54 protein-coding genes and 1 riboswitch (1 of these 55 only partly in view) are annotated in these 57,306 nt (G+C 62.5%); of the genes, 30 read left to right on the top strand and 24 right to left on the bottom strand.

All coding sequences use genetic code 11. The features are described 5' to 3' along the window. Both U4Y90_RS23325 and U4Y90_RS23320 read right to left on the bottom strand, forming a co-directional pair. Window positions 1–1,110 carry the 5' portion of a polysaccharide biosynthesis tyrosine autokinase gene (locus tag U4Y90_RS23325; RefSeq protein WP_321798084.1) on the bottom strand. Its footprint begins 1,116 nt before the window's first position, so only the first 1,110 of its 2,226 coding nucleotides appear in the window; the start codon lies at window positions 1,108–1,110; its stop codon lies off the left edge, out of view. A gap of 186 nt (window positions 1,111–1,296) precedes the next feature. Beyond that, entirely contained in the window at window positions 1,297–1,506 is a 210-nt protein-coding gene (locus U4Y90_RS23320; protein WP_321798082.1) for a hypothetical protein, read from the bottom strand. Between the two features lie 67 nt (window positions 1,507–1,573). On the opposite strand from U4Y90_RS23320, the gene U4Y90_RS23315 reads away from it, so the two are divergent. Then, window positions 1,574–2,815: a glycosyltransferase WbuB gene (locus tag U4Y90_RS23315; protein ID WP_321798081.1), complete on the top strand. Its 1,242-nt coding sequence runs from the start codon at window positions 1,574–1,576 to the stop codon at window positions 2,813–2,815. Between the two features lie 46 nt (window positions 2,816–2,861). On the opposite strand, the gene U4Y90_RS23310 is transcribed toward U4Y90_RS23315, so the two are convergent. From U4Y90_RS23310 to U4Y90_RS23295, 4 genes are all read right to left on the bottom strand, one after another. After that, complete coding sequence (locus U4Y90_RS23310; protein WP_321798079.1) at window positions 2,862–4,931, bottom strand: glycosyl hydrolase family 28-related protein; 2,070 nt, start codon at window positions 4,929–4,931, stop codon at window positions 2,862–2,864. Window positions 4,932–4,956: 25 nt separating this feature from the next. Beyond that, complete coding sequence (locus U4Y90_RS23305) at window positions 4,957–6,384, bottom strand: polysaccharide biosynthesis protein (protein ID WP_321798077.1); 1,428 nt, start codon at window positions 6,382–6,384, stop codon at window positions 4,957–4,959. 42 nt (window positions 6,385–6,426) lie between these two features. Further along, window positions 6,427–6,876 carry a hypothetical protein gene (locus U4Y90_RS23300; RefSeq protein WP_321798075.1) on the bottom strand — a complete coding sequence of 150 codons (450 nt, stop codon included), beginning with the start codon at window positions 6,874–6,876 and terminating at the stop codon, window positions 6,427–6,429. A 151-nt stretch (window positions 6,877–7,027) separates the two neighbouring features. Continuing rightward, the gene (locus U4Y90_RS23295) at window positions 7,028–8,221 is read right to left on the bottom strand and encodes a glycosyltransferase (protein ID WP_321798073.1); all 1,194 of its coding nucleotides are present in this window, start codon (window positions 8,219–8,221) and stop codon (window positions 7,028–7,030) included. A 210-nt stretch (window positions 8,222–8,431) separates the two neighbouring features. On the opposite strand from U4Y90_RS23295, the gene U4Y90_RS23290 reads away from it, so the two are divergent. Then, entirely contained in the window at window positions 8,432–9,949 is a 1,518-nt protein-coding gene (locus U4Y90_RS23290) for a glycosyltransferase family 1 protein (RefSeq protein WP_321798071.1), read from the top strand. A 12-nt stretch (window positions 9,950–9,961) separates the two neighbouring features. Then, window positions 9,962–10,588, top strand: a complete 627-nt coding sequence (locus U4Y90_RS23285; protein ID WP_321798069.1) for a DapH/DapD/GlmU-related protein — start codon at window positions 9,962–9,964, stop codon at window positions 10,586–10,588. A gap of 33 nt (window positions 10,589–10,621) precedes the next feature. Here the strand turns inward: U4Y90_RS23285 and U4Y90_RS23280 are convergent, their stop codons facing one another. The 8 genes from U4Y90_RS23280 to U4Y90_RS23245 all read right to left on the bottom strand — a co-directional run bounded on the left by U4Y90_RS23280 (window position 10,622) and on the right by U4Y90_RS23245 (window position 18,747). Next, a complete protein-coding gene (locus U4Y90_RS23280; RefSeq protein ID WP_321798199.1) occupies window positions 10,622–11,587 on the bottom strand; it encodes a GlxA family transcriptional regulator in 966 nt (321 codons plus the stop codon). A 634-nt stretch (window positions 11,588–12,221) separates the two neighbouring features. Further along, the gene (locus U4Y90_RS23275) at window positions 12,222–13,565 is read right to left on the bottom strand and encodes an MFS transporter (protein ID WP_415749406.1); all 1,344 of its coding nucleotides are present in this window, start codon (window positions 13,563–13,565) and stop codon (window positions 12,222–12,224) included. Between the two features lie 70 nt (window positions 13,566–13,635). Next, on the bottom strand, window positions 13,636–14,847 hold the full coding sequence (locus U4Y90_RS23270; RefSeq protein ID WP_321798067.1) for a M24 family metallopeptidase: 1,212 nt from the start codon (window positions 14,845–14,847) through the stop codon (window positions 13,636–13,638). A gap of 143 nt (window positions 14,848–14,990) precedes the next feature. Continuing rightward, complete coding sequence (locus U4Y90_RS23265; protein WP_321798066.1) at window positions 14,991–15,956, bottom strand: GlxA family transcriptional regulator; 966 nt, start codon at window positions 15,954–15,956, stop codon at window positions 14,991–14,993. Window positions 15,957–16,105: 149 nt separating this feature from the next. Then, on the bottom strand, window positions 16,106–16,555 hold the full coding sequence (locus U4Y90_RS23260) for a cupin domain-containing protein (RefSeq protein WP_321798064.1): 450 nt from the start codon (window positions 16,553–16,555) through the stop codon (window positions 16,106–16,108). Window positions 16,556–16,796: 241 nt separating this feature from the next. Continuing rightward, window positions 16,797–17,123, bottom strand: coding sequence for an HdeA/HdeB family chaperone (locus tag U4Y90_RS23255; RefSeq protein ID WP_321798063.1), 327 nt, complete (start codon window positions 17,121–17,123; stop codon window positions 16,797–16,799). A 147-nt stretch (window positions 17,124–17,270) separates the two neighbouring features. Continuing rightward, window positions 17,271–17,579: a protealysin inhibitor emfourin gene (locus U4Y90_RS23250; RefSeq protein ID WP_321798062.1), complete on the bottom strand. Its 309-nt coding sequence runs from the start codon at window positions 17,577–17,579 to the stop codon at window positions 17,271–17,273. Window positions 17,580–17,673: 94 nt separating this feature from the next. After that, window positions 17,674–18,747 carry a M4 family metallopeptidase gene (locus U4Y90_RS23245; protein ID WP_321798060.1) on the bottom strand — a complete coding sequence of 358 codons (1,074 nt, stop codon included), beginning with the start codon at window positions 18,745–18,747 and terminating at the stop codon, window positions 17,674–17,676. 507 nt (window positions 18,748–19,254) lie between these two features. Here U4Y90_RS23245 and U4Y90_RS23240 point away from each other — a divergent pair. The 20 genes from U4Y90_RS23240 (at window position 19,255) to U4Y90_RS23145 (ending at window position 35,959) form a co-directional block, all read left to right on the top strand. Continuing rightward, complete coding sequence (locus U4Y90_RS23240; RefSeq protein ID WP_321798058.1) at window positions 19,255–21,078, top strand: serine aminopeptidase domain-containing protein; 1,824 nt, start codon at window positions 19,255–19,257, stop codon at window positions 21,076–21,078. Between the two features lie 330 nt (window positions 21,079–21,408). Next, a complete protein-coding gene (locus U4Y90_RS23235; protein WP_321798056.1) occupies window positions 21,409–21,666 on the top strand; it encodes a hypothetical protein in 258 nt (85 codons plus the stop codon). Between the two features lie 44 nt (window positions 21,667–21,710). Further along, window positions 21,711–21,968, top strand: coding sequence for a hypothetical protein (locus U4Y90_RS23230; protein WP_321798054.1), 258 nt, complete (start codon window positions 21,711–21,713; stop codon window positions 21,966–21,968). A gap of 317 nt (window positions 21,969–22,285) precedes the next feature. Further along, window positions 22,286–23,119 carry a transporter substrate-binding domain-containing protein gene (locus tag U4Y90_RS23225; RefSeq protein ID WP_321798053.1) on the top strand — a complete coding sequence of 278 codons (834 nt, stop codon included), beginning with the start codon at window positions 22,286–22,288 and terminating at the stop codon, window positions 23,117–23,119. Window positions 23,120–23,226: 107 nt separating this feature from the next. Next, complete coding sequence (locus tag U4Y90_RS23220; RefSeq protein WP_321798051.1) at window positions 23,227–24,060, top strand: amino acid ABC transporter ATP-binding protein; 834 nt, start codon at window positions 23,227–23,229, stop codon at window positions 24,058–24,060. A gap of 7 nt (window positions 24,061–24,067) precedes the next feature. Next, the gene (locus tag U4Y90_RS23215; protein WP_321798050.1) at window positions 24,068–24,739 is read left to right on the top strand and encodes an amino acid ABC transporter permease; all 672 of its coding nucleotides are present in this window, start codon (window positions 24,068–24,070) and stop codon (window positions 24,737–24,739) included. Between the two features lie 10 nt (window positions 24,740–24,749). Further along, window positions 24,750–25,415: an amino acid ABC transporter permease gene (locus U4Y90_RS23210; RefSeq protein WP_321798049.1), complete on the top strand. Its 666-nt coding sequence runs from the start codon at window positions 24,750–24,752 to the stop codon at window positions 25,413–25,415. Between the two features lie 35 nt (window positions 25,416–25,450). Beyond that, a complete protein-coding gene (dapA, locus tag U4Y90_RS23205; protein ID WP_321798047.1) occupies window positions 25,451–26,329 on the top strand; it encodes a 4-hydroxy-tetrahydrodipicolinate synthase in 879 nt (292 codons plus the stop codon). 53 nt (window positions 26,330–26,382) lie between these two features. After that, a complete protein-coding gene (locus tag U4Y90_RS23200; protein ID WP_321798045.1) occupies window positions 26,383–27,399 on the top strand; it encodes a 4-hydroxyproline epimerase in 1,017 nt (338 codons plus the stop codon). After that, on the top strand, window positions 27,396–28,688 hold the full coding sequence (locus U4Y90_RS23195) for an NAD(P)/FAD-dependent oxidoreductase (RefSeq protein WP_321798043.1): 1,293 nt from the start codon (window positions 27,396–27,398) through the stop codon (window positions 28,686–28,688). Before U4Y90_RS23200 ends, U4Y90_RS23195 begins: the two co-directional genes overlap by 4 nt. A gap of 12 nt (window positions 28,689–28,700) precedes the next feature. Beyond that, on the top strand, window positions 28,701–30,182 hold the full coding sequence (locus U4Y90_RS23190) for an aldehyde dehydrogenase family protein (protein ID WP_321798041.1): 1,482 nt from the start codon (window positions 28,701–28,703) through the stop codon (window positions 30,180–30,182). Between the two features lie 12 nt (window positions 30,183–30,194). Beyond that, window positions 30,195–31,226, top strand: coding sequence for a proline racemase family protein (locus U4Y90_RS23185; RefSeq protein ID WP_321798040.1), 1,032 nt, complete (start codon window positions 30,195–30,197; stop codon window positions 31,224–31,226). Between the two features lie 72 nt (window positions 31,227–31,298). After that, window positions 31,299–32,006 (top strand): GntR family transcriptional regulator, encoded by a 708-nt coding sequence (locus U4Y90_RS23180; RefSeq protein WP_321798038.1) that lies wholly within the window; start codon window positions 31,299–31,301, stop codon window positions 32,004–32,006. A gap of 253 nt (window positions 32,007–32,259) precedes the next feature. Next, complete coding sequence (locus U4Y90_RS23175) at window positions 32,260–32,517, top strand: hypothetical protein (RefSeq protein WP_321798036.1); 258 nt, start codon at window positions 32,260–32,262, stop codon at window positions 32,515–32,517. Between the two features lie 483 nt (window positions 32,518–33,000). Next, window positions 33,001–33,258, top strand: a complete 258-nt coding sequence (locus U4Y90_RS23170) for a hypothetical protein (RefSeq protein ID WP_321798035.1) — start codon at window positions 33,001–33,003, stop codon at window positions 33,256–33,258. 44 nt (window positions 33,259–33,302) lie between these two features. Beyond that, entirely contained in the window at window positions 33,303–33,560 is a 258-nt protein-coding gene (locus U4Y90_RS23165; RefSeq protein WP_321798034.1) for a hypothetical protein, read from the top strand. 44 nt (window positions 33,561–33,604) lie between these two features. Further along, the gene (locus U4Y90_RS23160) at window positions 33,605–33,862 is read left to right on the top strand and encodes a hypothetical protein (RefSeq protein ID WP_321798032.1); all 258 of its coding nucleotides are present in this window, start codon (window positions 33,605–33,607) and stop codon (window positions 33,860–33,862) included. Between the two features lie 38 nt (window positions 33,863–33,900). Next, window positions 33,901–34,158 carry a hypothetical protein gene (locus U4Y90_RS23155; RefSeq protein ID WP_321798030.1) on the top strand — a complete coding sequence of 86 codons (258 nt, stop codon included), beginning with the start codon at window positions 33,901–33,903 and terminating at the stop codon, window positions 34,156–34,158. Between the two features lie 201 nt (window positions 34,159–34,359). After that, complete coding sequence (locus tag U4Y90_RS23150; protein WP_321798029.1) at window positions 34,360–35,061, top strand: SDR family NAD(P)-dependent oxidoreductase; 702 nt, start codon at window positions 34,360–34,362, stop codon at window positions 35,059–35,061. A 199-nt stretch (window positions 35,062–35,260) separates the two neighbouring features. Beyond that, on the top strand, window positions 35,261–35,959 hold the full coding sequence (locus tag U4Y90_RS23145) for a GNAT family N-acetyltransferase (RefSeq protein WP_321798027.1): 699 nt from the start codon (window positions 35,261–35,263) through the stop codon (window positions 35,957–35,959). A 10-nt stretch (window positions 35,960–35,969) separates the two neighbouring features. Here U4Y90_RS23145 and atzF read toward each other — a convergent pair whose 3' ends face one another. The 7 genes from atzF to U4Y90_RS23110 form a co-directional block, all read right to left on the bottom strand. Continuing rightward, window positions 35,970–37,769: an allophanate hydrolase gene (gene atzF / locus U4Y90_RS23140; protein WP_321798025.1), complete on the bottom strand. Its 1,800-nt coding sequence runs from the start codon at window positions 37,767–37,769 to the stop codon at window positions 35,970–35,972. Window positions 37,770–37,810: 41 nt separating this feature from the next. Then, on the bottom strand, window positions 37,811–41,389 hold the full coding sequence (uca, locus tag U4Y90_RS23135; protein ID WP_321798024.1) for an urea carboxylase: 3,579 nt from the start codon (window positions 41,387–41,389) through the stop codon (window positions 37,811–37,813). A gap of 170 nt (window positions 41,390–41,559) precedes the next feature. After that, complete coding sequence (locus U4Y90_RS23130) at window positions 41,560–42,204, bottom strand: urea amidolyase associated protein UAAP2 (RefSeq protein ID WP_321798022.1); 645 nt, start codon at window positions 42,202–42,204, stop codon at window positions 41,560–41,562. A gap of 14 nt (window positions 42,205–42,218) precedes the next feature. After that, complete coding sequence (locus U4Y90_RS23125; protein WP_321798020.1) at window positions 42,219–42,926, bottom strand: urea amidolyase associated protein UAAP1; 708 nt, start codon at window positions 42,924–42,926, stop codon at window positions 42,219–42,221. 18 nt (window positions 42,927–42,944) lie between these two features. Beyond that, window positions 42,945–43,718, bottom strand: a complete 774-nt coding sequence (locus U4Y90_RS23120; RefSeq protein WP_321798018.1) for an ABC transporter ATP-binding protein — start codon at window positions 43,716–43,718, stop codon at window positions 42,945–42,947. Beyond that, window positions 43,715–44,530 (bottom strand): ABC transporter permease, encoded by an 816-nt coding sequence (locus U4Y90_RS23115; protein WP_321798017.1) that lies wholly within the window; start codon window positions 44,528–44,530, stop codon window positions 43,715–43,717. Before U4Y90_RS23115 ends, U4Y90_RS23120 begins: the two co-directional genes overlap by 4 nt. 30 nt (window positions 44,531–44,560) lie before the next feature. Then, window positions 44,561–45,625 carry a putative urea ABC transporter substrate-binding protein gene (locus tag U4Y90_RS23110; protein WP_321798015.1) on the bottom strand — a complete coding sequence of 355 codons (1,065 nt, stop codon included), beginning with the start codon at window positions 45,623–45,625 and terminating at the stop codon, window positions 44,561–44,563. A gap of 58 nt (window positions 45,626–45,683) precedes the next feature. Beyond that, a riboswitch (guanidine-I (ykkC/yxkD leader) is annotated at window positions 45,684–45,792 on the bottom strand. A gap of 283 nt (window positions 45,793–46,075) precedes the next feature. Between U4Y90_RS23110 and glyA the strand changes: the two genes are divergently transcribed. The 6 genes from glyA (at window position 46,076) to U4Y90_RS23080 (ending at window position 51,700) form a co-directional block, all read left to right on the top strand. Then, a complete protein-coding gene (gene glyA, locus U4Y90_RS23105) occupies window positions 46,076–47,323 on the top strand; it encodes a serine hydroxymethyltransferase (RefSeq protein ID WP_321798013.1) in 1,248 nt (415 codons plus the stop codon). Window positions 47,324–47,426: 103 nt separating this feature from the next. Beyond that, complete coding sequence (locus tag U4Y90_RS23100) at window positions 47,427–48,041, top strand: helix-turn-helix domain-containing protein (protein WP_321798011.1); 615 nt, start codon at window positions 47,427–47,429, stop codon at window positions 48,039–48,041. Window positions 48,042–48,068: 27 nt separating this feature from the next. Next, complete coding sequence (locus U4Y90_RS23095) at window positions 48,069–48,614, top strand: N-acetyltransferase family protein (RefSeq protein WP_321798010.1); 546 nt, start codon at window positions 48,069–48,071, stop codon at window positions 48,612–48,614. Window positions 48,615–48,714: 100 nt separating this feature from the next. Then, entirely contained in the window at window positions 48,715–49,842 is a 1,128-nt protein-coding gene (locus U4Y90_RS23090; RefSeq protein WP_321798008.1) for a hybrid-cluster NAD(P)-dependent oxidoreductase, read from the top strand. Window positions 49,843–49,854: 12 nt separating this feature from the next. Next, on the top strand, window positions 49,855–51,060 hold the full coding sequence (locus tag U4Y90_RS23085) for a Xaa-Pro peptidase family protein (protein ID WP_321798007.1): 1,206 nt from the start codon (window positions 49,855–49,857) through the stop codon (window positions 51,058–51,060). A gap of 37 nt (window positions 51,061–51,097) precedes the next feature. Further along, entirely contained in the window at window positions 51,098–51,700 is a 603-nt protein-coding gene (locus U4Y90_RS23080) for a dimethylsulfoniopropionate lyase (RefSeq protein WP_321798005.1), read from the top strand. A gap of 105 nt (window positions 51,701–51,805) precedes the next feature. Here the strand turns inward: U4Y90_RS23080 and U4Y90_RS23075 are convergent, their stop codons facing one another. Then, window positions 51,806–52,825 carry an alcohol dehydrogenase gene (locus U4Y90_RS23075; protein ID WP_321798003.1) on the bottom strand — a complete coding sequence of 340 codons (1,020 nt, stop codon included), beginning with the start codon at window positions 52,823–52,825 and terminating at the stop codon, window positions 51,806–51,808. A gap of 292 nt (window positions 52,826–53,117) precedes the next feature. On the opposite strand from U4Y90_RS23075, the gene U4Y90_RS23070 reads away from it, so the two are divergent. Further along, window positions 53,118–54,518 (top strand): MFS transporter, encoded by a 1,401-nt coding sequence (locus U4Y90_RS23070; protein ID WP_321798001.1) that lies wholly within the window; start codon window positions 53,118–53,120, stop codon window positions 54,516–54,518. A gap of 78 nt (window positions 54,519–54,596) precedes the next feature. On the opposite strand, the gene U4Y90_RS23065 is transcribed toward U4Y90_RS23070, so the two are convergent. Together U4Y90_RS23065 and argE are read right to left on the bottom strand one after the other, a co-directional pair. Then, on the bottom strand, window positions 54,597–56,018 hold the full coding sequence (locus U4Y90_RS23065; protein ID WP_321797999.1) for a cytosine permease: 1,422 nt from the start codon (window positions 56,016–56,018) through the stop codon (window positions 54,597–54,599). Between the two features lie 77 nt (window positions 56,019–56,095). Further along, window positions 56,096–57,259 (bottom strand): acetylornithine deacetylase, encoded by a 1,164-nt coding sequence (gene argE / locus U4Y90_RS23060; protein WP_321797997.1) that lies wholly within the window; start codon window positions 57,257–57,259, stop codon window positions 56,096–56,098. Window positions 57,260–57,306: the final 47 nt, after the last annotated feature.

Raw genomic sequence — 57,306 nt, 5'->3', positions numbered from 1 at the left:
CTGCAAGCGGCTGATTTTGGCATTGATCGCCGTGAGCGACGGATAACCCGGTTGATAGTGCCCGGCGATATCGTCGCGCTGCTGCATCAGCGTCCGCATGCTGGTGTCGAGTTCGACGACCTGCTGAAGCAGCAACCGGCTCTCGACGCCGAGGTCGACCGTGCCCTTGCTGTTGCGAAACGCGTTGTACTGATCTTCCGCCTGCTGCAACTCCTCGCGCAACTTCGGCAACTGCCCTTCGAGGAACAGCAGCGAGTGCTCGGCCTCGGACGACCTTCTCGCGAAGTCCTGAGCCATATACTCCTGCGCGATCGTGTTCACGATATTCGCGATGCGCGTCGGGTCGGAGCCTTCGAGCGCCACGCCGATCATCCCCGATTGCTGGCGGCGCTCCGCGATAGCCAGCGCGCCCTGAAGCGCCAGAATGGTCGCCTGGGGAGATTTGGCCTTCACCGTGAATTCGCAGCCGAAGGGCGCTTCGAGCGTGCTGACGAGTACGCGGACCTCGCCTTTGCCATACGGCACGTTCAGTTCCGTGCCGACCGTTCCTCGTCCGAGGACGATGCCATCGGGCGAAAGCAGTTCGAATGAATCGCCCTGCCCCGCCTTGATCGAGAATTCGTGGCCGACGGCCGCGCGCGGCACGTCGAACTTCGTTACTTCGATGTTCTCGTCGCCCCATGCGAACCGCCGCAAGCCGAAGAGCGGTTTAGGGTCGCCCATCCCGCTGTTCAGCCTCGCGATCCAATGGCCGACCAGCGGAAAATAGCGCGGCACCGCGGTAATTTCCAGGTGCAATTGCTGCACCGCTTCACCCACGACGAGCCGCGAGCGAATCAATTCCATCTCGGTGTCGGCGCCCGCCTTGACCTTCGAATCGAAGATCGAAGCGAGCCGCCCCAATGCCTCCGCTTCGGGAGAATTCGATGTCTGCGTGCCGATCTGAACAAGCGCATCAGCCCGGTACACGGGCGGATTGACCGCCCCGTATAACGCACCGAGCGCGAGCGTGCCCAGTGCGACCATGCATACCAGACGCCGGCCATCGATGATGACCCGAACGTAATCGGATATCGACACGCTATCCCCGTGCATCGAATCGTCACGCATGCTTTGCTCCATCGAGGCCATGTGTTTGCCGGTAGGGTGCGTCGCGCCCGACAGCGATATCCGCTCGGCAGGTGCGGTTTCAAGAGGAGAGACGCATCGACGTGCGTTCGGTCAGACCGTTACCTTGCTCTTATCAATGGACAAACAAAACGGCGCGGCACGCCTGATTCGAGAAATCCCTGAGTCTCACGTGTCCGTCGCCGTTGAGTACTTTACATTCGGCACCGTTACACAAGACATCGCGACCGAAATCGCCAAGATGTTGTCGGCTGGCTGAGTAATGTCGGTAAGAATGAAACCAGACGGCAAAGCGGTGGCGTGCGTCGGCAAGGCTTTGTCGGCAGGATCGAAGAAGTGCCTTGTACCATTCGGCGGATAGCTCGATGCTTCTTTCATAACTTCTGCGTGCGAATGCATGGAAGGTTCATTCAATTCCAATAAAGGCTATCGAATGAAGATCCTCATGATTTCACTGAACTATGCTCCCGAGGTTTCCGGCATCGGGAAGTATTCGTCCGAGCTGGCCGAGTGGTTCGCAAGGAAGGGGCACATGGTTCGCGTGATAACGGCATCGCCCTACTATCCCGGCTGGCGTCTGCATGCAGGTTATAGCGCGCGAAAATTCTCCACGGAATCGATCAACGACGTGTCGGTGACGCGTGTGCCCTTCTGGTGCCCGCGCCAGCCGACAGGCCTGAAACGTCTCATTCACCTGATGAGTTTCTCGCTCGCAGCCGCGCTTCCCGCGATCGGTCAGATACGCTGGCGTCCCGATCTCGTCTGGGTTGTCGAACCGCCTTTGTTCGCAAGCCCCTTCGCATTGCTCACGGCGCGTTTGAGCGGCGCGCTGTGCTGGCTTCAAATTCAGGACTATGAAGTCGATGCTGCATTCAAGCTCGGCATGCTCAAAGGCGATGCCGTCAAGAAGCTATGCCTGAAGTTCGAACGATCGCTTCTCGCGCGCATGGACGGCGTGTCGGCGCCCTCGGCCGCGATGACACAAATCGCCGCTGTCAAAGGCGTACCTGACGAAAAGCTGTCGCTCGTACCGAACTGGGTCGATACCGGGCGCATTCGTCCGCTCGGCAGAATCAGCGCATTCCGTGGCCGGCTCGGTATCGACAAAGATGCCATCGTCGTGCTGTATGCCGGCAATCTCGGCGCCAAGCAGGGACTCGAACTGCTTCCGCAAGCCGCGCACATGCTGAAGCATCGAGGCGACATCGTGTTCGTCATCTGCGGCAATGGTCCGGCGAAAGACTATCTGACCGCCAAGGCGGCGGAGCTTCCGAATATCAAACTGATCGACCTGCAACCGAACAAGCGCTTCAATGAATTGATGGGGCTTGCGGACATACACGCGCTTCCGCAACGCGCGGACGCGGCCGACATCGTGATGCCCTCCAAGCTCGGCGGCATGTTGTCGAGCGCGCGCCCCGTCATCGCGACGGCCGCGGAGCATACCGAGTTATCGAACATCGTTCGTGCAGTCGGCGTCGTGACGGAACCGGGAAATGCGGCCGCCTTCGCGGACGCGATCGTCCATCTCGCGGACGATCCCGCGCTGCGTGCGCGGCTCGGCGCTCTCGGACGCAGCTATGCGACCACGCATCTCTCGCGCGAGAAGATTCTGTCCGCATTCGAGCGCCGCGTCGTGATCGACCTGCAGAAGAAGCGCGACATGTCGGATCGCGTCATTACCTGAATCGTTGGCGGCGCCAGGTGCGCCGCTTGCCCGCACACCGATGCGGCTACGCGAAAGGACGATTGCCGAGCATGAGAACGCGATGTGCGCCCGCGTTCGTGGCGACAAGACCCAGCGTCCCTTTCTGAGTCACCGAAAAGCGGAGGAGATCACTTCCCGATACCAGCGTTCGGACCGGCTCGCTCGTACCGGTGCGCGGCAAATGAAGCAGATACAGACCCGACGAAGCCTGATGCGACCGGTCCGCGTTGCGCGACACGAGCATGATCACCGCATGGGTCTTGTCGTCGTGCGGAACCGACAGGCCCGTGTCGAAGCTCGCGCCGTTGAAATCCATGCTGACCAGTCCGAGCCCGCCTATCTCATGCCGGACTTCGTCCACGGCACGCAGCGCACCGCTCTGTATCGTCACATCGCCGGCGAACTTCGCCGCGCCCGATGCAAACTGGTCCTGCGCCTGCTTGAGCGTGCAATCCCATGACTGCACGGGCGCGATCAGGCCATCCGACTGCACCGCAGCCGCGCCGTAGGCTTGCTGAACATTGACGCCGGAAACGGTGGACGCGCCGTCGAGCGTCCCGACGAATGCCGGAACCAGCACGCCATCGCCCAGATAGGGGTCGTTCCAGCCGGCGCCGACCGGTCCCGTTCGTCCCGGATTGTCGCGATAGCCTACGCGCTCAAGATAAACGCCGTTGAACACGGCGGACTGACACGCATCGACGAGCACGGCGGGTCGCGGCGACATCGCATGCGATATCTGCATGAAGACGTTCGCATTCGACGGACGCGCATAACGCGACATGACCCTGATGCTGAAGCCGCAAATGCCGCGGTAGGGATATGCCCGCGCCTGCGACGCCGCGTTGAGCTGCGCGCTCAGTCTGGACTCGTTGTTTCGGGTCTTGAAGAACGTGGCATCGAACCAGGTATCGATACGTCGCTCGTCATCGCCATAGACGCGACTGTAGATGTTGCGCACGTTGATGAAGGTGCACTTGTCCGCGTAGCCGCCGCGCTCGTTGTAGTCGTCGTTGCGATCCGCCCATTGCCCGCCGACGAGAATCGGCACGCCCGTGCCCTGGGCTTCGATATTGCTGAACATGCACTGCTCGAGCACGGCCGCATAGATGCCGACACCACAGCCGAGGAAGCGAAGCTTTTCGAAGATGCAACAGGCGAGTGTCGCGGAAAGCGCGCCGAAAGCAATGAAGCAATCGATAAAGGTCAGGTTCTCGAGCCCCGTTTCGAAAGCGATATCGTGTCCATCGAGCATGCCGAAGGCGATCGGCTGGCGCGCGTCCGCCATGCCGTAGCGATACGCGCCCTTCACGACGGCGTTGACGCCGCACACTCTCACGCCGGGCCACACGCCCACGCAATAAGCCTGACGCGATGCCGGCTCTGGCGCAAGCCGCTTGTCCTTCGCGCTTCTCGTGCGGCCGTCGTCGTGACAGGGAATGGCAAGCGTTCCCGATGCGGCCGCGATGCGAAACGTGCCGTTATCGAGCACCACGCGCTGCGATCTTCCGGTCGACGCATGGCACGAACCAGCGAACGCGACGGCTCGATTGATGGCATCGGCGTCGTCGGTGATGCCGTCCCCTTGCGCGCCGAACCAGCGTGCGTAGATGTCGCCCTCGAACACGCGTTTCCAGCGCTTTCCGGATTTCGACACGATAACCGTGCCGCCATTGTCCGGACTCGACGCATCGTCCGGGTCGAGCCGATAACATGCCACATCCGAAGCGCGATGACCTGCCGGATGCTGGGATACGAGTAGGCGCGTGAGCGTTCCGGCGTACTGGCGCAACGTCGCATAGCCTTGAATCGGGCCTTCGGCAAGAATGTAGCCGGACACGTCTCCGATACGCGCCTGCAACAGCGAACCCCTGACGACGACCATTCTGTCGTCGGGCGAGAGGCTTTCCGCCAATTGCATCGAAGCGGATGCGCCCTGCATCGGCGCGGCTTCGCTTTTGGCCGCCTGTGCGCGACGCGCTGAGCCCGCCGCGCCCGAGATACCGCAACACGCGACGATGATCTTCGCCAGTGCGTGCCGTCTCGTCTTGAGCGCGTCGCCAGCGGCTTGCCACTTCCTCCAGAAATAGACCATGACGTCTCGATGCTCGCGCAACGCGCTACGACTGCGGCTTCAGCGAAGCATGGGCGAAGATTCGCTTTCTGCAAATCCCGAGATATACGGCATAGTCCACTGCGACACTGGCGATGATGGTCGACCAGATTGCCCAGTCCACCGTGCCGAACTTCGTGAGCAGATACACCTTGAGCGGTATGGAAATGGCGCAGAAAACGAGCACGGCGAACAACTGCGGACGCAATTCGTTCACCCCGTTGAGAAAGATGGCGAAAGCACTGGCCATTGCATCGACCACGACGAACACCGCCGCCGCACACCGCAACTCGAACGGCACATCGAGCTGATTGCCCGTCCATATCTTCAGGAGCCAGGGCGACACGACGAGAATCAGCGAGCTCATCAGCAAGGCGGAACCCGTCGTCACGCACATGGACATCCTGAGCGTCTTCCCGATGAAAGCCTTCTCGCCTCGTGAGCGCGCATCGGCGTACAAGCCCCACAACGGTCCCGACAGCATCGCCATTGCGACGGTGATAACCTGAAACAGACGCTGCGCGACAGCCAGCCTCGCGACCTCCTTGGCGCCGAGAATATTCGCGACGATCAACGGGTCACAGGCGCTGCCGCAAATGAATCCGAGCTGGACGACGAAAAATAAGCCTCCTGTTTTCATCAGCACGGAGTAGTCGCGCCAGCCAGTGCCGGCCCAGATGCCGCGATGAACCCTGAAGATTCGCTCGCGGTGCAGACGCACGAGAAGCATCAACGCACTGGCGACCTGTATGCCATAAGTGGAAAGGACCAGATAAGGCAGAGGTGCGCGCATGCGCGCGCAGAGATAGAGCAACGGCAGTGAGCATAAGTATCCGATCGCCGCGGCGGTATGCGGCACCCATGCTCGCTGCATGCCGAAGAAAACCTTTCTGACTCCGCCGAGCGGGATATTCAGGCAGAACAGCGCGATGAACGTGAGCGTCGCCAGCACGGCCTCCCTCGTGACCGCCACCGACCCGAGCTTGAGCAGACGCTGTAAATCCAGCAGCATCACGAGGCCGATCAATATGCCCGCGGCGCCCACGCCGATAACGGCGAGCAAAGCGATTCCACGCGTGACGATGATATGCAGCGAGTCGCGATCGGCGGACGCCTCGGCATCCGCAACGAGATTCACGAGCCCGTTCGCCACGCCGAGATCCAGCACCGATAACATCAACGCGAGGCTCGATATGGTCATCCAGATGCCGAAGCGCTCCTGTCCCAGATACGGAAGCGTGAAGGATACCGAGAGCAGAACTACCGCAAAGCCCAGCGCGGCGCTCACCGCGTTGCAGCCGACCGACCGTGCGGCGCGGACATAGCGGTCCCGGTCGCGTCCCTCGGACGCGCCCACGCCGAACGGCAAATACCGAAAGCATTGCCGCAGGACGAAGGCAGGTGCGCGCGCGAAAGTACGATCTGAAAGCGGCATAGGGCGTCTCATCCTTTGGCTGATCGCCGGAAGCGCGCTGACTTAAGCTCGCGGTTCGAATCGCACTTTGTCCTGATCGCCCACATAGGGCCCCTGCTTTACCTCGATGAACGCCGCGTCTTCGAGTATCTCGAAGCCATGCCCGCCCGAGGACAGCAGTATCACGTCGCCGGGTCCGAGCGTACGGCTCGTCACGTAGTGCAGATTCGAGCCGTAAAAATCGACGCGCACGCGGCCCTTCTTGATGAACAGAACTTCTTGCGTCAGTTTGACTTCGCGGACCACTACGTTGTGTACGTGAGCCGGGATCTTCTTTCCGGCCGGATGCGTCATATGCGCGAGTTGTTGAGAGTACTCGTGCGGCGTGAAGAAATTGATGCCTTCTCTCGAGAACGAGTCCCGGACAATCAGGGCCAGCGTGACGCCTTCATGAACGATGGTCTCCAGTTCCTTATCAATCACGGTGTCCTGCTCGGCTACGAGTAGCGTCATGATGTGCCCCGGCGGGAGTTATTCGACATGAACTGCTGAATGCGCGACGGCGTGGAATGGATCATCTTCTGATGAATTGCCTCGAACATGAAGCAAAGGCGCAAGCCGATACGCCCCATGGTCCGAGGATAGCGATGAGCGTTTTACCCGATCATCCGGTGACGGAATCTGGCAAGGTGTTGACCGATTCCGGTCGCCCGTTTCCCATCAAGGCAATATAACTTTGCGCAACACGGGAAACGTGAAAGCGGTTATCGAAGCACTGTCTCGCCGCGGTTCTCATCGTCGCCTTGGCTTCGTCCGACAGGCTCGTCCATCGCGTCAGCAACCGCGTCACCCCTTGTTGCGTGTCTTCGTCCGCGAGTCCGGCGCCGTCGGCGACGACTTCCTGCCAGATGCCGACCTTGTCGGTCAGAAGCACCGGCACGCCACATGCAAGCGCTTCAGCCACCACGACGCCGAAATTCTCCTGATGCGAAGGCAAAATCAAGACGTCGGCTGCTTGCAACAAGGACCACTTGTCGTTGCCCGTGACCATGCCGGGCCAGGTAATTCGCCCGGCAAGCCCGAGGTGCTCGGCTTCACGACGCAGCCTCGCCACGAGGCCGTTATTGTCCGGCCCCGCGATGACAATCTGATAGTCGTCGCCCGCTTCCTTCAGATCGTGAAACGAGCGGACCAGCAGGTCGCAACCCTTCTTTTCATGGATGCGCCCGAGAAAAACAATGAGCTTCTTCCCCTCGCATTCGGCACTGGCACGCCAATTACCGACGCCCGTCGTCTCGATCGAGGGCGGAGGTGCAGTTCCGTATGTGATCGTGGCTTCCTTTGCGCGGTATAGCGGAAAAGAATTGCGCGCCAGTTTGCGCTCGCTATCGGCGGTGAAGAGAATGCCCTGTGCATTGCTGATGACGTGCCGCTCCACGAGCATCCAGTACACGAGTTTCTTCGCATACTTGAGCGGTCGGCCGACGTTGAACCACGGATCGAGCATGCCGTGCGGTATCACGAAATAGGGAACACCCAGCGAGCGCAATGAAACCACCGCCGCCGCGCTGTGAAATTGCCAGATGCCGTCCACGACGATCGCATCGTATTGCCTGCCGTTCTGCATCAGCCACCGCACCAGGCGGAAGCTGAATGAATATTTGCCTGCGTAATGTCCAAGGCGGATGACACGATTGAACGCGGTGTCATCCGTTGCGTCCGCGTGCACCGGAGAGTCGAGGCAGACGACATCGACGCTGTGCCCGCGAAGCCGAACTTCCGTCGCGAGTCTTTTGATCGCCTCGGCCGGCCCGCCTGATCGGGGCTCGATGGACGGAATGATGTGGAGCGTTTTCAAGGAGGTCCTCCGATGAACCGTGACGCGTGCGCGAACTGCCCCGAGAAAAAGACAGATTCATGTCGGTTGCCGGGCGGCGATAAGACCCGTACTCGAACAGTCATCCTAGTGGCTGGCCTGCGGCGACAGTGTCATTGGCGGAAATCATCAAGCTTTTGGCCGGTTGTCCGCGCATGGCGCGCGTCCCCGGGCCTGCGGCGGCTACGTCCATTGGTCGCCAACGTCTTGCCGAGATCGGTCAGAACGAGTCGATCCCTGTTTCACCGGCTACCGTGGGATGAACGTGCGATTGCATCAGCGTCAGATGTGCATCCTTTTCCGGGGGCCGAAGATATGCCGTTCAACAGAGCCGCTTCAAATGTCGCTTTCGATAGTGGCGTTGCAGATCCAGAACCCGCCGACCACGGCGTCGGCGAGCAGAAGCTTGCGAACGATGCGGACCCCGTTGTCGATAGCTTTCATGTTCGGCCGATCCGGATCGTGGTACTCCTCGAGCAGGACAATTCGACGGGCGGCGGCTTTCAGCAGGCAACGAATGCGGCGCTGTTGTTCAAGCGTCTGCCGCCCGAACTCTGCAGTGTGACCTTCGTCACGACGCGTGAGTCGGCGATCGAGGAATTACAGAGAAGCGGCCTCGATGCACGCTATCTGCCGGTTAAAAAATGGCAACGCATCCTCGCGCGCTTTCAGGTGATGTGGCGGCAGATCAGTCCGTCCCGCCTGCCCATGCGAAGCCTCGAACTCAACTGGCTGGACCGCTCGCTGGAGGACATGGGGGCGGATCTCGTCTATTTCACTTGCCCGTCCTATCTCGCGCTGGTGACCGTGCGCTTCAGCTACCTCTTTACTGTCTGGGACCTTTCGCATCGGGATGAACCGGATTTTCCCGAAGTGCGCGCCAATGGCGAGTTCGAGCGTCGCGAGCAGATCTATCAGCATGCGTTGAAGAAAGCGACGGGCATCGTTGTCGATTCAGCGGGTGGGCGCGATAACGTGATCCGACGCTATGGCATCGACGAAGACCGCGTGCACGTAATTCCCTTCTCTCCCGCCGTCGGCACGATGCTTTCCGAAGAAGAGTTATCGCAGCCGGAGCGCTACGTCGATATCAAGGCCAAATATTCGCTGAGCTGCGACTACGTCTACTATCCCGCGCAATTCTGGCCGCACAAGAACCACGTCTACCTGTTGCGCGGGTTACGCAGTCTGGAGGATCGTTTCGGCATCAAGGTGGGCGCCATATTCTCGGGACGCGATTTCGGCAACATGGCTCACGTTCGTGCCGTCGCCTCGGACCTCGGGCTGAGCGACAGAATCCGCTTCGCCGGCTTCGTGCCCGACGTCGAATTGCCATGTCTCTATCGCCAGTCGATTGCACTGGCGATGCCGACTTATTTCGGTCCCACGAACTTGCCGCCCTACGAGGCGTTTCAGCTCGGCGTCCCGGTACTGTATTCCGATCTCGTGAATCTGCGCGATCAGGTCGGCGACGCCGGCCTTCTCGTCGATCTGCTGAAGCCGGAGACCATGGCCAACGCGCTGCATAAACTCATCATCGATCCCGAATTGAAAAAAGTGCTCGTCGAGCGAGGAAAGCGGCGTATCGAATCGCTCTCGGACGAGTTGCGGCTCTCGACACTCAAAGGCGCACTGGAAGCATTCCAGGCGCGGCGTATGTGTTGGGAATCGTCCGCGCCGCATTCGCGCAATCGCGATTCTTCAACGTAGCGGGAATGTGAAATGGCCTCGGAACTGCTAGACGGCGAATCCATCCCGCCTGCGGAAACCCCTCGGCGCGAGGCGGAAATCGATCGCGCGTCTTACGGCGTGATCGATCTGAGTCGCGCCGGCAAGGGTAACTATCTGAAGGTGCGCTCGACTTTCGTCGAGGCGTTATGGTTCATCGTCGAAGCCAGCATCATCAATAACAAGTTCGTGCCTTTCTCCGGTCTGCGCGTCGCGTTGATGCGCCTGTTCGGCGCGAAGATCGGCGCCGGCTGCCGCTTCGTGCATCCCGTGCGCGTGAAGGCACCCTGGAATCTCGTGGTCGGCGATCACTGCTGGTTCGGCGTCGATGCGTGGATCTATAACCAGGCACCCATTCAAATCGGCTCGCACGTCTGCATCTCGCAGGGCACTTTTCTGACGACGGGCTCGCATGCGATGAGCACGACGATGGACCTGCGCGTCGCGCCGATCATCATCGAAGACGGCGTATGGATCACCGCGAACTGCGTCGTGCAGATGGGTGTCACGATCGGCCGCTCAGCCGTGGTCACGCCGCTGTCCGTCGTGCATCGTTCGCTCGAGCCCGAGGGCGTCTATGGCGGCAACCCATGCCGCTTCATTCGCAACCGCTTCGATTGAGAACGTCGCGAGCCGGCCTCGACGTTCTTGTCATCAAGGCTTTTGCCGGCTGCGTCCGCGATACTCGGTCGGCGACATCGAGAACTCTTTACGGAATAGCTTCGAAAGCCGCTCGCCGTTGCTGAGCCCCGTGCGGCGCGCGATCTTGTCGACCGGCAGGTCACTACTCTCGAGCAACTTGCAGGTGAGATCGAGCCGTGCCCGAAGCAGATACTTCGATGGCGTGACGCCGATTTCGCGCTTGAACAAGCGCAGAAAGTTACGCTCGCTCATCGATGACATTCGCGCCGCATCGACCACGGATATCGGCTTTGCGCAGTTCTGCACGATCCAGCGCGCCGATGCGCGCGCTTTCTGTGCGAGCGTCGTGTCATACATCTCCTCGAATGCTCCGGCAAGCGAAAGATCTGCCGTCGAGCCGAGACGGTCCGCCACGCGCCGGGCGAGCTCGACGCCCAGGTCTTTCTTGACGAGCGCGAGCGAGGTCATCAAGGCCTGATCGCGCTCATGCTCGGGAACAACATCCGATTTCGACTTGAGTTGAATGCCCTGCTTCATCGAAGGCCAGTCGCGATGTCCCACGCCGGCAGCGGACAAAAGCATGTGACCATTGCCAATCGCGGTGATGGTCACGCTCCTGTCACTCACACGGCGCAGAAGATCGATGAGATTGTCGTCGGTGGAAGCGCGCGCGACACCCGTTCCTCCCGCGACGAAAAGACTATCGAGGCTATCGAACTGGCGGCCAGCGAGCTGCTCCGTCCATACCGACATCGAAGAAGAACACGAGACCGTTCCGCCACGCACCGATACGAGGTTGACGCGATACGTCAGTGAATGGTCGTTAGGACCTTCTGATTGCAGCTCATTTGCCACATGTAATGCTTCGGCAAGCGTACCCGCCGCGAGCAACGAAAAACCATCGTATAAAACAATGCCGATATGTTTGATCGCATTCGATGCGCGAACCGAATACGCGCGACTTCCAGAGCGTGGCATAGCTTCGAGAACGTCAGATGAGGTTGACATCGCGGAGCCTCCTCAAGTCGTTTGCATGGGTGTACTTCGTATGAAACGAGCGTATCGACTGCCTGGCTTTGCTGGATGTTATGAGTCGCTAAGATTCCCACGAGAACAGGTTACAGGTAAGAAAAAATTGCGTCGATATTTATCGACAAGCTCTTTCATATGAGAAAACTTTCCGATTCGTTCTCACGGAAGGAATGCTTACGCACGTTCGTATAGACCTGACGCATGAGGAGTGCCGAAGAATGGGATATGTGGATAGACGTATTCGCAACGAATCATTTCGTAGTGCGGAATCGTCCGCTCGACACCCTTATTGCAATCGTTTGCGAGCGGCATCGAAGCGCTATTTCTCTTTGTTCAATCGAGAGCGCGGACGATGTTCATCATGAAGGGCGTTGACTTACAGTCCGTAACAGACGAGTCGAAGAGCAAATAAAAATCAGCGTCAAGCGACGAAAAAAAAAGCGCGGGCGAGTTATCGCGCGCGCTTCATTGACCGATTTCAAGCGGACTTAAATGAAGAAGATTTTTTAATATCGCCCGAAACTCGTCTGCAATGGCATCAGATCATATGTTATGAAGAGCGGAGTTATCGACCTATTTTTCAATCATCGGCCAACGATGTATGTAAGGTCTCGCGACTTGCAAGCATCGCAATGAGCGCCACGCCCGCGGCCCCAACGAGATACCACGCCGGCGCCAGCTTGTTCCCCGTCACGCTGATAAGCCACGTCGCGATGAGCGGCGCCGTTCCGCCGAAGAGCGCATTCGCCGCATTGAAGCAGAACGCGAATCCGCTATAGCGCACGCGAGTCGGGAAGATCTCCGACAAGAAGCAAGGCAGCGTGCCGTCGTTCATCGTGAGCAGCGCGCCGAATGCCACCTGAATCGCGACGATCATCGCGAAGCTTGCGCCCGCCAGTCCCTTGAAAAGGGGCACCGTCAACACGGCGAACAAGATCGATGCACCGATCAGCATCGACTTGCGTCCCACGCGGTCGGATATCGCGCCCATCAGAAAGATCAGGCCGATGTATGCCGTGAGCGAAATGGTCGCAGCGATGAAAGACGCCGTCTCGCTCATTCCCATCTCAGTGGAGAGGTAGGTCGGCATATAGCTCAGCACCAGATAGAATGCCACCGCGTTCAGACACGTCACGCCGAATGCAATCAACATTCGCCCGCGATGCTTCGACAGCAATTCGGCAATAGGCGCCTGCGCGGCATGATGATGCTTCTCCATCGCCTTGAAACGCGGCGTGTCTTCGAGCTTCACGCGGATATATCGACCGATCAGACCAAACGGCGCGGCCAGGAGAAAAGGCAGACGCCAGCCGAAGGACTGCAACTGTTCGCTTGTGAGCGCGGCATGCATCAACACGACGAGAACCGAGCCGAACAGCAAGCCGGCCGCCGTGCTCGCGGGCACGATACTCGTATAGATGCCGCGCCGCTTGTCCGGTGCATATTCGGCGAGGAACGCGGCCGCACCCGCATATTCACCCGACGCCGAGAAGCCCTGCACGACGCGCACGAGAAGCAGCAGAAGCGGTGCGAGCATGCCGACCTGGGCATAAGTCGGAAGCAATGCAATGAGGAAGGTCGAACACGACATGATAAGAATCGACAGAGACAGCGATGTGCGCCTTCCTATCCTGTCGCCGACGTGACCCCACACGATTCCGCCGATCGGCCGCACGATGAACGAGATCGCGAATACGCCGTAAGTGGCGAGCAAGGCGGTCGCGCTGTCCGTCTTCGGAAAGAAGACCACAGCGATGATCGTCGCCAGATAGCCATAAGATGCATAGTCGAACCACTCGACGAAATTGCCGATGAAGCTCGCGCATGCGGCACGCTTCAGCAACTTCGGGTCGACGTGCGTGCTTTCCTCGTGCGACGCCTGTGGCATCGCGACCTGCGCGGTTACCGCTCTTTCCGTGTTCATCGACTGTCTCCGGACATGATGATGCGATGGCTGCACGCGCCCCGGCGACGCCGGGGCGCGCATTGCGCGTTCAGGCTGCGACGATGTTGTGTTCCGGCCCGTAAGGGAAGCCCGTGATGTTGGTGGCGTCCTTCTCGCCGACGACGAGGATGTCGTGCTCTCGGTAACCGCCCGCGCCGGGCAATCCTTGGGGCAGCATGATCATCGGTTCCATCGAAACGACCATGTTCGGTTCGAGCACCGTGTCGATGTCCTCGCGCAACTCGAGTCCGGCTTCGCGCCCGTAGTAATGCGAAAGCACGCCGAACGAATGACCATAGCCGAAGGTGCGGTATTTCAGAACGCCATATTCGGCGTAGATCTTGTTGAGCTCGCTCGCGATATCGCAACAACGCGCACCCGGCTTGATAAGTTTGAGCCCTGCCTCATGCACTTCGACGTTGATCTTCCACAGACGCAGATGCGCGTCGGAACAATGATCGAAGAACATCGTGCGCTCGAGCGCCGTGTAATAGCCCGCGATCATCGAAAAGCAATTGAGGCTGAGAATGTCGCCCTTTTGCACCCTGCGCGTGGTGACCGGGTTATGCGCGCCATCGGTGTTGATTCCGGACTGGAACCACGTCCAGGTATCCATGAGTTCCGAATCGGGAAAGCGGCGCGCAATCTCGCGCACCATCGCCTGCGTCGAGGCGAGCGCCACTTCGTGCTCGGGCACGCCTTCACGCACGGCCTTGGCGAGCGCCGCGCCGCCGATATCGCACACGTTCGCGCCGTGCTTGATCACTTCGATCTCTTCGTTCGACTTGATCATGCGCATGCGCATCGTCTGCACGCCGATATCGACAAACTCGACGGATGGCAACGCAGCCTTCAGCTTCGATAACATTTCGACGGGAAGCTGATCGAACTCGACGCCTACACGCCCCCGGTTTTCGATTTCGCCCTGCACGGCGCGGAAAAAGTTATCGCGCTGCCAGTCGGTATAGACGACGTTATAGTCGCCGACCGTGCGCCGCCACGGCTGGCCACCGTCGATGTTCGCTGAAATCGACACGACCTTCTTCTGCGTCACGACAAGGCCGTATTTGCGGCCGAACGAGCAATACAGAAAGTCCGCGTAATAGTTGATGTTGTGATACGACGTGAACAGCACGGCATCGATATTTTCACGCGCCATCAGATCGCGCAGCTTGCCGTGGCGGTTCGCGTATTCGGCGTCGGAGAACGTATGCTTCGCTTTTTCGCCGTTCTCGATGCGGATGAGGTTCTCCATTTTCATGCACTCAGCTCCTGGGTGAAAAGTCCATCGGTGTGAGTGAATGGTAGGAGCCTGGCGGTTTCGAAAATTTCCCGATTCGACGTCAAAATTCCTGTTTTCGACATCGAGGGTTAACCACGAACGGCGCGTGCGCGCCCTTGTTTTCAAAGGGCCTTCTGATATCGCCGGCGATCCGCTATCGGCGAGATATTGAACTGCGCCTTATAGCGCGTGGAGAAATGAGTGAGCGATGTAAAGCCGGTGCGCGCGCATACCTCTTCGAGAGTGCGTGCGGTTCTGTAGAGCAACTGACGCGCGCGCAGCAGGCGTATTTCGAGGTAAGCCTGCGCCGGTGTCTTGTCGAAACGCTCCTGAAACCAGCGTTCGAGTTGACGTTGCGATACCTTCACGAATGCCGCGATTTCCGCGATGCTGAGCGTCTCTTCGATATTGCTTTCCATGACCTGCAACGCTTCGTCGAGTTTCGCGTGTGCATCGCCGATGTATTGCCTGAGCGAGGTCACCTGCCGCTCTTCGTGACCGCGTCGCTCGGCGACGAGCAATTCGAGCACGCGCGCCGCGAGCGCGGGACTGCCCGGTGCAAGCGCGAGCAAGTGAACCATCAAGTCGAGCGGCGCGACGCCGCCGCTGCACGTGTATCGGTCGCGGTCCACTTCATAGAGCCGATTGGAAACGGTGAGCTTCGGAAACTGCTCCAGCAGCGTGTCCTGATCTTCCCAGTGAATCGTGCAGCGATAACCGTTGAGCAGCCCCGCACGCGCGAGAAAATAGCTGCCGGTATCGAGGCCGCCGAGCGCGCTGCCGCGACGCGCCTGCAGGCGCAGCCAGTCCATGATCGCGCCGACGCCCTTGCGCGGAATCGGATTCGGGCCGACGACGAATACGGCATCGAAGTCGCCCGACTCCGACATCGCGACATCGGGGATCACGCGGATGCCATCGCTGGAGCGCACGACGTCGCCATTCGCGCCGATCAGCGTGTACTCGTAGACCGTGCGCTCGACGAGCATGTTGGCGATGCGAAGCGGATCGACAGCCGTGCCGAGCGCAATAAGCGAAAAGTTCTCCAGAAGCAGAAAGCCGATTCGCATCACACGCAGGTCGTGCATGCCGGGATGTGCATGCTTTTTATTCTTTGGCGGCACGGCGGCGGATGGCATGAGCGGTCGAAGTGGGTTGCAAGCCTCTTCGACATCATAGCGTTACGGACCTGAAACGCTCGCGTTCGACACGTCGCGCTGGCACCCTTGCGACGCGGTCACACAAGCCGTGGGCTCGTGCGGGGCAGATAACCGCTCGGCTTGCCCTGGAGCCTTCGGCTCACCTTGAGAGCGAACAATACCGGCTTGGTGATATGCGGGCGAAGAATGGCATGTTTGCGCACATACTTTGGCACGTGCCACTGGGAGCGCGTGCCCGCGTAGAACAGCGCGGCGTGGCCCGCGCGCAGCGTGCGCGGCTCCTGCCCTTCGGCCGTGATGATGACTTCGCCTTCGATCACATAGATCGTTTCGTCTTGTTCGAAGTACCAGTTGAAGCGGCCAGCGGTGCAGTCCCATACCCACGAGGATGTCGTCGTGTCGAGACTTTGCGACCATCTGCCGCTGCGAGCGACGGGGTTGCCTTCGAGTATCCATGCGGGGTCGATCGGATCGGGTTCCAGCGATACATCGTCCAGCCGCACGGACTCGAAAACGGGAGTTGTCATGGATGCTCCTTGATGGCTTATGTGCTGTCCAAATCAGACAATAAAGCAGACAAACACGCGGGACATTCGTTCACCGTCAACATTACATTTTGTAATGTTGACCATCATAGCGCACTCTGATGATATGCAAAGAGAAAACGCGTGCCTTGTATGATCAAACCACACAAACATAAAGTCTGATAAATCGAATCTTATAGACACGCGACGCGTCGATGCGTGGTCCGACACGCATCGCGCTCGCTCAGTGGTGATCGAAGAGCGCGATCTGATTCGCCTTCACCATCGAATGCACCTTGGTCCTGAACTTCGTGCCAGGATCCTTCATGCACGCTTCCGAGACGGTTGCGGCGACGGGTTGAGCCGTATCGATAACGGTGGTCTCGGTTCCCTTCACGCCGAGCTTGTCCACGCCGGCTACCCAATAAACGAGCGCCGGCTTATACGCCTCGTCGACCTGCACGAACTCCGCGCACGTCATCGTGGCAGGCGCGACTTTCGTTTCCTTCGCGCTGGCGGCGCCCGCGACGAAGACACAGACGAGAGCGAGCAGAATTTTGGCGGGCTTCATAAGACACTCCTTTTAAATGAATGGGAATCAGCAGATTGCAAGCAGATCTTATGAACGCAGAGTTAGCTGCGAATTATCGAAGCCGGCCGAATCGATCGCGCGTGCACAGCGCAACGACTGTGCATCGCGTAGAGAGGATGAGTTCGCTCAGCGTGAGCGATGCCCATGCCGCTTGACGAAATCCATCAATGCAGCAAAGGCGGGGGGAATAGATGGATCGGCAGCGCTGAAGCGCTGCGCGTCGTTGCCTTCGATGTTGATTCGATAGGTGCGGCCGTCCGGAACCGCCTTCGCGGCGCGCGGCCTCGACGCGCCTGCCTCGTCACGCGCCGCCGCCACGAGGCGCGCGAATTCGGCGCCGTCCGCAGGCGACAAATCCTTCTCGTCGAGCACGACTGGCCGTGCAAGAGCGGGAAAGGCGCCGAATCCGCCATCGGTCGTCAGTTCCGCATGCATCGAAGGCTCCTGTGACGCGTGATCCGAAGCACAGCCCGCGCAAGCCAGCACTACACCCGCAAAGATTCCGGCGAGCAAACGGACGCGTGCCCTGTCACAATACACCGACTTCGTTCCATGCTTTCTTGACCGCCGACGCCTCCGCGCTGCTCGCGCCATACAGCTTGCCCGCGGTCGAAAGCGTGAGCTTCGCAAACGTCTTGAAGGTCGCGGTCGGCTTGAGCTGCGAATCGGTCAACGTCTCGTACCAGATTCGCCCCGCCTTCTCCCACGCATAGCCGCCGATTTCCAGCGCGGTCACGCAGAACGCCTTGTTCGGAATGCCCGAGTTGATATGCACGCCGCCGTTGTCCTGCGTCGTGCGAACGTACTTGCTCATGTCGGCTGGCTGCGGGTCCTTGCCGAGCCTCGGATCATCGTAGGCCGTGCCCGGATTCTTCATCGAGCGAAGCGCGACGCCCTTGACGCCCTTCGCGAGCAATCCTTCGCCGATGAGCCAGTCCGCCTTGTCGGCCGTCTGCTTGTGCGCGTATTGCTTGATGAGCGAGCCGAACACATCCGATATCGACTCGTTCAACGCGCCCGCCTGCGCCATGTAATTCAGGCTGGCAGTGTGCTCCGTCACGCCGTGCGTCAACTCATGGCCGATGACGTCGAGCGCGATCGTGAAGCGATTGAAGAGCTCGCCGTCGCCATCGCCGAAGACCATCTGCTGGGAGTTCCAGAACGCGTTGTCGTAGTCGGTGCCGAAATGGACCGTGCCGGTGAGCGGCATGCCGGCGTCGTCGATCGAATTGCGGTGGAAGACCTCGAGGTAGAACTCGAAGGTCGCGCCGAGCCCGTCGTAGGCTTCGTTGGCGGCATCGTCTTTCACGGGCTTTGCACCTTCCGCGCGCACGACCGTGCCCGGCAACGTCTCGGTATGGTTGGCCGTGCAGATCGTTCTATGCGCAGAGGGCGCGGCGGCCGTGGGCATCGGCGGGGCGGCCCTGGGTGCGAGCGCCGCCTGCACGGCGCGGAAATGCCGCATCGTGTGATCCTTCGATAAGGTATCGATGGCGATCTCGCGCTGCTTCGCATCGCCATGCTTCGCGATGTGCTCCAGCATATGCGGCGGCAAAATGCAGTAGATCGAGTGAGGACGTCCCGTCTTCAGATGAGTGCACATGATGCTGTCCTTTCCAAATCACATTGTTGAAATGACCGCGGCCACGATCGGAAATTTAGACGATGTCCTCGAATAGTCAATGCGGGCCCTTTTACCGTCACGCGGCGCATCATGAAATCTTCGTGAACCGCTTCATTCGTGCGTTGTCCTGCCTGCTCTCTCTCATTCAATGTAGGCATACTAAATTTCTCTCTGTCACGCCGCGCAATGTGCGGTAGCCAACATAGCGTGTCATCCAGACATCCGGATTCTTGAACATCCGCTCGACGCGTCGCGCCCGCATAGCGGCTGCCGCACGCGCGGGCCCGCGGATCAATTTGTTGCCCAGCGCACCGAAAGGAAGATTCGAAAGGAGGTTAAATCTTGCAAAACGTGCAATGAGAAACTCAACAAAATGCGCGACCAAACTAAAACATCGAGCGGCCCAGGGTTTCGTCACGGTGTCGATATCGCTTCTTACCGAAGCGCGTGTGTGCACTCCGGTAATTTCGGCCAGGGAGTCGACGCATGACGCCGATCGTCTTCGGAGGCCGCTTCGGGTGGCTCCATGTCGGCCAGGGCAATCACGGCGTCGTGCTGTGCAATCCGTTCGGACATGAGGAGGCGTGGGGGCACAAGGCCATGCGTTATCTGGCCGAGGACCTTTCCCGGCGCGATATTCCTGTCCTTCGTTTCGACTATCTCGCAACCGGCGATTCGGTCGGCATCGATCACGAGAGCGATCGGCTCGACCACTTCGTCGCGGATATCGGCGCGGCTATCGAACGCTTGCGTCACGAGACCGGCGTGACGAAGGTCACGTTGTGCGGCTTGCGTCTGGGCGGCACATTGGCGGCGCTTGCGTCGCATCATCCGCTGGTCGATTCGCTCGCACTACTCGCGCCCGTGATGAACGGACGCCACTATCTGCGCGAGCTCACCGCGCTGCGTCAGACATGGGTCGAGAACCTTCCCGTCGCCGTGCGAGCCGTGCAGATCGATTCGCCCTTTCACGTGCTCGGACAGGTCTATAGCGAAGCGTTTCGCGGCCGCCTGAGCGGGCTCGATCTCGGCAAGTCGATGAGCCGTCAGCCCGCGCTGCCCAAGCGCGTCTTCATCGCCGATTTGCGGCCGGGAGCGAGCAAGTCCTTATGCGACGCATTGCGCGACCGTGACGTCGAGGTGCAGGCGGAAAGCTTCGACGACTACTTCGACTTCATGCAGGAGACCGCATCGTCCACCTTGCCCGAGAAGACGCTCAGGCGGGCTGCGCAATGGATCGCCCTTGGCATGACCGAGGGCGCGTCCGCTGATGCCAGGCCAGCGCGCGCAAGCAAGGTCGCGCGGCCCGGCATAAGCGACGACGCGATCATCGAAACACCCGAAGCGATCGAGCGCCCGGTGATCTTCGGCGCGGCGGGACTCTTCGGCATCTTGTGCGAGCCGCGCGACGGACTCGCGGGCGGACCGGTCATCGTCATCACGAACACGGCGGGCAGCGTGCATCAAGGCGACAGCCGGATTTCCGTGCGCATCGCGCGGGACATGGCGCAACGCGGCATTGCATCGTTGCGCTTCGACGCGCGCGGCATCGGCGACAGCCCCGCGCGCGCGCCGGACGGTACGCTGGAGAAGATCGCGTCGATCCACGCCGAAACCACGATCGAGGATGTCGCGACGGCGGCCGCGTGGCTCAAGCGCAAGGGCTACGATAACGTCGTCGTGTTCGGCATCTGCTCGGGGGCCTATAGCGCCTTGCGCGCATCGCTCGTCGAGCCGGCGATCGGCGCGGTCATCGCCGTTAATCTGCAGCGCTTCTACATACCCGAGCGGCTGACGTTGCAGGAACTCAGGGCTCAGAGGCGCAACACGATGGCGCGTCTCGGACCGGCGATTCTGAAGCCGCAAAAGTGGTGGCTGGTGCTGAGCGGTCAACGCGGGCTCAAGCCGATCGTCAAGGCATTCGCATCGAATGCGGCGGCGCGGCTGCAATCGCAGATGCTCGGCGTGACTCGCAAGAAGGCCGTTCATGCGAAGCACGGGCCGCTCACGGATCCGCACAGCGTCGTTCAAACGCTCGATCGCAAGGGCGTGCGCACGCTGCTCGTGTATGGCGCGGGCGACGAAGGGCTCGATCAGCTCAACGCGCATTTCGGCAGGCACGGGAAGAAGCTCTCGCGAACGACGCGCGTGAGAGCCGCCGTTTGCAGGGATGTCGATCACGCGCTGTACGACACGCGCGCGCTGGCCAGCGTGATCGCGCTGTCCGAGACCTTCATCAAGGACCTGCAACCGGACAGCGCGCCGGTCATCGAAGCCATCGCACCGCTAGGCGTTTCCCAGCAACTTTGAGCTGATCTTCATCACGTCGTCTTCGATACGGAGCGCCGCGTGCCTGCACGCGCGCGGCTTCGTATCGACCCACCGACGCTTCGATTGCGACGCTGTTCGTCCGCATCCGACACACCCCACCGATCTGTTTTTCGATGGCCGACATATCGGCCCGCCGCGTCGCGCCGCAATTCTGCACAAGATCACGGTCAGCTCGAAAAATCCTTTGCTCGTCAACACGTTGGATTAACCGAACAGGTCTTCTAGTACCGCCTGGCACAGCCCTCGCATATGTAGCTGCGAGCGCAACGATTGGTGCTCATCCAACCAGCCAAATCCAGGAGCTACATCATGTTGAAGATCGACAACCTCGCTGTTTCCAAAGACCTCGGCCGTGCTGAAATGGGCGCCATCGTCGGCGGTTCGAGCATCTTCCAGAACAACGGCGTCAACGCCAACGTCAACGGCGGCTTCTCCTTCGCCAGCCCGCAGACCAACGTCGCACCCGTCACGCAAGTCGATGCTTCGCAGCACACCGACGTCGACGTGAAGAACATCACCAAGTCGCTCGCCTCAGTCGGCAGCCTGCTTGGCGGCGTCGCACTCTGATCACCCAAACCATCGCAATCCACTCACGCATCCGGAGAACCATCATGTTGAAGATCGAAAACCTCGCTGTTTCCAAAGACCTCGGCCGTGCTGAAATGGGCGCCATCGTCGGCGGCGCGAGCATCTTCCAGAACAACGGCATCAACGCCAACTACAACGGCGGCTTCTCGTTCGCCAGCCCGCAGACCAACGTCGCACCGGTCACGCAAGTCGATGCTTCGACGCATACGAACGTCGACCTGACGAACATCACGAAGACGCTCGCTACCGTCGGCAGCGAAGTGCTCGGCGGGAAGCTGTAAGCATCACCTCTCGAAGGGAGAAGGAACCACGACGTTTCCTTCTCCCTCTCGTCGCCGTTCCGCGTCCATCGACGCGCCACCGATTTCCCTGGCCCTCGCGCGCAACGCGCGGATCAACGCGGCCGCCCTCATCCGCTCCATCAGTCTGCATAAAACCGCGCGCAACGATTTTTGCCGCTCAGGGCAATCGCCTAGTTGACAGCCCCTTTTTTGATTTCCTACACTGCATACATCGCTGCACACAGTTAGATATTCAGATTTGTGTGGTGCAAATTTCCCTTTTTCGATGCGGGTTTACTCTTATTCGGGAGTCGATCATGGTTCAGTTGTCTCGTTTCACCCGTCGCGCGGTGGCCTGCCTGGCGTTCGCCGGACTTGCGTTGACGCATGCGCCCGTTCGCGCAGACGACACCAGCGCGTGGCAGAGCGTGAAAAAGGCGGGCGTGCTTCGATGCGGCGCGGCCGTCGCGCCTCCTTACGTGATGCGCGACCCGAAGACGGGTGAATACAGCGGCTTCTTCGCGGATTTGTGCCGCAATTTCGGGCAGAACGTGCTGAAGGTGAAAGTCGAGTTCGTCGATACGACGTGGGACAACATCGTCGCGGGCTTGCAGTCGGACAAGTGGGATTTGTCGATGGCCCTGAACCAGACGCCCGAGCGCGAGAAGGCGGTGTCGTTCTCGGCGCCCGCGACCGACTACAACGTTTCATTCGTCTTCAACAGGCAAAACCCGAAGATCCCGAAGGGCGCGCACGCCATAGCCGACATCGACAAGCCGGATCTGACGGTGGCCGTGATGTCCGGCACCGCGCAGGACAAGGCCATTTCGGCCGTCTTGAAGCACGCGCGGATCATGCGCCTGCCCGGCAACGATGAATCGCGTCTCGCGCTCATGTCGAAGCGCGCCGACCTCCTCGCCGACGCCAATATCACGAACATGTTGTTGACGGAAGCGCACCCCGACTGGGCCGCTGCCATTCAACCGAACCCGCCGCTCGCCCAGCAGGAAGTCGCGTTCGGCCTGCGCAAGGAAACGCCGGCTGCCGATCTCGCCGTGCTCGACAACTACGTGAACGCGCAAGTCAAATCCGGCGCGGTCGACAAACTCATCAAGACCTCCGTGCAGGCGATGCTGGTCGCCAACAAGTGATGTGATTCACCGACGCGCGATAAGGCCAGTTCATATCGCGCAGGATTCCTTATCACATTGCCATCCGCGAATCGCGCGCCTTCCGGCGCGCTTGCTGGAGAGATCACATGCTGTCGTCCCAATCCATGCTTTCCCGACACGATATTCCACCGTCGGTTATCGATTTTTCGCCCGCGACCTCCGGCGAATTCGTCCAGTTCAGGGACGTGTACAAGTCCTACGGCGAGAACCTGATCGTGATGGACCATATGAACCTCGACATGCGCGAGGACGATCGTCTCGTCATCATTGGCCCGAGCGGCAGCGGCAAGAGTTCGCTATTGCGCGTGATGATGGGCCTCGAAGGCATTCAGGGCGGACAGATTGGCTTTCAGGGCAAGCCGTATATCTTCGGCGCGGACTCGGCGCGCGGCAAACGGATCGACGCGAAACTGCAGAAACAGATCGGCATGGTGTTTCAGCACTACACGCTCTTTCCGCACCTTTCCGTGCTGGGCAATCTGATCCTCGCGCCGGTCAAGGTCGGCGGACTGTCGAAAGCCGACGCGACCGAGCGCGCGCGCATGTATCTCGCGCGCCTCGGCCTCGAAAGCAAGCTGCACGCCTATCCAAGTCAGCTTTCCGGCGGCCAGAAACAGCGCGTCGCGATTGCGCGGGCGCTGATGCTCGAACCGAAGCTGATGCTGTTCGACGAAGTCACGTCCGCGCTCGACCCCGAGATGGTCATCGAAGTGCAGAACGTGATGCTCCAGCTCGCCGAACAGAAGATGGCGATGATCATCGTCACGCACGACATGCATTTCGCCCGCGATATCGCCACGCGCGTCGTGTTCTGCGCGAGCGGCAGGATCGTCGAGCAAGGCGCGCCGGTCGACATGTTCAAGTGCCCGAAACAGGCTCGCACGCGGGAATTCCTCGAGAAAGTGCTGCATCTCGACTGAGGCCGACATGAACTATCACTTCGACTTCCGCTTTCTCGAGGGCAGCTTGGGCGCCCTGCTCGATGGCCTCAGGGTCACGATCGAGCTCGCCGTCGCGTCGAACATCATGGGCCTCGTGCTCGGCTTTGTGCTATGCCTTCTCGCGATGAGCCGCTGGACCGTCGTGCGCTGGCCCGCGCAGTTGTTCATCGAGTTCTTTCGCTGCACGCCGGCGCTGCTGCAGATCGTCTGGTTCTTCTACTGCATTCCGATGATGGTCGATGTCTTCATCGACCCGATCATGATGGGCGTGCTCGCGCTCGGGCTGAATCTCACCGCGTTCAATGCGGAGGCGTATCGCGCGGGCGTTCAGGCGGTGCCGAAGGAGCATCTCGATGCGTGCGTCGCGCTGGGCCTCAAGCCATGGCAGCGCACCTTGCATGTCGTGCTGCCGCAAGCGCTGCGCACCGCGATGCCCGTGCTGATGACCAACGGCATCGGCAGCCTGCAGCAGAGCGCGCTCGTCGCCATCGTCGCGGTCGCCGATCTGATGTATGTCGGCAAGAGCCTCGCGACCGAAGCCTATCGGCCACTCGAAACCTACACCGTCGTCGCGCTGATCTATTTCGCGCTGTCGCTGCCGATCGCGAAGCTCGTCCATGTGATCGAGCGCCGGCAAGATCTCGCGGTCGAGCGTTGAGGAGACGAACATGCATCTCGACTTTTCCGCCGTCTTGCCCTACTGGCTCGTGCTGCTCAAGGGGCTCGGACTGACCATCGCGTTCACCAGCAGTTGCGCGGTGATCGGCAGCCTCGCGGGCTTCGTGCTGAGCCTGTTGCGCATGTCGCCCTCGCGCTGGATGAAAGCGGGGACCACGCTTTACGTGGAGTTCTTTCGCGGCACGCCGCTCTTGATCCAGCTCTTCTGGGTGTTCTTCTGTTTCCCGGTCGTATTCCGGATTCCGATTCCGCCCTATGCGTCCGTCGTGATTTCGCTGACGCTCTATATGGCGGCGATCACGAGCGAAACGTTTCGCGGCGCGCTCAAATCGATCTCCGCCGAGCAGCACGATGCGTGCATCGCATTGAGCCTGTCGCCGCACGCGAAGATCCTCTATGTGATCTTTCCGCAGGCGCTGCTGCGCGCGATTCCGCCTCTGCTTTCCAACATCGTCAGTCTGTTCAAGGAAAGCGCGCTCATCTCGTCGGTGGGTGTCGCGGATCTCATGTTCGTCGGGCAGAACATCTCGAACAGCACGGCACGACCGGTCGAGTTTCTGACCACGGTCGCGCTCATTTACTTCCTCGTCGCGTTTCCGCTCACGCGTCTTGTCGGCGTGGTCGAAACGCGTTTGCTCAGGCGTTACGCCTGCTAACCCAATCAACGACTCTTCGTTCAATGGAGCAACTCATGCAGATGAAAGGCATTCTTCCCGCACTCGTCACGCCGTTCAATGCGTCTGGCGCGGTCGATCACGACACGCTCGCGAACATCGTCGAGTTTCAGCTCGCGGCGGGCGTCACCGGCTTCGTTCCGCTCGGCTCGACGGGCGAGTACTACGCGCTCACGCACGACGAGCGCCGCGCCATTCTGAAGACCGTGCGCGAAGTGGTCGGCGGCCGCGGCACGCTGATCGGCGGCGCCAACGGTTCATGCACGCGCGAAGTCATCGAACAGACGCGACTGGTCCGCGACGCCGGCTACGAGACGGTGCTGATCGCGCCGCCCTACTACGCGCTGCCGTCGCAACAGGAATTGATCGGGCATTACGAAGCCATTCTCGAGGCCGTGCCCGATGTCGATCTCGTGCTGTATAACTATCCGGTGCGCACGAACGTCGAGGTCGGCTTCGAAGTGCTCGAAGCGTTCAAGGACAATCCGCGCGTCGTCGGCATCAAGGAAAGCAGCGGCAACCTGCTGCGCGCGATCGAGATCGGCGAGAAATACAAGGACCACTACCAGCTTTCCTGCGGCTCCGACGATCAGGCGCTCGACTTCTTCCTGTGGGGCGCGTCGAGCTGGATCTGCGGACCCGCGAACTGCTTCGTCAAGCACGTCGTCGACTTCCACAGGAAGTTCGAAGCGGGCGACATCCGTGGCGCGCAGAACGTCATGCGCTCGCTCTTCCCCGTCATGGCGACGATGGAAGCCGGCAAGTTCGTGCAGAAGGTGAAGTACGGCTGCGAACTCGCGGGCTTCAAGGTTGGCGCCGCGCGCATGCCTTTGCAGCCGCTGACCGATGAAGAACGGGCCGCGTTCCGCAAGGTCTTCGAAGCGGCTCAGCAGTAATGCGATGCCGGCGCGGCGACGCGCCGGCGCATTCAATCAGGCGGGACATCCGGATGAGCAAACATTACTTCAAGAGCATCGAAGGACATACCGAAGGCATGCCGGTGCGCATGGTGATCGACGGCGCGCCGCCGCTCGCGGGCGACACGATGGACGCGCGACGCAAGACGTTCGTCGCGCGTCACGACTGGATTCGCCGCGCGCTGATGCTGGAGCCGCGCGGGCATTCGCATATGTCGGGGACGATCTTCTATCCGCCCGCTTCCGCCGATGCGGACATGAGCCTGCTGTTCATAGAGACATCGGGCTGTCTGCCGATGTGCGGCCATGCGTCGATCGGCTCGATCTCCTTTGCTGTCGAAGCCGGCCTCATCCGGCCGAAAACACCCGGCACGGTCGTCGTCGACGTGCCCGCCGGGAAGCTCACCACGAAATACGACATGGACGGAGAGCGCGTGTCGTCGGTGCGCTTCACCAATGTGCCGAGCTTTCTGCTTCATCGCGATGTCGAGATCGTGCATCCGCATTTCGGCAAGCTCGTCATCGATATCGCATACGGCGGCAATTTTTATCCGATCGTTGAAGTGCAGGCGAATTTTCCGGGCTGCGAGCATTTCACGCCGGATCAGCTGCTCGCGTGGGGCCGGCAGATGCAATCGGCGGTGAACGCGGCTATCGACGTGGTTCATCCGGATCATCCCGGCATTCGCGGCGTCAATCACGCGATGTGGACCGGCGCGCCGCTGTCGAAGGACGCCGACGCACGCGCGGTCGTCATCGCGGGCGATAGCCTCATCGATCGTTCGCCGTGCGGCACCGGCACCTCCGCTCGCGTCGCGCAACGTCACGCGCGAGGGCTGCTCGATGTCGGTCAGGCGTTTCGGCACGAGAGTCTTATCGGAAGCTGCTTCATCGGGCGTGTGGAATCGATCACGACGTTGCACAATGGACTCGACGCGATTCTGCCGAGCGTCGAAGGCCGCGCTTTTCTCACGGGCCGAGCGGAGTATTACGTCGACGACTCGCAACCCTATGCTCATGGCTTCAGCCTGCAGGAGTATGTGAAGTGAACGCCGTGCCTCGCGAAGTCTCTTCAAACGATCCGCTTCCCTCCGGCCAGGAAACGGCCGTGGTGATCGGCGGCGGGATCGTCGGCGTATGCTGCGCGCTCTATCTGCAACGCGGCGGCTATGCGGTCACGCTGATCGATCCGCAAGCGCCGGGCGAAAGCACGGCGAAGTGGAGCTGCGGCCAGATGGCGGTAAGCGAAGTCATTCCACTGTCGAAGCCCGGCATCCTGCTGAAAATCCCCGGCTGGCTCATGGACCAGAAAGGGCCGCTCGCGCTGCGTCCGGGCGCGCTGCCGGGCATCGTTCCGTGGTTCGTGCGCTTTCTCATGTGCGCGCGGCACGCGAAGATCGTCGAGATCGCGCAATCGATGGCCACGCTCACGCACGATGTCTACGCCGACTACGCGCCGCTGCTCGACGCGTGCGACGACAAGACCCTGCTCGGCGAGCGACCCATCCTCGAAGTCTTCGACGATCCGCACGCGCTCACGCACGAAGCGCCGCACATCGCGCTGCGCGAATCGCTCGGCTTCAAGGTGCAGCGGCTGAACGCGAACGACATCGGCGATCTCGAACCCGCGCTCGCGGGCAAGTTCTCGCACGGCCTCAAGTTCGACGACTGGCGCGCGGTGAAAGACACGATGGGCTTCATCGCGGCGCTGACCGACAGCTTCGTCGCACAGGGCGGCCGTCGCGTGCAGACCGAGGCGCGCAGCATCGACGAATCGAATGGTCAGGCAACCGGCGTCACGCTCGCGAACGGCGAGCGCATTGCGGCGCGGCATGTCGTCGTGGCCGCGGGCATCGGCGCGCGGCGCTTCTTTGACGCGCTCGGCGTGAATGTGCCGCTCGCGGGCATCGCCGGCTATCAGGCGGTGGTATCGGACCCGGGCGTGGAGATTCGCCATTCCGTCATCTATGCCGACGGCGGCTTCTGCTTCACGCCGATGACGCGCGGCCTGCAGATCGGCGGCACGATCGAGTTCGCGGGCCACGGCGCGAAACCCGACTTCCGACGCGCGGACATCATTCTGGAGAAGGCGAAGCGCGTGTTGCCGCAGATGCGGACATCGCAGGTGGAGTACGGCGTCGGCTATCGGCCGTTCATGCCGGACACGAAGCCCGTCATCGACCGCTCGCGCAGGCTCGGCAATGTCTGCATGGCGTTCGGTCACGGGCAGCTCGGGCTCACGCTCGGCGCGACCACCGGCCGTTTGATCGCCGACATGGTCGCGGGCCGCGCCACCAGGCAGAGCCTCGAACCGTTCAGCGCATATCGCTTCTCCTGACGAGACGAATTCATGAAATCGTACGAACAACTTTTTATCGACGGCCGCTGGGTCGCGCCCGTCAAGAACGGCCGTTTCGAAACCATCGATCCGGCGAGCGAGGAAGTCATCGCGAATGTTGCAGCGGCGACGGCCGAGGATATCGATCTCGCCGTGCGAGCCGCGCGCAAGGCCTTCGACGAAGGCCCGTGGCCGCGCATGCGCGGCGCCGATCGCGCCGCCGTGTTGCGCCGTATCGGCCGCGGCATTCGCGATCGTCTTCAGGCACTCGCGGAGATCGAAGTGCGCGACAACGGCAAGCCGCTTCCCGAAGCGCTCTGGGATCTGGGCGATGCCGCCGGCTGTTTCGAGTTCTATGCGGGCCTCGCCGAAAAGCTCGACGATCACGCCGAAACGCCCGTCGCGCTGCCGGATGACCGCTTCAGCTCGGTCGCGCGCAAGGAGCCAGTCGGCGTCGCGGGCGCGATCATCCCGTGGAACTTCCCGATGTTGATGGCCGCATGGAAGGTCGCGCCGGCGCTCGCCGCGGGCTGCACGATGGTGCTGAAGCCCTCGGAGCTCACGCCGCTGACCGCGCTCGAACTCGCCGATATCGCCGCGAGCGCGAATCTGCCGCCGGGCGTGCTCAATGTCGTGACGGGACTCGGCCGCGATGCGGGCGCGCCCTTGAGCGAGCATCCCGGCATCGACAAGCTCGCGTTCACCGGCAGCGTGCCGACCGGCAGCCGCATCATGCAGGCGGCCGCGCGCGACATCAAGAACGTAAGCCTCGAACTGGGCGGCAAGTCGCCGTTCATCGTGTTCGACGACAGCGACATCGAGGCGGCCGTCGAATGGATCATGTTCGGCATCTTCTGGAATCAGGGCGAAGTCTGTTCGGCGACTTCGCGCGTGCTCGTGCAGCGCGGCATCTACGATCGCCTGCTCGATCGGCTGAAAGAGCAGACGCGCAATATCGCCATCGGCAATGGATTGAAGGAAGGCGTCCTGCTCGGACCGATTGTCAGCAAGGGGCAGTTCGACAAGGTGCGCGAAGCCGTCGAGCGCGCCGTGAGCGAAGGCGCGCGCCTCGTCACGGGCGGCGGACGGCCCGCGCATCTGGACAAGGGCTATTTCATGGAACCCGTCATCTTCGCCGACGTGCCCGCCGATGCCTGGGTCTGGAACGAAGAGATCTTCGGGCCGGTCGTGTGCATCCGTCCCTTCGACGATGAAGCCGAAGCCGTGCGCTCCGCGAACGATTCGCGCTTCGGCCTCGCGGCCGCCGTCATGTCGCGCGATCTCGCACGATGCGAGCGCGTCGCGCGGGCGTTGCGCGCCGGCATCGTATGGATCAACTGCAGCCAGCCGACCTTCACCGAAGCGCCCTGGGGCGGTTACAAGCAAAGCGGCATCGGCCGCGAGCTCGGCGAGTGGGGCTTGAACAACTATCTCGAGACCAAGCAGATCACGCGCTACGACAGCGACAAGCCGTGGGGCTGGTACATCAAATAGGGCCGAACGATCATGCGCTGGACAAGGACGCTTCAACTCGTCGACGTGCATTGCGAAGGCGAAATCGGCAAGGTCATCACGGCGGGCGTCATCGGCGTTCCGGGCGACACGATGCTCGACAAGATGAACTACATCAACGAAGTCGACGACAGTCTGCGCCGGCTCGTCACGCTGGAGCCGCGCGGCTGCTTGCAGATGTCGGTCAATCTGCTGCTGCCGCCGACGAAGCCGGAGGCGCACGCGGGCTTCATCGTGCTGCAATCGGACAAGGCGCATCCGATGTCCGGCAGCAACGCGATCTGCGTCGTCACCGCGCTGCTCGAACTCGGCATGGTGGAGATGAAAGAGCCGGAAACGACCGTCGTGCTCGACACGCCCGCGGGACTCGTCACCGCGCGCGCCGCGTGCAAGAACGGACGCTGCACGGGCGTCTCGCTCGACATGGTGCCCGCGTTCGTCGAGCAACTGGACGTCGCGATCGAGACCGAGCGGTTCGGCACGCTCAAGGCGGATATCGCGTTCGGCGGCGTGTATTACGCGCTGATCGACGTCGACCAGATCGGCATCACGATCGCGCCCGAGCATGCGCGCGAACTCGCCGAACTCGGGGTCGCGCTGAAGGATGTCATCAACGGGCAGATTCGCGTGCGGCATCCGCTCCATGCGCAGATCGACGAAATCGCTTACGTGATGTTCCGCAACCGCGTCAGCGAGACGCTGTACCAGACCTGCACGACGCTGCCGCCCGGACGCGTCGATCGATCGCCATGCGGCACGGGCAGTTCCGCCAATCTCGCGACCTTGTCGGCGCGCGGGCTCGCCGATGTCGGCAGCCGTTTGAAATCGCGTTCGATCATCGGCGGCGAGTTCGATATCGAACTGCCGGGAAAGACGGAAATCGGCGGCAGGCCCGCCGTGCTGCCGCGCGTCACCGGGCGCGCGTGGGTGTATGGATTGCAGCAGATCGGCGTCGATCCGGACGATCCGCTCGCCGCCGGATTCATGCTGAGCGATACGTGGGGTTCGGGCTTCCGGGCCGCCTGAGACGGAGTGGGCACGATGATAAACTTGAATGCACGCCCGTCTTTCCGGGCCCACGACGACGGCGGTGAGCACATGAGCAAAGGGACCACGGACGCGGAGACCGGGGCGCGCCGGCACGGCGGACGATACATCTACGAGGAGTTGCGCAAGCAGATCCTCACCTTGCAACTGAAGCCGGGCGCGCCGCTCGACGAAGTCTCGCTCGCGGCGCAGTTCGGGCTGTCGCGCTCGCCCGTGCGCGATGCGCTCGCGCGTCTCATCACCGAAGGTCTCGTGACGATTCTTCCGAACCGCACGACGCTCGTCACGCCGTTCGAGATCGAGGAGTTCCCGAAGTACGTTTCGGCGCTGGACCTCATTCAGCGCGCGGTCACGCGCCTGGCGGCTTTGCATCGGAGCGAGGCCGATCTTGCGCGCATCCGCAAGGCCGACGACATCTACATGCAGGCAATCGACAGCGGCGACTTCAACGCGATGTCCGAGACCAACAAGGGCTTGCACATGGCGATCGCGCGCGCGGCGAACAATCCGTACTTTCTCGGCTATTACGAGCGGCTGCTCGGCGAAGGGCAGCGTCTGCTGCATCTGCATTTCGACTACACGGTGTCGTCGCCTTCGGCGACGAAGCTCGGCCGCGACCATGCCGAGATCATCGACGCCATCGCGCGCCGGGACGCGGATGCCGCCGAGAAACTCGCGCACGAGCACACGATGCTGTTCCAGAAGCGCTTCCTCGACTACATGCGGCAGAACATGACCGAGTCGATGGCGATTCTTTAGCCTTCGATCCGCGTTGTCGGCGCCGCACCGACACGTCGCGGCTGCCTGTCTTCGGGCATCCGACGATCCGATCCGGGCTTCGTCCCGCGCATCGGTCGGGCATTGCGCGACCAGCCTTTATTTTTCTTTCCCTTCAATGACTTAGCGCAAGCGAACGGACCACCCCGATGCTCCTGGCACGACCCTCGCATAGAGAGATGCGAGCGCAACGATTGGTGCTCATCCAACCCACCAAAGTTCCAGGAGACACATCATGCTGAAGATCGACAACCTCGCCGTTAGCAAAGACCTCGACCGCGCAGAAATGGGCGCCATCGTCGGCGGCTCGAGCATCTTCCAGAACAACGGCGTCAACGCCAACGTCAACGGCGGCTTCGCGTTCGCCAGCCCGCAAATCAACGTCGCGCCCGTCACGCAAGTCGATGCCTCGACGCACACGAACGTCGACCTGACGAACGTCACGAAGACGCTCGCTTCGGTCGGCAGCCTGATCGAAGGCGGGAAGCTGTAAGCATCGTCTTCGAGGGGAGAAGGAACGGCACCGTTCCTTCTCCCTTTTTCTTTTCCTCTCTCTCCCGCGACGCCTCGCGCGCATAGCAGCGCTCGGCCACGCGCGTCCGTGTCACGCAATCGATAATTCGTATTCCGAATTACATAGTCGATTTCGTCTCCACCAAAAAAAATCCCTTTCACGATCCATTCTCACGTCGCGCTCTCGTGCGGCAAAGCCATGTCCATCGCCGCCGGATCGCGATCTGTTCGTCGCATACCGACACGTTTCGAATTTTTGTTTTTTAACGACCAACATTCGGCTCGAATGCGGCATTCCGAAGGAGCGCCGAAATTTGCAATCGGCGCTTTTAATATCTCTAAAAATCAATACTTTAGGTTAACCGAACAGATCTTCTAGCACCGCCTGGCACAGCCCTCGCATATGTAGCTGCGAGCGCAACGATTGGTGCTCAGCCAACCAACCAAATCCAGGAGCTACATCATGTTGAAGATCGAAAACCTCGCTGTTTCCAAAGACCTCGGCCGTGCTGAAATGGGCGCCATCGTCGGCGGTTCGAGCATCTTCCAGAACAACGGCGTCAACGCCAACGTCAACGGCGGCTTCTCGTTCGCCAGCCCGCAGACCAACGTCGCACCCGTCACGCAAGTCGATGCTTCGCAGCACACCGACGTCGACGTGAAGAACATCACCAAGTCGCTCACCTCGGTCGGCAGCCTGCTTGGCGGCGTCGCGCTCTGATCACCCAATCCATCGCAATCCACTCACGCATCCGGAGAATCATCATGTTGAAGATCGACAACCTCGCTGTTTCCAAAGACCTCGGCCGTGCTGAAATGGGCGCCATCGTCGGCGGTTCGAGCATCTTCCAGAACAACGGCATCAACGCCAACGTCAACGGCGGCTTCTCCTTCGCCAGCCCGCAGACCAACGTCGCACCGGTCACGCAAGTCGATGCTTCGCAGCACACCGACGTCGACGTGAAGAACATCACCAAGTCGCTCACCTCGGTCGGTAGCCTGCTTGGCGGCGTCGCGCTCTGATCACCCAAACCATCGCAATCCACTCACGCATCCGGAGAATCATCATGTTGAAGATCGAAAACCTCGCTGTTTCCAAAGACCTCGGCCGTGCTGAAATGGGCGCCATCGTCGGCGGCGCGAGCATCTTCCAGAACAACGGCGTCAACGCCAACGTCAACGGCGGCTTCTCCTTCGCGAGCCCGCAGACCAACGTCGCACCCGTCACGCAAGTCGATGCTTCGACGCATACGAACGTCGACCTGACGAACATCACGAAGACGCTCGCCACCGTCGGCAGCGAAATTCTCGGCGCGAAGGTCTGAGACCTCATTCAGCCAATCGAGCCATCAGGAGAGACATCATGTTGAAAATCGAAAACCTCGCCGTCAGCAAGGAACTGGGCCGCGCTGAAATGGGCGCCATCGTCGGCGGTGCGAGCATCTTCCAGAACAACGGCGTCAACGCCAACTCGGTCACCGGATTCTCGTTTGCCAGCCCGCAGATCAACGTGGCGCCCGTGACGCAGGTCGATGCATCGCAGTACACCAAGGTCGATCTGACCAACGTCACGAAGTCGCTCGACGCCATCGGCAGCCTCCTGCACGGCGTGAAGGTCTGAAGAAGCAGCATCGTCGACGGGAGAAGGAACAATTGCGCTTCCTTCTCCTTTCGCGGCGTCAGGGCGGGTGGCTACGTTCTGGCTTTAGAAAGGGGTAATAGCGCGGCGGATGAATAGACTGATAAATCCCCGCACTTGCATCCGCGCGCCGATTTCTCATCGCGGCTATCATCGGTTCCACCTTCCGTCCGAGCGTGAACCATGAGCACACTTCCCTACCGCAGCGCCCTCATCATCGGTGCCGGACCCGGCATCAGCGGTTCGCTCGCACGGCGCTTGCGCGCCGAGAACATCCCTGTCGTTATCGCGGCGCGCAATGTCGGCAAGCTATCGGCGCTCGTCGATGAAACCGGTGCTATCGCGCTGCCCGTCGATGCATCCGATGCCGGCGCAGTGGCAACGCTGTTCGATGAAACCGAGGCACGCATCGGCGCGCCGGAAATCGTGGTCTACAACGCGAGCGGACGTGTTCGCGGACCTATCGCCGAACTCGATGCGCGCGAGGTCGAACAGGCGGTCGCCGTCTCGGCGCTCGGCGCGTTCCATGCGGTCCAGCACGCGGCGCGGCGCATGATTCCGGCGGCCAAAGGCGCGATCCTGCTGACGGGCGCGACCGCGGGCGTCAAGGGTTACGCGCTGTCCGCGCCCTTCGCGATGGGCAAGTTCGCGTTGCGAGGCCTCGCGCAGAGCGCCGCGCGCGAACTGGCGCCGAAGGGCATTCACGTCGCGCATTTCGTCATCGACGGCGGCGTGCGCTCCGAACATCGCGCCGATCCGCCCGACGCGCCGGACAGCACGCTCGATCCCGATGCCATCGCGCAAACCTACATCGATGTGCTGCGCCAGCATCGCAGCGCATGGGCGTGGGAAATCGAGCTGCGGCCGTGGGTGGAGAAGTTTTGAGGCGTCACGCGCTCGCGACGAGCCGCCGCCGTCCCCGTCGATCGGACCGGCACACATCGCCGATGCGCACGAAGCGCATTGAGCCTGACGCACCAGGTGGCGCGAATGCCCTCAAAAATGTCATTTCCGACGATAGCCGGAACACTTCGACTTGCCTACAGTGATCGACATTCGACCACCCTTCGCATCCGGAGCAGACATGAGCCGTCCGTCCCACGCAGCACTCGATCGCCCGATCTGGAGCGCGCTGACCACGAAACAGGCGCATCTCGGCCAAGGCGACGCGCTCGCGCGGCGTTTCCATCCCGAGGTCGCGCCGTTCGCGGCGGTCGCGTCGGCAACGCCCGATGCGTGGCGCGCGCTGCACGCGCTCCTGCGGCCCGGCGAGCAGGTCGCGATCCTGTCGACGGACACGGTCGCGGGCATCGACGGCTTGCAGGCAAAGCACGTCGGCACGATCAATCAGATGATCGCGACACGGCGCTTCACGCAGAGCATCGACGACAGCGACGTGATCGCGCTCGGCCACGCCGATGTCGACGACATGCTCGCGCTCGTGGAACGAACCAAACCGGGGCCGTTCGGCAAGCGCACGCGCGAAATGGGCCGCTACATCGGAATTCGCGAGCAGGGCGAGCTCATCGCGATGGCGGGAGAACGCATGGCCATCGACGGTTACGTCGAGATCAGCGCCGTATGCGTCGACGAACGCTGTCGCGGACGCGGCCTCGCCGGACGGCTCATGAATATCCTGCGCAAGCAAATCGGCGAGCGGGGCGACACGCCGTTCCTGCATGTGTTCAGCCACAACGAAGGCGCCATCGCCCTGTACGAACGGCTGGGCTTCGACGTGCGTCACGCCTTCGCGCTCACGCAGATCAGTCGCGCCGCGTCGTGAAAAGGTACCTTCACACGACGCGATTCAGCCACGCGCGCCAGCCGCCGTATTGCGTGATGTCGATTGCGCCTTCGAGCCCCCGCGCCTCGCACACGAAGCCGGTTTCCCAGCTTCCATCCGCGAGTTCGACCTTGCCGAGTGCGAGCGGCGCGGCAATGCCCGCGAGGAAAGAGCCGACTTCGGCGCTCGGCATCTCCCACACTTCGACCGCGATCGCCGCGCCGTTCGCTTCATCGCGCATCATGCCCGGCCGCGCGATCGCACCGCCCGCGAGCGCATACAGGCGATAACGCGGCGCGCTCTCGATGGCTTCGACGAGGCGCGCGCCGCGCGCGGTCAATTGCCCGTTCAGCGGCAGGCCCGCGAGATGCGCGCCGCACACGACGAGCTTCATCCGGTCACCGCGCGCGACGCGTTGGGGCGCGTCAGTGTCGTGCGACGCGCCGCCGACGAACGGCACGGCGAGCTTGCGATGCAGCGCATCGGCGACGCTCAGCAGATATTGATCCGTGAAGGCGCGGCCAAAGAGCGTCACGCCCCACGGCAAGCCGTTCTTCATGACGCCCGCCGGCGTCGCGACGGCGGCGTAGTCGAGCAGGTTCATGAAGTTCGTGTAATACCCGAGCAGCGAATTCGCGCCGATCGGATCGCGCTCCAGTTCAGCGAGCGTGACCGCGCGCGGAATCGACGGCGTCAGCACGCAGTCGAGATCGGCGAGCACCGCATCGCACCGCTGCTTCAGCGCCTGCAGCTTGTATTGCGCGCGAAATGCATCGACGGCGGTCGTGCCCGGCGCTTTCGCGAGCACGTCGCGAATCACGGGAAGCACGGCATCGGGCTGCGATTCCGTCAGCGCGCCCGTCACGCAATAGCGCTCGGCAACCCACGGCCCTTCGTAAAGCAGACGCGCCGCGTCGATGAACGGCGTGAAATCGATCTCGACCGCCTCGCCGCCGATCGCTTCGAGCGCCGCGCGTGCGCCGGCGAAGCGCGCGGGACTTTCATCGCAGCCCGCGAATTCGAGTTGACGCGGCACGCCGAAGCGAAAGCGCGCGATCGTGCCGAACGCCGCCGCGTCGTTCCATTGCGGATTCGCGCGGCTGTAGGCGTCGTCGGGATCGTGGCGCGCGGTCAGCGCGAGCAGTTCGCTCGCCTCGCTCGCGGTCGCGGTGAAGTACGTCACGCAATCGAGCGTGCGGCACGCGGGCACGACGCCCGCCGTCGACAGCAGGCCCTTCGTCCCTTTCGTGCCGACGAGATTGTTGAGCGCGGCCGGCACGCGACCCGAACCGGCGGTATCGGTGCCGAGCGCGAAGCTCGCGACACCCAGCGCGACCGCCAGCGACGACCCCGCGCTCGATCCCCCCGACGGATAGTCCGCGAGCACGCTGTTGCGGCACTTGCCGTAGGGCGAGCGCGTGCCGTTGAGCCCGGTCGCGAACTGGTCGAGATTGGTCTTGCCGATGGGCACCGCGCCGAGCGCGATCAACTGCGCGACGAGCGTCGCCGAGCGGTCGGGCGTGTAGGCGAACGCGGGGCACGCGGCCGTGGTCGGCACGCCCGCGAGATCGATGTTGTCCTTGATCGCGAACGGCACGCCGTAGAGCGGCAGCGAGTCGATGTCGCTTCTTTCGAGCGCCGCGAGACAGGGCTCGATTTCGTCGTCGCTCAGCAGATGAATGAAAAGCCGGTAGTCGGGGTTCAGCATCGCGGCGCGCTCGCGCAACGCGCCGATGAGCGCGCGCGGCGTCGCGCGGCCTTCGCGATACGCGGCGCGCAAAACGGGAAGACGCAAGTCGAATGAATCCATGTCCGATGATGTCCTTGATGCGTTGTCAGGAAGTGCGCGCGTCATGCGCGCTGCTCGATCACGGCGACGCGCTGCCCCGCGCGCACCGATGCGCCCGGCGCAACGTGGATCTCGCCGACAGTGCCCGCACACGGGGCGATGACGGAGATCTCCATCTTCATCGACTCGATCACGACGAGCACATCGCCCGCCTCGACGCTCGCGCCGCGCTCGACGCGCACTTGCCACAGATTGCCCGCGATCTCGCTGTCGACGGCGATCTGACCATCGGCGAGCGGCGCGATCTCAGCTTCGGCGACGGGTGCATCGAGCGTGGTTTCGTCGCTGCCCGCTTCGTGCCAGCGTTGCCGCTCCGCCGAAAACGCCGTTTGCTGATGCGCGCGGAACTGCGCGATGTCATCCGCTTCGCGATCGAGAAACGCCTGATAGTCCGCGAGAGACAACTCTGTCTCCTCGATCTTCAACGGATAACGTCCCAACGGAAAGGCCTCGCGTATGCGCAGCAATTCGTCGGCGGAGACTTCGTAGAAGCGTATCTGGTCGAAGAAGCGCAACAGATACGGACGTCCCGCGAAATCCGCGACTTCGCGATAGCGGTTCCACATCTGCAACGTACGTCCGACGAACTGATAGCCGCCCGGCCCTTCCATGCCGTACACGCACAGATACGCGCCGCCGATGCCGACGGAGTTCTCCGCGGTCCACGTGCGCGCCGGGTTGTACTTCGTCGTCACGAGACGATGACGCGGGTCGAGCGGCGTCGCGACCGGCGCACCGAGATAGACATCGCCCAGGCCCATCACGAGATAGCTCGCGTCGAACACCACGCGCTTCACGTCGTCGATTGCATCGAGACCGTTGATGCGGCGGATGAACTCCAGATTGCTCGGGCACCACGGCGCGTCCTTGCGCACGGTCGTCATGTACTTGTCGATGGCGAGCCGGCACGCGGGATCGTCCCACGACAGCGGCAGATGCACGACGCGCGACGGCACGCGCAAGTCCTTTTGCAGCAGCACGCCTTTCCATGCCGTCGCGACGTGTTCGAGCAGCGCGTCGAGCGGCAGGCGTTCGGGCTGATAGTGAATCTGCAGCGAGCGGATGCCGGGCGTCAGATCGACGACGCCGGGCAACTGCAACGCTTCGAGCGACTGCATCAGGCCATGCCCGCGAAAACGCAGCACGAGATCGAGCTCGGGCGGTCCGATTTCGAGCAGCAGATGCGTGTCGCCGGAAAGACGCGCGACGAGCCGCTCATCGCCTTCACCGATGTCGGATACGATCGGCGATTGCAACGGCGCTTCCCGGGCCGGCGTTGCGGGCGCTGGCCACGACGAAGCCGCCGCGCGCGCCGCCGCGACATCGACGGGCACGAAGCGCACCTTGTCGCCCGCCTTCAATTGGCCGATCTGCCACAGATCCGCTTCGATCACGGTGACCGGGCACACGAAGCCGCCGAGGCTCGGGCCGTCCGGACCGAGAATCACGGGCATGTCGCCGGTGAAATCGACCGCGCCGACCGCATACGGATTGTCGTGAATGTTCGACGGATGCAGGCCCGCTTCACCGCCATCGGCACGCGCCCATTCGGGCTTCGGACCGATGAGACGCACGCCCGTGCGGCTCGAATTGAAATGGACTTCCCAGTCGGTATCCAGAAAGCGATCGATGTAAGCCGCGCTGAAGTATTCCGGCGCGCCGTGCGGACCGTAGATCACGCGCAGCACGCGCACGTCGTCCAGGCGATGCGTGAGTGTGTCTGCAAGCGCCGCACCCGCATCGTGATTCGTCAGCGCGGGCAGATGCAGCACATCGCCCGTGCGCAATGCGCGCCCGCCATGCCCGCCGAACTGACCGAGCGTGAACGTGCTGCGGCTGCCGAGATAGCGCGCGACATCCAGCCCGCCGCGCACGCACAGATATGCCCGCGCGCCCGCGCCGCGGATCGTGCCGAGCGCGAGCGTCGAGCCTGCCGCGACGAGGAAGGTCGTGTTCATCGGCTGCACGATGTCGTCGAGCAGGATGGGCAGCGTCGCGCCCGTCACCGCGACCACCGCATCCGTGTTGAAGCGCAGCGTCGGACCGCTCATCGTGATTTCGAGCGCGGCGGCATCGTCGTCGTTGTCGAGCAGGCGATTGCCGAGGCGCAGCGCGCGATCGTCCATCGGTCCGGACGGCGGCACGCCCACGGCCCAGTAACCCGGACGCCCCGGATAATCCTGCACCGTCGTCTGCGTGCCGCCGCTCAGCACTTCCATCGTCGATGCGCGATAGCGCAAGCCTTCGAGGCAGCGCGTCCACGGATGGCCGCTCGCGAAAGGCGCATCGGCGAGAATCTGCCGCAGATAGGCGCGATTCGTTTCGACGCCGTAGATGCGCGTCGCTTCGAGCGCGGCATCCAGCGCGTGGCGCGCTTCGTCGCGCGTGGGCTGCCATGCGATCAGCTTCGCGAGCATCGGATCGAACCACGGCGGCACGTCGCAACCGGCTTCGATCCATGTGTCGATGCGCAGCGCGCGCCCATCGGACGACGGAAACGATACGTCGGTCAGCAGCCCCGGACACGGCTTGAAATCGCGGCCCGGATCTTCCGCGTACAGACGCGCCTGGATCGCATGTCCGCGCGGCTGCAAATCGCGGGCAAGCGTATCGAGCGGCGGCAACACGCCCGCCGCAAGCTCGATCATCCAGCGCACGAGATCCACGCCCCATACCTGTTCGGTCACGCCGTGCTCGACCTGCAGACGCGTGTTCACTTCGAGAAAATAGAAGCGCTTCGCATCGCTGTCGTAGACGAATTCGACCGTGCCCGCCGAGCGATACGAGACGGCTCGCGCGAGCCGGATCGCGGCATCGCAGAGCGCGTCTTCCATGCCCTCGGGCAGATTCGGCGCGGGCGTCTCCTCCAGCACCTTCTGGTTGCGACGCTGCACCGAGCAGTCGCGCACGCCGAGCGCGATGGCATTGCCGCGACCATCGCCGAACACCTGCACCTCGAGATGCCGCGCACGCTCGATGTACTTCTCCAGAAACACGCCGGCGTCGCTGAAATTGCTTTGCCCGAGCCGCTTGACGATATCGAACTGCGCGATGAGTTCGTCGTCGGCACGGCACACGCGCATGCCGATGCCGCCGCCGCCCGCCGTGCTCTTCAGCATCACCGGATAACCGATGCGTCGCGCCGCGTCGAGCGCCGTGCCGATATCGTCGACGAGACCCGTGCCTTCGAGCATCGGCACGCCCTGCTCGCCGGCGATCGCGCGCGCCGTATGCTTGAGGCCGAATGCGCGCAGTTGCGCGGGCGTCGGCCCGATAAACGCGATGCCCGCCGCTTCGCACGCTTCCGCGAACGCGGCGTTCTCCGACAAAAAGCCGTAGCCCGGATGAATCGCCTGCACGCCTTGTTCGCGTGCGATGGCGAGGATCTTCGCGATGTCGAGATAGGTGGCGCTCGCGGCGCCGTCGCCGAGACTGAAGGCCGTATCGGCGAGGCTGACGTGGCGGCTCGCGCGATCCGCTTCGCTATAGACGGCGACACCGTGGACGTTCAGCTCGCGCAGCGTGCGCACAATGCGGCATGCGATCGCGCCGCGATTCGCGATGAGGACTTTGTCGAACATGATCGGATGTTCAATGCGTGGGCGGGCCGTCCCGCCACGTGGGCATGCATGCCGGGGTCGTCCCCGGCAGGTCGGCGTTCGGTGCCTTCAGTACTTCGGGCGGCGATCCGTCGGCAGCAGGCGTTGGGCGCGTGCTTTCATGATCGTGTAGAGCCAGCGGCGCAAAGTGCTCAGTTCCATATCGTCAGCTCCGCCGGCGTCGGGTTGTAGGCGTTGCACGGATTGTTCAGTTGCGGGCAGTTCGAGATCAGCACGATCACGTCCATCCGCGCGCGCAATTCGACATACTTGCCCGCGCCGGAAATGCCGTCCTCGAACGTGAGGCCGCCTTCGGACGTCACCGGCACGTTCATGAAGAAGTTGATGTTCGCGGCGATATCGCGCTTCGAGAGACGGCCATCGTGCGCGCACGCGCGCAGGTAGTTATCTCTGCAACTGTGCATGTAGCGCTTCTCCAGCGCATAGCGCACGGTGTTGCTTTCCTGCGCGCACGCGCCGCCGAGCGTATCGTGCCGGCCGCACGTATCGGCGACGATGGTCAGCATCGGATTGCCGAGATTCGAATAGAGCACGGTGCCCGTCGTCAGATAGAGGCTCTGTTGGCGGCGCAGCGTGCGCTGCGCATCGTAGCGCTCGCGCGGATTTGCAGCGCTGTAGAACAGCGTGTCGATGGCCTGATTGCCTTCGACATCGCGAATGCGCAGCGTCTGCCCTGCCTTCAGCTCCTTGAGCCACGGCTCGCCCGCAGGCAAGGTTTCGCGGAAGATCGCACTGGCCGGGTCGAGCGTGCTCGCGGTGAGTGTGGATGTCGTCATGCGCGCCTCGTCGCTCAGAGAAAGAATCGTTCGGTGTTGATGAAGCCGCGCGTGTTTTCATCGCACGACGTGCGGCAGATCTCCGCGACTTCAGGCGACGCGTTGCCGAGCGTGAGCTTCACCGGCTTCGGCGCGTACTCGGGATTCGGATCGAGCGGATGCTGGATCGCCGTCAGCACGACGAGCGTGTTCATCGGCGCATACAACTCGATGTGATCGCCCGCCTGCGAATTGCCCTGAACGAAGTTCAGCGCGCCCGCATCGGTCACGTCGACGCGGCTGAAGAGATTCAGCGTCATCAGCAGATCCGGGATGCCGAGTCCCCATTTGCCGAGCTCGACGAGCAGGTTGTCCGTGCCGTTGCGATAGAACGCATTGCGCAACTCCTGATAGCGGCCTTCGCCGTACTTCGCGAATACTTCCGCCGCATCCGACACGCCGGCAAGGCTGTCATGCCATCCGCAGGTATCCGCGACGATCGCGGCGAGCACGCGGCCCATGTCGGAATAGAGACAATGGCCCTTTGTGAGCTTCGCGGTGTGCTGGCATTTGAGCGTGTCGGGCAGATTCAGGCGCTCGCTCTTTTCAGCGGCATTGAAAAGCAGCATGGCGACGTTCGCGCCGCCGCACACATCGGTCAGGCGCAGCGACTGTCCGCGCTTCACGATCAGCGACGCATGACCGCCGCCGGGAATCGTTTCTTCGAGCAAGGTTTCGTTCATGTGTGTTTGTCCTTTCGTTCATGCGGGCACGGCGAGCAGCGGCGGCATCTCCGGCGCCGCTTGCGATGCGCGCGCCCCGTTGCGTTCGAGCGGAATGTCGTAGGTGATGCGCGCGCCGTAGGCCTGCGGCGCCTGCGGGTCGATGCGCACCTTGTCGAACACCAGCACGCGGCTTCCGAGCGTGAAGCCTTCCTTCAGGTCGTGCGTGACCATGAAGACGGTCAGCTTCGCTTCGCGCCACAGGCCGGTCAGCAACTCGTGCATGTCGCGGCGAATGCCGGGATCGAGCGCGCCGAAGGGTTCGTCGAGCAGCAGCACGCGCGGCTTCATCACCAGCGCTTGCGCCAGCGCGAGGCGTTGCTGCATGCCGCCGGAGAGTTGATGCGGATACTTGTCGAGCGAATCGGCGAGGCCCACGCGCGCGAGCATCGCGACGGCTTCATCGCGTGCAAGACGCTTGCGCGCACCGAACAGCCGTCCGGTGAAGCGCGCATGCGGCAGTTCCAGCCCAAGCATCACGTTGCGCAGCACGCTCAGGTGCGGAAACACCGAATAGCGCTGAAACACGACACCGCGATGCGCGTCGGGCTCCGACGGCAACGGCTCGCCATCGAGCAGGATCTCACCGCGCGTCGGGCGTTCCTGTCCGAGCAACAGACGCAGGAACGTCGACTTGCCGCAACCCGATGCACCGACCATCGAGCAGAACTCGCCTTCCGCGATACGCAGATTGAGCCGCTCCAGCACGACCTGATCGTCGTACTGCTTCCATAGATTGCGGATCTCGATCATGCGCGGCCTCCGTTGTACCAGGGGAACGCCCATTGCGTGAGACGGCGCAATGCTTCGTCGATGAGCCACGCGAGCAGCGTGATCCACGCGACATACGGCAGGATCACGTCCATCGCGAGATACCGGCGCACGAGGAAGATGCGATAGCCGAGCCCGTCCGTCGATGCGATCGCTTCCGCCGCGATCAGAAAGAGCCAAGCGGAGCACAGCGCGAGCCGCAGCGCGATCAGAAGACGCGGCAGCAGTTGCGGCACGATCACGCGCAGGATCAGCGTCCAGCTCGACGCACCGAGCGTCTGCGCCTTGATCCACAGCTCCTCGGGAATCTCGCGCGTGCGCTGCTGCAGGTCGCGGATCATCATCGGCGTGATGCCGATCACGATCAGCACGACCTTCGACAACTCGTCGAGGCCGAATACGATGAACAGAATCGGCAGCACGGCGAGCGGCGGGATCATCGATATCACCGTGATGAACGGCGACAGCGTCGCGCCCGCGAGCGGAATGCTGCCCGTCACGATGCCGAACACGAGCGCGATGGCCGCGCTCGCCGCAAGCCCGATGCCGAGGCGCCTCATGCTCGATAGCGTGTCGCTCAGCATCAGATGCTCGCCGGTGCGCTTGTCTTCGGTGAACGCATACTCGTTGAGCGCGCTCTTCATCTGCGTCGCGGACGGCAACAGCTTGTCGTCGGGATTCGCCTGCAGCCGCAGCGACGAGCCGGTGAAATACACCGCGACGAGCACGATGAAAGGCAACAGCAACAGCATCAGACTGCCGGTGCGGCCGGGATGTCGGTTGATGAGCCGCATGGGCCTCTCCTCTTCAGAATGCCGCGGCGATCACAGCTTTCCTTGCGCGGCCATGCGCACGTACGTCGGATCGAAACGCAGCTTCAGATTGCTCTTGCTGCCGACGACTACGTTGTTGTCGAACGCCATGCCGACCGCGCCCGCGTTCGGCGCGCCCTTGCCGAGCAGACCGTGATCGAACGAGAACTGCGCGACGCGCGTCATGATCTTCGGCATGTCCGGGCTCGTCGCGAAGTCGAGCGCCTGTTTCGGCGTGTAGAAGAGCGCGGTGGTCGAGAGCTGCGACTTGTAGCCGGCGAGATCGGTGCCCGACGCCTTCGCCATCGACGTGAGCGCGGCCTCGCTGTCCGGCGACGATCCGTGCATCGTCTGCATGATCTCGAACCATGCGCCCGTGAGCGCCTTGCCGAGCGCGGGGTTGTCGTGCAGCGTCTTCGTGTTCACGACCATCATGTCCATGATCTCGCCGGGAATGCGGCTCGAATCGAACACTTCGGTGACGTTGGGTTTCGCCTTGAGATCGGCGAGCATCGGGTTCCACGTGACCGCGTTGTGAACGGCGGGCGTCGCGAATGCGCCGGAGATATCGGCATCGGACGTATTGACGGTCTTGATGTCGCGCTCGCTCATGCCGGCCGATTCGAGCGCCCGCGCGAGCAGATAGTGCGACACCGAAAGCTCGACGAGATTGACGGACTGGCCCTTGAGATCGGCGACCTTCTTGCCCGCGCCCTTGATGAGCACGCCGTCGTTGCCGTTCGAGTAATCGCTGACGATCAACGCCGTGCTGTCCACGCCGCCCGTCGCCGGAATCGTCAGCGCGTCCATGTTGGTCATCGCGCAGCCATCGAACTTGCCGGCGGTGTATTGATTGATCGATTCGATGTAGTCGTTGAGCTGCACGACATCGACATTGATGCCGTACTTCTTCGCCCATTTGGACATGATGCCCTGCGTCTTCGCATAGCCCCACGGCATCCAGCCGGCATAGATGGTCCAGCAGACCTTGAAGTCCTTGCGGGCCTGAGCGAACGAAGGCGTGGAAAAGCAGAGTGAGAGAGCGACGGCGGCAGCGACGAGAAAACGGACGCGCATGAGGTTGACCTCGCAGGAAACGGTTATCGACGGCAGGAGCGGCGCGACGCATCGCGTTCTCTCCCGGGCTTTTGTCCCGCCGTGTAACCTCGTTCGAGGTCGACAACTCTCGGACCAGCGTCGCGCACCGAACGTCGATGCGGACCGGAACCCTAGTCGTCCATTTGCCAGATTGTGACTGCTAAACCGGATGCTGCACCGGCTCCTGAAAGGCTCTATGCGATAAGCGTGCCAGCACCGGAAATACGTGGGATCGGCGTGCGCGAAGCGCATTCGTGCACAGACGCGAGGCATGGCCGCCGTGCGCGCACGCGCGGGCGCACCAGACGGGTGCCTGCATTCCAGCGCAATGTCGAAATTCTTCTATCCGCGCGCGCCGGCTTTCGATGGAATACGGGACAGTCACGCGTTCCCGCGGCAACCCGCTTCTCTCTCACATGGGTAACCATCATGTTCAATCGCGCAGCCAGCACCGTTGAAAACGTCGATCCGGAACTCTGGGCGGCCATCACGGATGAAAACCGACGCCAGGAAGATCACATCGAGCTGATCGCGTCGGAAAACTACACGAGCCCGGCCGTGATGGCCGCGCAAGGCTCGCAACTCACCAACAAGTACGCCGAAGGCTATCCCGGCAAGCGTTACTACGGCGGCTGCGAACATGTCGACGTGGTGGAGCAGCTCGCGATCGATCGCGTGAAACAGCTCTTCGGCGCCGAGGCCGCGAACGTCCAGCCGAACTCCGGCTCGCAGGCCAATCAGGGCGTGTTCTTCGCGATGCTCAAGCCCGGCGATACCATCATGGGCCTGAGCCTCGCGCACGGCGGTCACCTGACGCACGGCTCGCCGGTCAACATGTCGGGCAAGTGGTTCAACGTCGTGAGCTATGGTCTGAACGAAGCTGAGGACATCGACTACGAAGCGGCCGAGCAGCTCGCGAACGAGCACAAGCCCAAGCTGATCGTCGCGGGCGCGTCGGCGTTCGCGCTGAAGATCGATTTCGAGCGTCTCGCGAAGATCGCGAAGAGCGTCGGCGCGTATCTGATGGTCGACATGGCGCACTATGCCGGCCTGATCGCGGCTGGCGTGTATCCGAACCCCGTGCCGCACGCGGATTTCGTCACGACGACCACGCACAAGAGCCTGCGCGGCCCGCGCGGCGGCGTGATCCTGATGAAGGCCGAGTTCGAAAAGCAGATCAACTCGGCGATCTTCCCCGGCATTCAGGGCGGCCCGCTCATGCACGTGATCGCCGCGAAGGCCGTCGCGTTCAAGGAAGCGCTGTCGCCGGAATTCAAGACGTATCAGCAAAACGTGGTCGACAACGCCCGCGTGCTCGCCGAAACGCTCGTGAAGCGCGGATTGCGCATCGTGTCGGGCCGCACGGAAAGCCACGTGATGCTCGTCGACCTGCGCGCGAAGAAGATCACCGGCAAGGCCGCGGAGGCCGCGCTCGGCGCCGCGCACATCACCGTCAACAAGAACGCGATTCCTAACGATCCGGAAAAGCCGTTCGTCACGAGCGGCGTGCGCCTCGGCTCGCCCGCGATGACCACGCGCGGCTTCGGCACGAAGGAAGCGGAGATCGTCGGCAATCTCATCGCCGATGTGCTGGAAAGCCCGGAAGACGCGGGCAATCTGGAACGCGTGCGCGAGCAGGTCGCCGAACTGACGAAGCGCTTCCCCGTGTACGGTTGATCGGTATCGACGGCAGTTTGCGTCGACGGGCTCCGCTGTTTTCGTGCAGCGGAGCCCGTTTTGCTTGACATCGTGATCTAATTTACTGGAAACTGCATCCACTATGCTAGATAACGTAAAGCCATCGCCCGACGAAGCCATCGAGAGCGACATCAACCAGCGCATCGCCGAGCGCGTGCGCGAGTTGCGTGCCGCGCGCGGCTACACGCTCGACGCGCTCGCGGCGCGCTGCGGCGTGAGCCGCTCGATGATTTCGATGATCGAGCGCGGCGCGGCCAGTCCGACGGCCGTCGTGCTCGACAAGCTGGCCGCGGGCCTCGGCGTATCGCTCGCGAGTCTCTTCGGCGGCGAGCAGGAAGGCGCGCCCGTTGAGCCGCTAGTGCGGCGCAGCCAGCAGTTGAAATGGCGCGATCCGGAATCCGGCTACACGCGCCGAAACCTTTCGCCTCCGGGCTGGCCGTCGCCGTTTCAATTGGTCGAAGTGGATTTTCCGCCGGGCGCGCGCGTCGCCTACGAGACGGGCGGACGCGAATCGGCGATGCATCAGCAAGTCTGGGTGATGAGCGGACGCATCGATATCGTGATCGGCGACACGCTTCACGCGCTTCAGCAGGGCGATTGCCTCGCGATGCGGCTGGATCGGCCGCTCATCTTCAGCAACCCGGCATCGAAGGCCGCGCGCTACATTCTCGCGATCAGCGACGCGCCCGCCACCTGATTCATCTTCAGCCTCAACGGAACTCGCATGAACACCACCGAAGCCCGCGACGTGCGCCTCATCGACTGCAACGAGGCCGAGCACGCGCCGGCCATCCTCGAGATTTTGAACGACGCCATCGTCAACTCGACCGCGCTGTACGACTACGTGCCGCGCCCCGCCGCCGCCATGTCGACGTGGTTCGCGGCGAAACGCGCGGGCGGCTTTCCGGTCGTGGGCGCGGTCGATGCCTCGGGAAAGCTGCTCGGCTTCGCGAGCTGGGGCACGTTCCGCGCGTTTCCCGCCTACAAGTACACGGTGGAGCACAGCGTCTACGTGCATCGCGATTGCCGCGGGCTCGGGCTCGGGGAGCGTCTGTTGCGCGAACTGATCGAGCGCGCGAGGCAAGCGCAGGTGCATGTGCTCGTCGGCTGTGTCGACGCGACGAATGCGGGAAGCATCCGCCTGCACACGCGGCTCGGCTTCACGCATTCGGGAACGATCACGGAAGCAGGATTCAAGTTCGGCCGCTGGCTCGATGCGGCGTTCTATCAGCTCAACCTCGAAACGCCGGCCGAGCCGGTGGATGGCTGACGCATAACGTGAAGTAATGGAACGCGGAAAATAAAGCGCGTTGACGGTGTTTTCGGGCGAACCAATACTGCGCTCATCGCCCTCATCGTGTTTCCGCGCCATGAACTCCGTAGACCGATTCTTCGTTCCCGCACCCGATCTCGACGATCGCTTCGCCGATACCGCCATCTGGGAACACGGCGGCCGGCTCTGGCCGAGCGGCGAGCAGCAGACGCTGACGTGTTGCCGCGTCGTCGACGAAACGCACGATATCAAGAGCTTCGAGTTCCGCACCGCCGACGGCTTGCCCGTGCGTTTCGAGCCAGGCCAGTTCATGACCGTTTCGGCGATGGTGAAAGGGCAATCGGTCGAGCGCTGCTACACGATTTCTTCCGCGCCCACGCGCCCGTTCCTGCTCTCCATCACGGTGAAGCGCGTGCCTGGCGGCATCATGTCGAACTGGCTTCACGACAACATGAAGCCCGGTAGCCAGCTTCGCGCATACGGACCTTCCGGCACGTTCACGCCGACTATCGCGCCCGCGACGAAATCGCTGTACCTGTCCGCCGGCTCCGGCGTCACACCGTTGATGTCGATGACGCGCGCGAGCATCGATCTCGGGCTGGACCGCGACATCGTGTTCATTCATAGCGCGCGCACGCCCGCCGATATCGTGTTCCGCGAGGAACTCGCGCGCTTCGCAAAACGCTCGCCTCGCCTGCGCGTGTTTTTCGTGTGCGAGGGCATCGGCGATGCCGCACAGTGGAACGGTCCGATCGGCCGCCTCGGTCTGCAACTGCTGTCGCAATGGGCGCCCGATTATCGCGAGCGCGAAGTCTTCACCTGCGGCCCGGCCGGATACATGAGCGCGGTGCGCGCGCTGCTTCACGAAGGCGGCCATGATCCGGGGCGCTATCACCAGGAAAGCTTCGACATCGGCGCGGGCGTCGTCCCGGCGCCTGCGACGGAAATCGCTGCGGGCCAGGAGACCTTCACAGTCAGACTCTCGCGCTCATCGAGGTCATTCACGATGAACGCATCGCAGACCGTGCTGTCGGCGGCGAAGAAAGCGGGCGTCGCCGTTCCGTCGTCGTGCAGTCAGGGAATATGCGGGACGTGCAAGACCAGGGTGCTCGAAGGCACCGTCGACATGAAACACAACGGCGGCATCCGCGACAGGGAAATTCAGAAGGGACTGCGCCTGCTGTGCTGCAGCCGTCCGACCTCGGACCTCGTGCTCGAACTGTGAGGTGATACGCACATGGCGGAAGGGCAGCTTATCGAAGACGATGCGCGCACACGGCGCGACGTCCGGAACTATCGGCTCGCGCGCGTGCTCGCGCAACTGAAGCGGCATGAATGTCCCGCGATTCTGTTGTACGACCCCGTCAACATCCGTTATGCGACGGACACATCGAACATGCAGATCTGGACCGCACGCAATCCGTCGCGCTACATCATGGTGTTCGCCGATGGCCGTATCGTCGCGTGGGAGTTTCATGGCTGCGAGCACGTGTGGGACGAGATGGAACTGAACGTCGAAATGCGCGGCGCGGTGAGCTGGATCTACTTCAACGCGGGCCACGAGGCCGAGCGCCGCGCCGAAGTCTGGGCGAACGAGATCGTCGACGTATTGCGCGCGCATGGTCGCGGCGACTGCCGGCTCGCGGTCGACCGGCTCGATCCGATCGGCACGTCGCTACTCATGAAGCGCGGCATCACGCTGCTGGACGGTCAGGCGATGATGGAAGACGCCCGCGCCATCAAATCGGCGGGCGAGCTCGTGCTGATCGGCGAATCGCTGCGTGCGTGCGAGCGAGGCATCGAGCGCATGCGTCGCGAACTTCGGCCCGGCATGACCGAGCATGAGCTATGGGCGCATCTCCACTTCGAGAATATCCGTCACGGTGGCGAGTGGATCGAGACGCGGCTTCTCGCGTCCGGCGAGCGCACCAATCCGTGGATGCACGAGTGTTCGTCGCGCGTGCTGCGCGACGGCGAACTGCTTGCCTTCGACACGGACATGGTCGGCCCGCACGGCTACTGCTCGGACATCTCGCGCACGTGGATCGTGGGCGACGCGCGCCCATCGGACGAGCAGCGCAGGTTGTACGAACTGGCCTACTGGCAAGTGCATTTCAACATGGAGCTGCTGCGCGCCGGCATGACGTTCCGCGAGTTCTCCGAGCAGGCGTGGACGATTCCCGAGCCGTATCTGAAGAATCGATATAGCTGCGTGGCGCACGGCATCGGCATGGTCGACGAATATCCGGCGATCGCGCATCGGATCGATTGGGACAGCGCGGGTTACGATGGCCGCTTCGAAATCGGCATGACGCTTTGCGTCGAAAGTTATATCGGCGCGGAAGGCGGAAGTCAGGGCGTCAAGCTCGAACAACAAGTGGTGCTGACCGAGCACGGCTGCGTGCCGCTCACGGCATGCGGTTTTGAAACCGGATGGTTGTGATGGAGAATCGAGGCACCTGTTCGCCAGGGAGCGCTGCATGAACCAACGTCCGGAAAACGTGACGACTTTCATCGACATTGCGGAGAAGCTGTTTCGGTCGGAGACGTTGCCCGAAGCGGGACGCCACGTCGCGGCGCGCGTGTTCGAGCGGCTGCGCACGCCATCGGACGACGGCGCGCGGCGTCGCACGCGCTATCCCGCATGCGAGTGGCTCGACGCGACGCTCGCGCCTTTCATCGACGACGACACCGGCTTCGGCGCCGCCGCGCGCGTGATCAAGGCGCTCGAACCGGATATCGGATGGTCGCGCCGTTCGTCGGGCATGAACGGCAGCGACGGCTACATCGAGGCGCACGTTCACGGGATGATCTGCGGTCCTGGCGGCGCGGAGAGCCGCTATGACGTGCAACTGGGCTTCTCGCTGATGCTGCCGCGCACGCGCTATCCGGACCACAGCCATCCGCCCGAGGAAGCCTATGTGCTGTTCACGGCCGGCGAGTTCCGGCAGGACGGCGGCGAATGGATCGATCCGGGCATCGGCGGCGGGATTCATAACGTTCGCAAAAATCCGCATGCGATGCGATCGGGCGATGTGCCGTTTCTCGCGATCTGGTGTCTGCTGACGAGCGAGGGGGATTAGTCGGCGGGGGATGCCTCCGCCGAAAAAAGCCGAAAGCCCACGCGGCAAGCCCCGGCTCGCGGAGCTTCGCGGCTTGTTCAACCACCCCGCAACTCGCGCCGCCCTTCACTTGCCCGGCGTCAACACCACCCTGAAGCGCGCCTTGCCGCTCATCATCCGTTCATACGCCTCGCCCGCGCGCGTCAGCGGAAATTCCTCGATCATCGGCTTCACGCCCGAGAGCGCGCTGAACGCCAGCGTTTCCTGCGAATCCGCCGCGGTGCCGGACGGCCAGCCCTGCACCGAGTTGCGGCCCATGATGAACTGCGTGATCGGCACCTCGACCGGCTCCTCCGATATCCCGACCATGATCAGCTTGCCGTTCAGCCCGAGCCCGCCGAGGGTCGCGCTCATCGCCTTGCCGCTCGTCGCCGTCGCCAGAATCACGCGCGCGCCGCCGAGCGCCTTGAGCGCGTCGGCCACATTCTGCGATTCGCTGTCGACGTAATGATGCGCGCCGAGCTGCTTCGCGAGCGGCGCCTTGTCCTGTCCGCGTGCGATGGCCACCGTCTCGAAGCCCATCTTGCGCGCGAACTGCACGCCGAGATGACCGAGCCCGCCGATGCCGAGCACCGCGACCACATCGCCCGCGCGCGCGCCGCTATTGCGCAGCGCATTGAAGGTGGTGATGCCCGCACAAAGGAGCGGCGCGGCATCGACATCGGAGAGGTCGTCGGGCATGCGCGCGAGCGCTTCCTGCGGCGCCACCATGTATTCCGCGTAACCGCCGTCGTAGCTGATGCCGGGCACGAGCGCGCGCTGGCAAAGCACGAAGTCGCCGTGGCGGCAATGCTCGCAATGGCCGCAATGCCCGCCGTGCCAGCCCACCCCGACGCGCTGCCCCTTCTCCCATCCTTCCACGCCCGCGCCGAGCTTGTCGATCACGCCGGCGATCTCGTGACCCGGCACGCGCGGAAACTGCAGGCCTGGCCAAAGCCCTTCGACGGTGAGCGAATCGCTGTGGCAAATCCCGCACGCCTGCACCTTGATCAGGACGTGTCCGGCGGGCGGCTCCGGCACGTCGCGCTCGACAACTTCCAGCGGACCATTCGCTTTCGTTACCTGCACTGCCTGCATCGTTGGCATCGCTTGCTCCTTGTGATGGGAGAAAAACGCGCGGCGCGCCTCGCACGCCGCTGTCGGATGACACGGCCCGGCAAATCGCAATCCCGACCGCATCGTCGAGAAACGTCGGAGACTGCGATTGTGACAGGTCTCGGCGCGGCGCATCGGCCGGCCGCGCGGATGAGCAAAAGCATCAGGAAACAAATTCGAACATCGGATACGGCCGGTGCCGGTTACCATCGTCATTCGGGCGCGCCGGCCGAAGCGCAAGCGGGCCGAAACCGGAATCACCAGAGCGACCTTCAAGGGTGTCATGTCAAAAATCGAAGACGCAGCTGCAGACGATCAGGCAAGCGATCCATACGAGACACGAAGTGAGTCGAACCAGGCTCCAAACGAGGAAACGAACCCGGATCTGGAAGCGCCCACCGTCGCGCGCACCGGGCCCCTCAGCGAAGCCAAGCTCTTCGGCCGGCAGACGCCGCCCGCGGCCGCCGCGCCGCCCGATGCCGCGCCGCACGTCCACGGCGTCGCCGGCAGCAGCTACCGGGCGCTGGCCGGACTTTTGTGCAGCTACGCGCTGCTGATCGTCGGCAACGGCCTGTTCCAGACGCTGATCCCGTTGCGCATTCTGCAATCGGGCTATCCGACGATCGTCATCGGCCTGATCCAGTCGTGCTACTACGCCGGGTTCATACTCGGCGCGGTGTTCAATCGCAGGCTCATCGACCGCATCGGGCAGCATCGGACGTTCGTCGCGTTCTCGGCGGCGGCGTCCATACTCGCGCTCGCGTTCGGCGCCGCCCAGTCGCCGTGGACGCTCGGCGCCGTGCGTCTTCTGACCGGCTTCGCGTTCATGGGCCTCTACACGTCGATCGAAAGCTGGCTCAACGGCACCGTCGAGAACGAAAAGCGCGGGCAGGTCTTCGGCTCCTACGCGGCCATCAACTATCTCGCGGTGGGCACGGGGCAGTTTCTGCTGAATGTCGGCGCGGGCTCGGGCGGGCAGCAGTTCTCGATGGCCGCCGCGCTCTTCGCCGCCGCCGTGATGCCGGTGACCTTGCTCGAAGGCTGGCCCGTGAAGGTCGCCGACGAATCGCTGCATCGCGTGCCCGCGCGCACCTGGCGGGAAAGCGTGCGCGAGATGATGGTTTCAGCGCCGCTCGCGGTGCCCGGCTGCATTCTCGCGGGCTTCATCTACAGCAGCTTCTACGCGATGATGCCCGTCTACCTCGAACGCGCGGGCTTCACGACGAGCGAGCTCGCCACCTTCATGGGCGTCGCGCTGATCGGCGCGCTCGTGCCGCAATGGCCGATGGGCCGCCTCTCCGACAGAGTCGACCGGCGGCGTCTCGTGTATTACACGGCATCGATTTCGGCTGCGCTGAGCCTCGTGCTCTTCTGCTTCGACGTGCGCGCGATCACCTGGGTCGCGACGCTCGTCTACGTGGCCGTCACGTTCACGCAGTACGGGCTGATCGTGTCGCACGTGCAGGATCGCACGGAGGCGCATCATCGCGTCGCGATTTCGGCATTGCTGCTCGTGCTGTTCTCGTTCGGCGGCATGACCGGCCCGGCGTTGGCGTCGGCGTTGATGACGATCGTCGGACCGAGCGGGCTGTTTCTCTTCAATGCAATGTCGTGTGCGCTGCTCGCGTTGAGCGCGCGGCGCGCGCTGGGCATGCATTTGCGGTCGTCGCAGGCGCAGGCATGAAGCTCCCGGTACGGCCGCGCCGATGAAACGCCCGTGTTCGTCAGCCCGCAGCGCGCGATGTTTCGAGGATGCCGTCGCTTATCGCGCTGCATTCGACGCCACGCGCGCACCGTTCTGCCTGCGCCGATAACTCGTATCGCGCGACGCGAGCCAGTAATAAACCGGCGACGTCAGCAGCAAGCCGACGACCCACGACAGATCCGCGCCATCGAGATACTTCGGCACCGGACCGGCATACATCGGCGTGTTCATGAACGGAATCTGCACGGCGATGCCGATCGCATACGCGATCAATGCCTGCGGATTGAAACGCCCATAAATGCCGCCGTCAACCTGGAAGATCGACTGGATGTCGTACTTGCCTTTGTGGATCACATAGAAGTCGATGAGATTGATCGCCGTCCACGGCACCAGCACGACGAGCAATGCGAGCACGAGATCGACGAGATTCGCGACGAAGTTGGTCGATGCGCCGATCGCGCCATAGCAGCATGCGACGAGGATCACGACCGACAACACCGCGCGCGCCTTCGCCGTAGGAATCCAGCGATACGCGAAGGTCTGCAGCGACGTGATCACCGCGAGCACCGCGCCGTAGAGATTCAACGCGTTGTGGCTGATCACGCTCAACAGGAACAGCACGAGCATCGGCAGGCCGAGCGGTCCGGTGGCGAGCTTCACGGCGTCCATAGCGTCGGCGCCCGGCGGCACCGCCAGCACCGCGACCGCGCCGAACACGAAGGCGAGCGTCGAGCCGATCGTGCAGCCGAGATACGTCGCCCAGAAGGTGGACGCGACGCGCACGTTCGCGGGCAAGTAGCGCGAATAGTCGGACACGTAAGGTGCAAACGCGATCTGCCAGAGCGCCGAGAGCGACACCGTCGCGAGCCAGCCGGCGATGTTGAAGCCGCCGCGCGTCAGGAAATCACCGGTCGAGATATGCGTAAGGATGTAACCGAAGCCGATGCAAATGCCGATGCCGAGCACCCACGTTCCGATCCGGTTCAGGATATGAATGCACCTGTATCCGATGATGCCGATCAGTCCCGATCCCATTGCGCCGATCACGATGCCCACCGGCACCGATACCGATGACTCGATGCCGTGCAGCGATTTGCCCGCGAGCACGATATTCGACGCGAAGAAGCCCACGTACATCACGCCCGCGATGACGGTCACGAGCAGCGCGCCCCACGAACCGAACTGCGCGCGGCTCTGGATCATTTGCGGAATGCCCATTTGCGGCCCCTGCGCGGAATGCAGCGCCATCAGCACGCCGCCGACCGCCTGCCCGACGATGATCGCAACGATGCCCCACAGCAGGTTCAGATGAAAGATCTGCACGCCGAGCGCGCCCGTCACGATGGGCAAAGGCGCGATATTGCCGCCGAACCATAACGTGAACAGGTCGCGCACTTTGCCGTGGCGATCCTCGGGCGGCACATAGCCGATGGTGTGCTTCTCGATCAGCGCAGAAGCATTGCGTTGCGCAGTAGTCAAAGTCGTCTCCTGTTTGTGCGCGGCAAAGCGATGCCCTGACGCGCGATGCGTCGGCTTCGCCAGCGGCGTTTGAAATGTCAGGCTAGTGTCGAGAGATGATGCGCGAGCCGTATCAGCATCGCGTCGCAGTCTTGAAGTTGTTCGACCGTCAGAAACTCATCGGGCTTGTGCCCTTGATCCATGCTGCCGGGACCGCATACGACGGTCGGTATGCCGGCCTGATCGAACAGGCCGCCTTCGGTGCCGAATGCCACCGTGCCGAATTCCGACGAGCCGCTGAGCAATGCGAGCAGTCGCGCTGCTTCGCTGTCGGGCGGCGTCGCGAGGCCCGGATACGCGGAGAGCGGTTCGAAGCGAATGTCGGTATCGGTCTTCACCGCGCGCATCTTCGGCAGCAGTTCGGCTCGCGCGTATGTCTGCAAGTCGTCGGCGACCTCGTTGGCGTCGAAGCCCGGAAGCGCGCGCACTTCGAAGTCGAACTCGCATTCGGCCGGCACGATATTGAGCGCGCGGCCGCCTTTGATCGTGCCCGTCTGCACGGTCGAGTAAGGCGGATCGAAACGTTCATCGTGATGCGCGGGTTGCGAGAGTCGATCGCCGATGTCCTCCAGACGATTGATCAGCCGCGCCGCATATTGAATGGCGTTCACGCCATACGGAGCATACGCGGAATGACAAGGCGCGCCCTTCACGCAGCAGCGCATCGCGAGCTTGCCCTTGTGGCCGAGCACCGGCTTCAACGAAGTCGGCTCACCGATCAGGCACAGCACGGGCTTGTGCGTCCGCTTCTCCAGTTCCGCGAGCATCGGCCGTACGCCGAGGCATCCGACTTCCTCGTCGTAGGAGAACGCGAGATGCACCGGTACCCTCAGTTCGCTCTGGACGAACATCGGCACGGCCGCCAGCACCGATGCGAGAAAGCCCTTCATGTCCGCCGTGCCGCGTCCGTAGAGCCGCCCTTCTTTCTCGCTGAGCGTGAACGGATCGACGGTCCACGCCTGTCCGTCGACGGGCACGACATCCGTATGCCCCGAAAGCACGATGCCGCCGCGATCGCGCGGCCCGATCGTCGCGAACAGATTCGCCTTCGTGCGCTCCGCGTTATAGAACAGCTCGCTTTCGACGTCGAACTGCGCGAGGCAGTCGCGAATGAACTCGATCAGCGCGAGATTCGAATCGCGGCTGACCGTCGCGAAGCCGATCAGCCGTTCGAGCAGATCGCGGCTCGTCATCTCACTCATCGCCCGGCACTCCATAGCTCGGCGCGGCGGTCGGGTTCAATGCGCGG

The sequence above is a fragment of the Caballeronia sp. J97 genome (assembly GCF_905220305.1).
Lineage (GTDB): Bacteria > Pseudomonadota > Gammaproteobacteria > Burkholderiales > Burkholderiaceae > Caballeronia.
This window is presented reverse-complemented; position numbering and strand designations above follow the sequence as displayed.

Excerpts from the sequence above, each read along its gene's own strand:
- U4Y90_RS23320 (WP_321798082.1), bottom strand. The coding sequence starts at position 1,506 with ATGAAAGAAGCATCGAGCTATCCGCCGAATGGTACAAGGCACTTCTTC.
- U4Y90_RS23315 (WP_321798081.1), top strand. The coding sequence starts at position 1,574 with ATGATTTCACTGAACTATGCTCCCGAGGTTTCCGGCATCGGGAAGTAT.
- U4Y90_RS23310 (WP_321798079.1), bottom strand. The coding sequence starts at position 4,931 with ATGGTCTATTTCTGGAGGAAGTGGCAAGCCGCTGGCGACGCGCTCAAG.
- U4Y90_RS23305 (WP_321798077.1), bottom strand. The coding sequence starts at position 6,384 with ATGCCGCTTTCAGATCGTACTTTCGCGCGCGCACCTGCCTTCGTCCTG.
- U4Y90_RS23300 (WP_321798075.1), bottom strand. The coding sequence starts at position 6,876 with ATGACGCTACTCGTAGCCGAGCAGGACACCGTGATTGATAAGGAACTG.
- U4Y90_RS23285 (WP_321798069.1), top strand. The coding sequence starts at position 9,962 with ATGGCCTCGGAACTGCTAGACGGCGAATCCATCCCGCCTGCGGAAACC.
- U4Y90_RS23280 (WP_321798199.1), bottom strand. The coding sequence starts at position 11,587 with ATGCCACGCTCTGGAAGTCGCGCGTATTCGGTTCGCGCATCGAATGCG.
- U4Y90_RS23275 (WP_415749406.1), bottom strand. The coding sequence starts at position 13,565 with ATGAACACGGAAAGAGCGGTAACCGCGCAGGTCGCGATGCCACAGGCG.
- U4Y90_RS23270 (WP_321798067.1), bottom strand. The coding sequence starts at position 14,847 with ATGAAAATGGAGAACCTCATCCGCATCGAGAACGGCGAAAAAGCGAAG.
- U4Y90_RS23265 (WP_321798066.1), bottom strand. The coding sequence starts at position 15,956 with ATGCACGACCTGCGTGTGATGCGAATCGGCTTTCTGCTTCTGGAGAAC.
- U4Y90_RS23260 (WP_321798064.1), bottom strand. The coding sequence starts at position 16,555 with ATGACAACTCCCGTTTTCGAGTCCGTGCGGCTGGACGATGTATCGCTG.
- U4Y90_RS23255 (WP_321798063.1), bottom strand. The coding sequence starts at position 17,123 with ATGAAGCCCGCCAAAATTCTGCTCGCTCTCGTCTGTGTCTTCGTCGCG.
- U4Y90_RS23250 (WP_321798062.1), bottom strand. The coding sequence starts at position 17,579 with ATGCATGCGGAACTGACGACCGATGGCGGATTCGGCGCCTTTCCCGCT.
- U4Y90_RS23245 (WP_321798060.1), bottom strand. The coding sequence starts at position 18,747 with ATGTGCACTCATCTGAAGACGGGACGTCCTCACTCGATCTACTGCATT.
- U4Y90_RS23240 (WP_321798058.1), top strand. The coding sequence starts at position 19,255 with ATGACGCCGATCGTCTTCGGAGGCCGCTTCGGGTGGCTCCATGTCGGC.
- U4Y90_RS23235 (WP_321798056.1), top strand. The coding sequence starts at position 21,409 with ATGTTGAAGATCGACAACCTCGCTGTTTCCAAAGACCTCGGCCGTGCT.
- U4Y90_RS23230 (WP_321798054.1), top strand. The coding sequence starts at position 21,711 with ATGTTGAAGATCGAAAACCTCGCTGTTTCCAAAGACCTCGGCCGTGCT.
- U4Y90_RS23225 (WP_321798053.1), top strand. The coding sequence starts at position 22,286 with ATGGTTCAGTTGTCTCGTTTCACCCGTCGCGCGGTGGCCTGCCTGGCG.
- U4Y90_RS23220 (WP_321798051.1), top strand. The coding sequence starts at position 23,227 with ATGCTGTCGTCCCAATCCATGCTTTCCCGACACGATATTCCACCGTCG.
- U4Y90_RS23215 (WP_321798050.1), top strand. The coding sequence starts at position 24,068 with ATGAACTATCACTTCGACTTCCGCTTTCTCGAGGGCAGCTTGGGCGCC.
- U4Y90_RS23210 (WP_321798049.1), top strand. The coding sequence starts at position 24,750 with ATGCATCTCGACTTTTCCGCCGTCTTGCCCTACTGGCTCGTGCTGCTC.
- dapA (WP_321798047.1), top strand. The coding sequence starts at position 25,451 with ATGCAGATGAAAGGCATTCTTCCCGCACTCGTCACGCCGTTCAATGCG.
- U4Y90_RS23200 (WP_321798045.1), top strand. The coding sequence starts at position 26,383 with ATGAGCAAACATTACTTCAAGAGCATCGAAGGACATACCGAAGGCATG.
- U4Y90_RS23190 (WP_321798041.1), top strand. The coding sequence starts at position 28,701 with ATGAAATCGTACGAACAACTTTTTATCGACGGCCGCTGGGTCGCGCCC.
- U4Y90_RS23185 (WP_321798040.1), top strand. The coding sequence starts at position 30,195 with ATGCGCTGGACAAGGACGCTTCAACTCGTCGACGTGCATTGCGAAGGC.
- U4Y90_RS23180 (WP_321798038.1), top strand. The coding sequence starts at position 31,299 with ATGAGCAAAGGGACCACGGACGCGGAGACCGGGGCGCGCCGGCACGGC.
- U4Y90_RS23175 (WP_321798036.1), top strand. The coding sequence starts at position 32,260 with ATGCTGAAGATCGACAACCTCGCCGTTAGCAAAGACCTCGACCGCGCA.
- U4Y90_RS23170 (WP_321798035.1), top strand. The coding sequence starts at position 33,001 with ATGTTGAAGATCGAAAACCTCGCTGTTTCCAAAGACCTCGGCCGTGCT.
- U4Y90_RS23165 (WP_321798034.1), top strand. The coding sequence starts at position 33,303 with ATGTTGAAGATCGACAACCTCGCTGTTTCCAAAGACCTCGGCCGTGCT.
- U4Y90_RS23160 (WP_321798032.1), top strand. The coding sequence starts at position 33,605 with ATGTTGAAGATCGAAAACCTCGCTGTTTCCAAAGACCTCGGCCGTGCT.
- U4Y90_RS23155 (WP_321798030.1), top strand. The coding sequence starts at position 33,901 with ATGTTGAAAATCGAAAACCTCGCCGTCAGCAAGGAACTGGGCCGCGCT.
- U4Y90_RS23150 (WP_321798029.1), top strand. The coding sequence starts at position 34,360 with ATGAGCACACTTCCCTACCGCAGCGCCCTCATCATCGGTGCCGGACCC.
- U4Y90_RS23145 (WP_321798027.1), top strand. The coding sequence starts at position 35,261 with ATGAGCCGTCCGTCCCACGCAGCACTCGATCGCCCGATCTGGAGCGCG.
- atzF (WP_321798025.1), bottom strand. The coding sequence starts at position 37,769 with ATGGATTCATTCGACTTGCGTCTTCCCGTTTTGCGCGCCGCGTATCGC.
- uca (WP_321798024.1), bottom strand. The coding sequence starts at position 41,389 with ATGTTCGACAAAGTCCTCATCGCGAATCGCGGCGCGATCGCATGCCGC.
- U4Y90_RS23130 (WP_321798022.1), bottom strand. The coding sequence starts at position 42,204 with ATGACGACATCCACACTCACCGCGAGCACGCTCGACCCGGCCAGTGCG.
- U4Y90_RS23125 (WP_321798020.1), bottom strand. The coding sequence starts at position 42,926 with ATGAACGAAACCTTGCTCGAAGAAACGATTCCCGGCGGCGGTCATGCG.
- U4Y90_RS23120 (WP_321798018.1), bottom strand. The coding sequence starts at position 43,718 with ATGATCGAGATCCGCAATCTATGGAAGCAGTACGACGATCAGGTCGTG.
- U4Y90_RS23115 (WP_321798017.1), bottom strand. The coding sequence starts at position 44,530 with ATGCGGCTCATCAACCGACATCCCGGCCGCACCGGCAGTCTGATGCTG.
- U4Y90_RS23110 (WP_321798015.1), bottom strand. The coding sequence starts at position 45,625 with ATGCGCGTCCGTTTTCTCGTCGCTGCCGCCGTCGCTCTCTCACTCTGC.
- glyA (WP_321798013.1), top strand. The coding sequence starts at position 46,076 with ATGTTCAATCGCGCAGCCAGCACCGTTGAAAACGTCGATCCGGAACTC.
- U4Y90_RS23100 (WP_321798011.1), top strand. The coding sequence starts at position 47,427 with ATGCTAGATAACGTAAAGCCATCGCCCGACGAAGCCATCGAGAGCGAC.
- U4Y90_RS23095 (WP_321798010.1), top strand. The coding sequence starts at position 48,069 with ATGAACACCACCGAAGCCCGCGACGTGCGCCTCATCGACTGCAACGAG.
- U4Y90_RS23090 (WP_321798008.1), top strand. The coding sequence starts at position 48,715 with ATGAACTCCGTAGACCGATTCTTCGTTCCCGCACCCGATCTCGACGAT.
- U4Y90_RS23085 (WP_321798007.1), top strand. The coding sequence starts at position 49,855 with ATGGCGGAAGGGCAGCTTATCGAAGACGATGCGCGCACACGGCGCGAC.
- U4Y90_RS23080 (WP_321798005.1), top strand. The coding sequence starts at position 51,098 with ATGAACCAACGTCCGGAAAACGTGACGACTTTCATCGACATTGCGGAG.
- U4Y90_RS23075 (WP_321798003.1), bottom strand. The coding sequence starts at position 52,825 with ATGCCAACGATGCAGGCAGTGCAGGTAACGAAAGCGAATGGTCCGCTG.
- U4Y90_RS23070 (WP_321798001.1), top strand. The coding sequence starts at position 53,118 with ATGTCAAAAATCGAAGACGCAGCTGCAGACGATCAGGCAAGCGATCCA.
- argE (WP_321797997.1), bottom strand. The coding sequence starts at position 57,259 with ATGAGTGAGATGACGAGCCGCGATCTGCTCGAACGGCTGATCGGCTTC.